Source organism: Halomonas citrativorans (genome assembly GCF_900163645.1).
In the GTDB taxonomy this organism is placed as follows: Bacteria; Pseudomonadota; Gammaproteobacteria; order Pseudomonadales; family Halomonadaceae; genus Vreelandella; species Vreelandella citrativorans.
On record NZ_FUKM01000033.1, the window covers coordinates 57,672 to 115,342 of the forward strand.

Below are 57,671 nucleotides of genomic sequence, written 5' to 3' on the forward strand. Positions count from 1 at the left end.
CATGGAACTGGTAAAGGTAGAACCACCTGGCAGCGACCCGATGCGAGGTATGGCGCCATTGGTGAACGAGTTGTCGGTACATTTTCATGCCATCAATCGGGATAAGTCGTGTGTCGAGCTTAATCTGCGCAGCGGGGGGGACCGGGAACGCTTGCTACAGATGGCTGGCGGCGCAGATGTCTTCCTGCATAACTGGGCGCCTGGCCGAGCCGAGCGTTTAGGGTTGACGCCTGACATACTGCGTCGCCAGTCATCCTCACTCATCTATGCTTCGGCGTCTGGTACTGGTCGAGTACCAAAAATGAATGATCCACTTGCCACCGATTTCATGATCCAGGCGTATAGCGGTTTAGCATGCCGGATCAACCAAGCAGAAAGTCCCGCTGGAGCGTTACTGACGTTGGTGGACGTGCTTGGTGGAGTGGCCCTAGCCGAAGGTGTTGTTGCTGCACTTTACGCTCGCTATGCACATCAGCAGGTTCTGGAGCTAGATTCAGCCATGGCCGGAGCTGCTGCGCTGCTTATGGCGTCTAGCCCTGGCTCACCCCCGGCACGGAGTTTCGCCACTGCCGATGGTTACGTGATGGTTGAGTCGTGCTCCAGGCACATGTTGTCAGAGTTAGACCTGCGCTCGCTAGCGACTACCAAGGCGCTGACTTTGCTGGCAAAGCAAGGGGTTATCGCTACCCCCGTTTCTTTTTGTGCTGCTGATGTCGGAGCCCACCCCAACTTGTCAGGCACGCTGAGCCGTGACGAACATGGTCTGAATGTTGCCACCCCTTGGATCATTAATGCTTAAGGACAATGTAACATGCCTAATGAACTAGCCATGCGGCAGAATCAAAGTCAACTCAAAAAAACACAGGTGTTGGATTGGGTTCCTACCAGCCTACGCGAGCGTTGGGCCTCGGAAGGTATCTACCCGAATAAAGGCTTGTTTGAGGCCTTTCTGGATATTGCTCAAGTGCGTCCGATGGATGCAGCCGTTATCGAGGGTGCCGACAGCCTCAGCTATGCTCAATTGCGAGCGCGAAGTCTCAGCCTAGCCCAAGTGCTGCATGATATGGGAGTTGGTGCGGGAGATGTGGTGGCAGTGAACTTACCAAATGGGTGGCGTGCCTGTGCTGTAGACTTGGCTGTAGCCGCATTGGGGGCGATTGTGCTGCCATATCCAATGGGGCGACGCAAACGCGATACCCGCGCTATGCTCACCAAATCCGCCGCACGCGTTCTGGTATGTAAACGAAAGGTAGGCGACACCGATTACGCTGAGTTGGTCGATAGTTTGAAGCATGAATTACCGGCACTAGAGCAGGTGCTGGTATGCGGACAACGTTACCAAAATTGGCCGAGTTTGGCTGAGTGTTGGGAAAGGTCAGAATTCAATGCCCTCAGCGTGCGCGTCGATCCTAATGCTGGAGCCCGCCTGATAGCTTCTTCAGGCTCGGAGTCTGAGCCTAAATTGGTGCTTTACTCGCACAATGCGTTGGTGGGTGGTCAGACAGCTTATCTACACAGCTTGGTTCAGGATTCATCGAAAATACGTGCACTTTTTGCGGTGCCGCTAGCTTCGCCCTTTGGCTCGCTTGGCACTCCCTGCACTTTGGCTTCCCTTGGGGGAGTTCTCATTTGCTTGGATCGCTTCGAGCCGGACGAAGTGCTACGTCTGCTCTCCCAACAACGAGCCACACACCTTTTTGCTGGCCCTAATATGGTTGACATGCTGTTGGCTAGTCCTTTGCTCCAGCCATGTGGGTCTGAATCGCTTGATTTCTCCTCTCTCACGACGATCGTCAGCGGAGGCTCAGCACTGAGTGAGCAGACTTATGAAGGGGTACGTAACAAACTAGGGTGCACGCTGATCCAGTCCTACGGTTCTGCTGACGGTATTGCCTGCCATACTGAGCTTGATGACCGGCCTGAAACGACTGTGCGGACTGTCGGTTGCCCCGATCCGACAGTGATTAGCGTGAGCATTCGCAATGATTTGGGCCAGCAGCTCGGCTGTGGTGAAGAGGGAGAAATATGGGCGCGCGGACCTATGACGCCGATGTGCTACTACGGTGCACCGGAACTGGATCAGCGCTACCGCAACACCGAAGGTTGGGTGCGTATAGGTGATCATGGATTACTTGATGCTGAAGGGCGTCTGCGCATTGTTGGTCGACGTGCTGACACTGTGCTACGCGGCGGTTATAAAATTAATCTTGTTGAAGTGGCCCATATATTGCGCGGTCATCCTGCGGTTGACCAGAGTGTGGTGCTCAACAACCCTACTGAAGATGGCAAGCCGAGCCTGGATGCTTTTGTAGTCATGCAGCCTGGCCGTCACGCGCTGACGTTGGAGAAAATGCTGGCGTATCTCGTAAAGGAAGTGGGTGCTCAGCCGAGTCAACTGCCTGATACGCTGACGTGTGTGCCTGAGTTGCCATTGGCGCCATCTGGTAAGGTTGACCAGAAGGCGTTACTACAACGCTGTAAGGCGGTCTGGAACGGTGTTTCAGCACAGCCGGTAATTGACTTATTGATGGGGGTGGAGCGCGCAGGCGTGTTACGTGCGGCTATCGAGCTCCAATTGTTTGATCAAATGGGCGAAGGCGTCACCGCTGAGGTACTGGCTGAGCGTATTCAGGCCAGCCCCCGTGGTACTCGCATCCTGCTCGATGCTCTCGCTGGGCTGGGGCTAGTGTCAAACGAACCCGGCCACTCCTACTATCGTGCTAGTTCTTTGGGAGAGAAATTCTTGTGTCGTACTTCACCCCATTATGTCGGTGGCTTGACACAAGTTTACACCGCTGACCTGATGTGGGACGCCTTCCGCGATTTTAAGGGCGCGGTAGTAGCTGGTGGTAGCGTTCTTTCGCAAAGCCTGGAAGCGGCTAATCACCCATATTGGAAAGAATTCTCTCAGGGCATCACTAACACTGCGCGAGTTACTGCTCGACGTTTAGCTGACCAAATACTGCCATGGCTGGGCGAGCGTTCGCAGCCTGAGGTTCTGGACTTGGCCTGCGGAAACGGTACCTACGGCTTCACACTGGCTGCCAAACAACCTTCGATGAGAGTGTGGGGAGTTGACTGGCCAGACAGCGAAGAGTTATTTGAGAAAACCGCTGAGTGTTTTGGTGTTTGTGAGCAGGTACGTTTCATTCCTGGTGACCTCTTTGAAGTAAGGTTTGAGCAGCGCTTTGACTTGATCATTCTTAGTCAAGTGTTACACCACTTCGATGAATCTCAGTGTTGGCACCTGTTGGCGCGTTTGCAATCTTGGCTGAAACCCGGAGGGCGGGTTCTAATTGCTGGCTTCATGCGCTCCAATGCACCACCCGAACAGGAACCGATTCAACGGCTGTTTGCAGCACAGATGCTCAGCCTCACTGAGGCTGGTGACTGTCATTCGATAGAGTTGGTGCAGCAATTACTAGCCGAACAAGGTTGGCAGGATATTAAAACCAACCGTCTGAGAGGACTGCCTATTCAGTGCGTGCTGGCAACTAGAGGTGACTCGGGGGTAGAGGCATGACCCCGGTTCTCTGGCGCTTGTCGCGGCCTTTGCGTCCTTCGATTTTACTGGCTGCGTTCGGCCAAGTGGTTGTCACCGCCTGTCATGTTGGTCAGGCGCTATGCTTAGCCAGTGCTTTGGCCGGGCTATTCGCTGACCAGCCATTGTCCGAACTATGGTGGCCGCTGTCGGTTTTTTTTGTTTTTACTTGGCTACGCATCGTGCTGATGGGGTTGTCTGAAGCACTCGCTATGCGTGTGGCAGGGCTTGCCCGGCACTACTTGCGTCAGCGCCTGATTGGTCAGGTATTACGTGTGGCGGCTGATCCGGCCAGCGACCGAGATAGCGGGGAACTGAGTACCACCTTGGTGCAGTCGGTGGAAGCCTTGCAAGCCTATTACAGCCGTTATGTGCCTGCAGTGCTGGGTGCGGTGTTTGGTGGCGGGGGTGTGCTACTGCTAATGGCGTATTTCGATAGCCGTTCTGCCCTTGTGGCTGCTCTTGCTGCGCTGGCGCTACCCTTTACTGATCGCCTCTGGTTGCGTTGGCGGCGCGCTTCTGCAGGTGGGTTGTTCGCGAGTATGGGGCGTTTTTCCGCGTATTTGCTCGACAGCTTGCGCGGCGTCACCACGCTCAAGGCCTTCAATGCTCAGACCCGGCGCCGTCAGGTACTCAGTCAACAGGCACGGGATCTGCGTGAGCAGGCCATGGGTGTGCTTTACGCCATTCTCATGCGTAACGGCGCAACAGGGCTGCTTAGCTTGGGTGGTTTAGCGTTGGTGACTGCGCTTAGCGCTCAGCGCGCCGTTGCCGGTGAGCTATCGCCGTTTGCGTTGTTGGCCGTTGTGCTGCTGGCCCGCGAGGCCTTCGGTACGCTGGAAAAGCTTGATAAGACCTTCCACATTGCATGGTCGGGTAATGCGGCGGCGGCCCCCGTCATTCGTTTACTTGACGCTATACCTGGGGTGCCAGAGCCGATTGAGGCCCGGGCTTTACCGACCCATCATGGAGTGGCCTTTGATAGCGTTAGTTATACCTGGCCGGGTGGCTGCGAACCTGCGTTGCACAATGTGAATTTTACGCTTGAGCCTGGTGAGTTCGTGGCTGTGGTAGGGCCCTCTGGCGCAGGAAAATCGACCCTGGCAGCTCTATTGATGCGCTTTGTTGCACCTGACTGCGGCCGCGTCAGCCTGGGCGGCGTTGATCTTCGCGATTTGCGCGTCAATGACGTATACGAAAACGTCAGTGGCGTGTTCCAACATAGTGTGCTGCTGCATGGCAGCATCGAAGAGAACTTGAGGATGGGGGCTCCTCAAGCCAGTGATGAGGATCTGGCTGAGGCATGCCGGGTAGCGTCACTGGAATCGTGGATTTCAAGTCTTGAAAAAGGCGTTGCCACTGCCGTGGGAGAAGGCGGCGCGCGACTTTCTGGCGGTCAGCGACAGCGCATAGCTATCGCACGTGCTTGGCTAAAAAATACACCGGTCATGGTGTTGGACGAGGCGACCGCGAACGTGGACGTTGCCAGCGAAACCCACATTGGAGAGGCCATCGAGCGGCTTCGCGGTCAGCGTTCGCTACTGGTGATTGCACATCGTCTAGCCAACGTTCGGAATGCCGACCGCATTCTGGTGCTTGATCGTGGTCGTTTAGTTGAGATCGGTGATCACCACAACCTACTGACCCGAAATGGCCTCTATGCGCGCCTCTGGAACCGGCAGCACGCCCACGAAGCGTCGCCCCAAACCGAGGAAGAACTAATATGAAAGTCAATGTCCACGAAATTCCCCAGGGGCCGCGTAGCACATGGGGTGACCTGTTACGCCTTTCCGCTGGCCAGCCGCGCCTGCTAGCACTCACTATCGCTGCTACGCTCATTGCCCAGGCTGGCATGGTGACAAGCCTTGCGTTGGGTGCCTGGCTAGCAGGTTTGGCGCTGACGGGTGCACCGGAGAGCCTCTGGCAACCCGTGCTTTGGGGCATGCTTGTCAGCGCCGTTGCTGGGGCCGGTGGTCGCTGGTGGCAGGCACATATCTCCCATGCCTTTGCTTTTGCTCTGATCGAAACGCTGCAGGTGGGCATTTACGACGGTCTAGAGCGTGCCGCCCCAGGTGGTTTGTCCGACACCCGCAGCGGCGAGCAGGCCAACGTGGCGCTGAACGATGCTCAGGCGCTGGAACACTTTTTTGCCCACACCCTGGCCGATACCATCGCTGCAGTTGTGGTACCGCTGTTGGCACTGCTGGCGCTGGCCTGGATACAGCCTTGGCTTACTTTAGTGTTACTGCCATTTCTGCCGACTCTGACCAGCGTGCCATTCTGGCTGGGGGAGCGTGCTTTTCGCCAGGGGCGCGAGATGAATGCCGCGCTAGCGGGACTAAACGCTGAAGTGATTGAGGGCATTGAGGCGCGTCGAGAGATCCTCTTGTTCAATCAGGAGGCGGCTTGGCGCGCTCGGCTGGGGCAGTATCTGGCGCGGCTGAAGAGCGAGCAGCGTCGTTACGCCTTGCGAACAGGCGCGGAGCAAGGCGGTATAGAGCTGATCCAGTCCTTAGCATTGATCACCGCGCTGGTGGCCAGCGCAGTGTTGCTTGAATATCAAGCCCTAGCGTTGGCTCAAGTTCCGCTATCGGTCGTGCTGGTAGGCGCGGCACTGCTACCTTTGGCAGAGGTAGCGCGCAGTGCCAGCCAACTGGGTGCAGTGCGCGCCAGTGCGGCACGGGTGTTGGCGTTGCTGCATCAGCGTTCGCCGATTCAGGACAATGGCCAGCGATTGCCTAAGGATGCCAGCATCGAATTCAACCAAGTGGTGTTCGCCCATTCCGAGCGCCCTGTGCTGCAGGGTGTCAACTTCCGGGTAGAAACGGGTGAGATGGTCGCACTGGTTGGCCCCTCAGGATCTGGCAAGACCACCTGCGCCAACTTACTAATGCGCTTCTATGAGGTGCAGAGCGGCACAGTGAAGCTGGGCAGCGAAGATCTGCGTGATATTCCCCTATCCGAGCTGCGCCACTGGATCGCCTGGGTTGGTCAGGAGGCCTACTTGTTTGACGACAGTATCGAGGGCAACTTGCGCTTGGGCAAACCAGAGGCGACGCAGCAGGAAATCGAAATCGCTGCGCATCAGGCCCAGGCCCACGATTTCATTCAGGCCCTACCTGAGGGCTACCAAACGCGTTGCGGCGCGAATGGTGCGCGGCTTTCAGGTGGTCAGCGTCAGCGTATCGCCATCGCCCGGGCACTGCTGTCTCAAGCGCCCGTGCTGGTAATGGATGAAGCTTCATCCAGCCTCGATGCTGACAGTGAACATGCCCTGCAGCAGGCCTTGTTGGCGCTTCGTGGGCAGTACACGCTACTGGTGGTAGCACATCGTCCAAGCACCATTGCTCAGGCTGACAGGGTCGTACTCCTGCAGGATGGCTGCATTCTCGATCAGGGCTCTCATGAGCAGTTGCTGCACCGTTGCGAGCAATATGTCCAGTTGCTCGCGCAGCCAGCCAGCGCTTAAAAACACATGCTTAGCAACGAGTACCTTAAGCGTTTAGCTCCAGAAACTTAAAACCTGGGAATACCGACATGAAAGCCCCCGCCATTTCGTACTGGTCGTTGCAGTTGCTGCTCGGCTGGATCAACTTCGCTATGACCGCACCAATGATCTATCTCTACCTAGGGTTACCGCTGGTGATGCGCCAGCAGGGGTGGTCCGGCACCGCCATCGGCCTCTTCCAATTGGCAGGGTTGCCGGCCGTGCTCAAGTTCGTATTGGCTGCTCCGGTAGATCGCTGGGCGCGAGATACCGCCGGTTATCGGCGCTGGAGCTTAGTACTGTTGGTCGGTTATGCCGCAAGCCTTGTAGCGCTGGCGGGGCTCGACATAGGAAAAACGGGCTTCACGACGTTATTCGCCCTGGCGATGCTGGCTAGCTTATTCGGCACTTGGGCCGACGCGCCGGTCAATGCCTTGGCTATTCGCTGTTTACCCGAGACTGAACGTATGCGCGCAGGCACTATCCGTTCAGCCGCCAGTTCATTGGGGGCAGTGTTCGGGGGTGGTGCGATGCTCATTTTGCATGATCGTGTTGGCTGGTCTTGGCCGTTCTTTGTGCTGGGGGTTGGACTGTTGTTGGCCCTTGTCGGACTTTATCTCATACGCCCAGTGCATCTTGATACGATAGCGACACCCAAACGCTCAGAGGTGGGGGTGCGCCAATGGGTTGGCTATTTCGCTTCTGCTCAGCGTCGCCGTTGGGTGGTCGTGTTGATGCTCTATTTCCCCTTTATTGGCACTGCCTGGGTATACCTTAAACCGTTACTGCTCGATCAAGGACTGCCGTCCGGTCAGGTGGCCGTGGTAGCTGGTTTGCTGGGTGGCGTGGTCGGTGCTTTGGGCAGTCTGCTAGGCGGTTATGTCACTTACCGTCGTGGTTTGCACTATGCCCTGCCTGGCTTTGCAATGCTCGCCCTCGTTGCCTTGGCTGCATTATCGGCGGCGTTGGCCAGCCATGCGAGCTTGCCGTTGCTAACTGCCTGCACCGTGCTTCTGGCGCTGGCCATGGGCGCCTCGGCTGGATTAGTGTTTGGCATGATGATGTACTACACCCGTGAAGGTTTGACGGCTGTGGACTATGGTCTGCAATCGAGTCTATTCGTGCTCACGCGTACGGTTGTGCCCATGCTCGCAGGGCTGCTGCTTGACCATTTCGGGTATCTGGGCATGTTAAGCGCTCTGATGGCTGGCATGCTGGGAATAGGTTACTGGAGCCTGCGATTTGTGCGGGGCATGGGCGAGATGCCACCAAAGATGGGGCGTGTCGCCTGATTCCCGAACCGTTGTGGTCACTATAGTGGGGTACTGCGGAGCTAGGTCGGTTGTGCTGAGAACATCGTGATGTTAGCCGTGTCCGGTGTCGACTTCCGGCACCACTGACATGCCGACTTTTAACTGTTGGGCTTGAGGTTGACCTGGATCGATGGCGATGCGCACCGGTAGACGTTGGACGATCTTGGTGAAATTACCTGTGGCGTTGTGGGGTTGAATGGCTGAAAAGCTCACCGAGCTGGCTGGGCCTAGGCTATCCACTCTGCCGGTTAGGGTGATGTTGGGGAGAGCATCGATGGTGAAACTTACCGGTTGGCTGGGCCGCATACGGGCGATTTGTGTTTCACGGAAATTGGCGGTGATATAGAGATTGTCCAGAGGAACTAAGGTCAGCAGCGTTTCACCGATTTTCATATAGCCGCCGAGGCGCACCACTTTCTGAGCGACGATACCTTTCACCGGTGCTGTAATGTGGGTGTAGGATAATGCCAATTCCGCTGCGTCCAGTTTGGCCTGAGCGATGTTTTGCGCCGCTTGGGCTTTCTCTAGGTCGGCCTGCAACACTTCCAACGCCTGTTGGGTAGCGGTATAGGCGGCCTGGTCGCCGATCAGGGTGGCCCTTGATGCAGCTAACTCTGCCTCTGCCCTTTGCAGCGACTGAACGGTACCGGCACCGCGGGCGCGCAGGTTGAGGTAGCGTTCTCGCTCCTGTCGAGCCAGTGTCACTGCGGCCTGATCGACGTCAAGTTTTGCCTGTGCTTGATGAATGCGACTTTCCTGACGCACGATTTGCGCTTGTAGACTGACGATTTCCGCAGCTGCCTGGGCCAGTCCAGCACTTGCTTCTTCCACCTTAGCTCGTGTATCGCTGTCATCGATCTCTACTAGCAGGTCGCCGACGCTCACCGTCTGGTTTTCTTCCACCAGTACCCGCTGTACACGACCGGCAACCTGCGACGCCACCCGTGTTAGATCTGCCTGTATATAAGCATCGTTGGTGGATTGATATCTGGCGGCGCTTTCCGGGCGGTTCAGCGCATAGACACCCGTAATTGCCAGGGCCAGGAGTATCAGAATGAAAGGAGTTCGCAAGCGACGTAATGAGGTCATGGCTATTATTCCGGTGAACGAGAGGGAGGTGACGGTGGCGTTACGGGCGTGAGACAGAGCGTCAGCGGAATCAGCATCAGGGCAAGCACGCTAAGTGCCCGGTAAGCGTCGGCGGTGGCCAGCGTGACGGCTTGGGTAGTGACGGCGTCGGACAACGTCATCAGTTGGTCTTCATGCATTCCTAGGGCGGCGCCAGCTCGAGCCATGCTGTCCAGCAACATGTCGCTGTGAAAATGGCTTTGAATCAGTATCAACTGAGTGACCAGCGCGCTGCCCAGGGCGGTGCCGAAGGCGCGCAGCATATTCACCAGCCCGGATACGAAGGGGCCTTCCATTGGCTGTACCACACTGGTAGCCAGAAATAGCAGTGAGACCACCGCCATTGGCTGGCCGATCGCTTGCAGTGCTTGTACAGCGACGAACTGGTGCCACATCCATTCACTGGTGATTTGGGCGCCTAGCCAGCAGGCTATCGCCACAATCAGCAGGCCAGTGGCAAATACCTTGCGTGCATCCATCCAAGGCTGGTATAGAAGCAGAGCCACCAGGGAGCCGAGCACCAACTGTGGTAGCCCGATGGTGAGCCCAACGGCACTGGATTGCAGTGGTCTATAACCTTGCACTTGGGCGAGAAAATTAAGCGGCAGTAGAGCGCCGGACATCAGCACAACCAACAGCCCAACAAACAGGGTGAAGCCCAGCCCAAGGTTGCGCCGGGAAAGCAGTTGAAGGCGGATAAAAGGGCTGGGATGATGCCACTCGCTGAGCAGACCGGCGAAGGTGGCGATTAGGCCGCCAGCAAGTGCACTGCAGATCAGTGTTGAATGAAACCAGCCAAGACGTACACCCTGACTGAGAACTATCGCAAGCAGCGCTAATCCGGTAACCAGACAAATATGGCCGATCCAGTTGCCCTGACCGAAGCGCTCATGGCGTGGTGGATCCTGAGGGAGGCCCCATGCACATAGCGCTAAGCTGAACATACCCAGCGGAACGATTTGCCAGTAGACCCACCGCCAGTCGAACAACTGATCTGTCCACACGCCAGCCAGCCACACCGCCAGATTGGGTGCTAGGGTGGCAGTCATGGCGAATAGCGCCAAACCGTGCAGGCGAATATGAAACGGCAGAAAACGCAGCGCTGCCATCATCAGTGTCGGGATCAGACCGCCAGCGACGGCACCTTGCAGACCGCGCAGTAGGAGCATGGACGGTAGCGACTGGGCAAAGGGCAGTAGTAATCCGAGCAGCGTGGCAGCGGAGATTAACACCAGTTGATAACGGCGCAGTGATAGGGTGATGGCGAACCAGGCGGCAAACGGTTGTACCGTGATTTCGCCAACGAGATAGACGGTATCCAGCCAGGAGGCAGCGTCGGCACCCAAACCATGGGCGCCGCGAATATCTGGCAATGATAAGGCAGGAACCCGGTTGTTAAATCCTGCCATGATGGCTGCGATGAATACGCCGGTCAGCCCGGCGATAAGCCGAGGGCCAAAAACAGGCTGGGCTGGGGTGGCGGTGCGGGTATTAGGCATGGAGAGCGCTCCGGCGATCACAATCGCCAAGTGAAGCGCATTCCTACCTCCCGGGGCGGGCTGTAGATGGTGACGAAGCCGTTCTGGTAGCCCACGGCGTCATAGCGCTTATCGCCGATGTTGTCGGCGTAGGCGGCGAGCTCCCAATCACCTAACTGATAGCCAGCGACCAAGTTGAGCAGTGCATAGTCGTTACGCTCGTATTGGTTGGCGGCGTCTAGGTAGACTTTGCTGCTACCGACCAGGCTGCCCTGGGTGTACCAGCCTTCTGGATCGTCGTAGCGTAGGCTCAAATAACCGGTAAAATCGGGAGCGAAAGGATTGTGATTACCAGCGTAGTCGGCTGAGCCATCTTGGAATTGATCAAATCGGGTATGGTTCCAGGCTAACCCCCCTTTAATTTGCCACCCATCGCCAAGCAGATAGTCAAGGTCGAGTTCTACCCCTTTAGAGGTGGCTGTGGCAGCATTGGTGATGTACATCATGCCGGCGGTGGGCATTTGCATGACTTGCATGTTGTCGATGTCCATCAGATAGGCGGCGAGAGAGTAACGCAGGCGCCCTTCGGCTAGCCAACCCTTAGCGCCGGTCTCGTAGGACCAAGTTTTCTCTGGACCGAAGGACTGATAGTTCGTTGCGGGGGATAATATATTGAACCCACCGCTACGCACGCCTCGCGAGATACTGGCGTACCACTGATTGCGTGGGCTGATTTCATATTGCAACGCGATCTTGGGCGAAAAGTGCGACCATGATTCCGACCGGCTTGCCGCACCACGTGGGTGTAGTTCCACCTGATTGTGCTCAATGCGCCCACCGGTAGAAAGGCGCCAGTGTTGTGCCAAGGGTAGGTTCCAATGGGTAAACAGGGCTGTCGTTTGGCTTTCCTGATTGGCATGAAGATCCACAGAGCCCATCATATTTTTGCTGATACTATGCAGCCGGTTATCACTGCTATCGCCGTAGACGCCGAGCAACCACTCTGTCTCGCCAAGAGCACCCTCTAAGCGAAGCTCCTGGGATAGCGTGCGTAGCCGGTTGTCACGACCTACGTGCAAGATATCCTCGGCCCTGAAATCGGTATCCTGCTGTATATGATCCCGGAAATCATTCCAGGCAGTGACGGAATGGAGACTCAAGTCCGAGGCGAATTCATGTTCCGCGGTTAGTGCTAGGGTTTGCCCCCAGGATCGGTTCCAACTTGGGGTGCCTGAGGCAACAGTGGCACGATGCGCGCTAGGTGCCCCCCAGCGGGATGCACCATCATCATACTCTTGGCGCGTATAGCGCAGTGCCAAATCAGTCGCATCACCAGGCGTCCAGCGCAGCCCTAGGTTGAGATCGTGCCGATTGCGGTCATCTTCATTACTGCCGGTGTGGATGTTGTCGATAAAACCATCCTCACTCGACGTGCTAACCGCAATACTGGCATAGAGATTGTCCTGAACGATGGGGTGACTGACGGCGAAGCGAACGGCTCGATGGCCATGGTTGCCGGCTTCACCGCTAACAGTGGCGCGAGGTTGGTTGTCCATCGGCTGGGTGTGGATAGCAATGACGCCAGCTTCGGCATTACTGCCATAGAGTGTGGACTGAGGGCCGCGTAGTATCTCGATTCGGTCGACGTTAAGTAGGCTGCTCTCGAATCCCTGAGCAGACAGTGTTGGTACACCATCCACCAGAAGCAACGTTGAGGTGGAAAAGGTGTTGAAGTTAGCCGTTAGTCCCCTCATTACGGGAGAATTCATGCCGGCCTGTCCGAATGGCTGAAACGATAACCCAGGAACCCGTCCCTCTAACTGTTCGAGGCTGGTCAGGCCCGCTGCTTCAATTTCAGAACCATCAATCACCGCGACACTGGCAGCCACATTTTCCAGTGGCTGCTCGGTTTTTTCCGCGGTCACCGTTATCGGTGTGAGGGTGGCGGGGGCTTCACCCTCTGTCGTTATTGCTGAGTTTGTCGTATTCGCCCACCCGGGGACGGCTTGCAGGCAACTCATCATGGCTGCCAAATGGAAAATTCGACGTCGCTTGTGCTGCATCTTTCGTTTCCCCTTATTCCCTTATGTTATTTCATTACGTGCTAATTTCCCCGCTACAATCTCATCGGTACGGGGAGTACGCTGAGAACAAGGATACTCTTAAGGCAAATAGTAATCATTGCTATTAAGTATGGTGGTTGGCGGTTTACCTATGAATGTATGCAAGCGCAGGGCTGGGGCAGCTGCCCATTCTGGTTCGGCCGAGCTGATTTTGACTGCTCAGTTCAAATTGAGCCTTGGGGCGTAGTCTGCTATTCTGTCGTCCCATCCTGGTGTGGCTTTCTGTTACGCCTTTTGATCACGTTTCGACAGGTTTTCCATGACACGATATATCTTCGTGACCGGCGGCGTTGTGTCCTCTCTTGGCAAGGGCATCGCGTCGGCCTCGCTGGCGGCGATTTTAGAGGCCCGCGGCCTTAAGGTCACCATGCTCAAGCTCGACCCGTACATCAACGTGGACCCGGGCACCATGAGCCCTTTCCAGCACGGCGAGGTGTTCGTCACCGAGGATGGCGCCGAGACCGATCTGGACCTGGGCCACTACGAACGCTTTATTCGTACCAAGATGACCCAGCGCAACAACTTCACCACAGGCCGTGTTTACGAGCACGTGCTGCGCAAAGAGCGCCGTGGCGATTACCTGGGTGGCACGGTACAGGTCATCCCGCACATCACCGATGAAATCAAGCAGCGCGTTTATGCCGGCGGTGAAGGTTTCGACGTGGCGCTGGTAGAAATCGGTGGCACGGTAGGTGATATCGAATCGCTGCCGTTTTTGGAGTCTATTCGCCAGATTCGTAGCGAGCTGGGTGCTAACCGCGCGCTGTTTATGCATTTGACGCTGGTGCCCTATATCAAGACAGCCGGTGAGACGAAAACCAAACCGACTCAGCACAGCGTTAAAGAGCTGCGCTCCATCGGTATCCAGCCGGATATTCTGATTTGCCGCAGCGAAGTTGAGCTTGAAGAGAGCGAGCGTCGCAAAATCGCGTTGTTCACCAACGTTGAAGAGCGTGCGGTCGTTCCGCTTCAGGATGCCGATACGATCTATCGCATTCCGTTGATGCTTCACGAGCACGGCCTGGACGATATCGTGTGCGACAAGCTGCGTCTTGAAGCCGAGCCTGCTGATCTTTCCGAGTGGGTAAAAGTGCTGGATGCCAAGCTGAACCCGCTGAAGTCGGTCAGCATCGCCATGGTCGGTAAGTACATGGAACTGCTGGATGCGTACAAGTCGCTTAATGAAGCGCTGATCCACGCCGGTATTCAAGGGCGTATCAAGGTCAACATTGACTACATCGACGCTGAAGACATCGAGCGCCACGGGACTGAGCGTCTGGCAGGTAAAGATGCGATTCTGGTACCTGGCGGCTTTGGCGAGCGCGGCGTGGAAGGCAAAATTCTTACCGCCCAGTTTGCGCGTGAAAATAACGTGCCTTATCTGGGTATCTGCTTGGGTATGCAGGTAGCGGTGATTGAGTTTGCGCGTAACGTGGCGGGTTGGAAAGATGCCAACTCCACCGAGTTTACCCACGATACTCAGCACCCGGTGGTCGGCCTGATTACTGAATGGCTGAACGCTGAAGGTAAAATCGAGCTGCGTGATGCGGCGTCCGATTTGGGCGGCACCATGCGCCTGGGCGGCCAGGTATGCCACCTGACCTCGGGCAGTAAAGCACGCGAAGCCTACGGCTCTGATGAGATTGTCGAGCGCCACCGTCACCGCTTTGAAGTCAATAACCAGTTTATTGATGAGCTGGAAAAAACCGGCCTGGTGATTTCGGGTAAAAGTGTCGATCAGTCGCTGGTCGAAATGGTTGAGCTTGCGGATCACCCCTGGTACGTGGCGTGTCAGTTCCATCCAGAGTTTACCTCCACCCCGCGTGACGGGCATCCGCTCTTCTCGGGTTTTGTGAACGCAGCGCTTGAGTACAAAACAGCGCGGACCAGAACTCACACGACACCTCAGGAATAAGGGGGAAGCCAATGTCTTCTCAAGCACCTTTCCAAGAGCGTCATATCAACATTGCCGGCCTAACCGCCGGCAATTCTTTGCCTCTCATGTTGCTGGGAGGCATGAATGTACTGGAGTCGGCAGAACTTGCCGATGAAGTCGCCCAAGCCTACGTTAGCGTGACGCAAAAGCTCGGCATGCCTTATGTGTTTAAGGCAAGCTTTGACAAAGCCAATCGCAGCTCGATTCATTCGTACCGTGGTCCAGGAATCGAGAAAGGCTTGCAGATACTCGCTGATATTAAGTCGCGTTACGGTGTGCCGATCATCACCGATGTCCACGAACCCTGGCAGGCGGCTCAAGCGGCAGAAGTGGCGGATATTATTCAGCTGCCTGCTTTCCTGGCACGTCAGACGGATCTCGTGGTAGCGATGGCCAAAACCGGTGCGGCGATCAATATCAAAAAGCCCCAGTTTCTGGCGCCTCATGAAATGCGCCATATTCTCAGCAAGTTTCAGGAAGCCGGTAATGATCGCCTGATGCTGTGCGAGCGCGGTTCAAGCTTTGGCTATAACAACCTGATTGTCGATATGCTTGGGTTTGGCGATATGAAGCAGACTGGCTACCCGGTGTTCTTCGACGTTACCCATGCGCTGCAACGCCCCGGCGGGCGTGCTGATAGTGCGGATGGGCGGCGTGCCCAGGTCGCCGAGCTTGCCCGTGCAGGCGTTGGCGTCGGGCTTGCGGGGCTGTTTTTAGAAGCGCATCCTGATCCGGATAACGCCAAGTGCGATGGTCCCTGTGCGTTACCGCTTGACCAGCTTGAGCCATTTTTAACGCAGCTATCTCAGCTTGATTCATTGGTGAAAAATTTTGCGCCGTTGACCATTCGCTGATCGCGGCCATCATGCGATACATAACCTTCTAATAGACCGCCAACCAAGGAGACTGTCATGACCAAAATTGTAGATATCAGTGCACTGGAAGTACTCGATTCACGCGGTAACCCGACGGTGCTAGCGCGTGTGCGCCTTGAAAGTGGGGCAACGGGCGAAGCCTGCGCACCCAGCGGTGCTTCGACCGGTTCGCGTGAAGCGCTTGAGCTACGTGATGGCGACAAAGCACGCTATCTCGGTAAAGGTGTACTGACAGCTGTCGATGCGGTCAATGGCAAAATCCGTGAGGCGCTGCTTGGTATGGACGCGCGCGATCAGCGCGGTCTGGACGATGCCATGCTGGCGCTGGATGGCACTGACAACAAAGCCACTCTGGGTGCGAATGCAATTCTCGCGGTATCGCTGGCGGCCGCTAAAGCCGCGGCTAACGCCAAGGGCGTGCCGCTTTATGCACACATTGCCGAGCTTTACGGTCAGCCAGGTCAGTACAGCATGCCCGTGCCGATGATGAACATCATCAACGGCGGCGAGCATGCGGATAACAACGTGGATATTCAGGAGTTTATGGTGCAGCCGGTCGGCGCCAAAAACTTCCGTGAAGGCCTGCGTATGGGCGCTGAAATTTTCCACGCGCTGAAGAAGGTACTGTCTGCCAAAGGCCTGTCTACCTCTGTGGGCGATGAGGGTGGTTTTGCCCCTGACCTGGCGTCCAATGCGGATGCCTTGGCTGTCATCAAGCAGGCGGTGGCGGATGCTGGTTATTCGCTAGGCAGTGATGTCACGCTGGCACTCGACTGCGCCTCGTCCGAATTCTACAAGGATGGCCAGTACAATCTTTCCGGTGAAGGTAAAAGCTACGATGCACAAGGCTTTACTGACTATCTGGCGGGCTTGTGTGAAGACTATCCGATTGTCTCTATTGAAGACGGTATGGATGAGTCGGATTGGGATGGCTGGAAAGCCCTCACCGACAAGCTGGGCGATAAAGTGCAGCTGGTGGGCGACGATCTGTTCGTTACCAACACCAAAATTCTTAAGCGCGGTATCGACGAGCAGATTGGTAACTCGATTTTGATCAAGTTTAACCAAATCGGTTCGCTGTCTGAAACGCTGGACGCCATCAAGATGGCTCAGGATGCAGGCTTTACTGCGGTTATTTCGCACCGCTCCGGTGAAACAGAAGACACCACCATTGCTGATTTAGCGGTGGGCACCTGTGCAGGCCAGATTAAAACCGGCTCCTTATGCCGCTCTGACCGGGTTGCCAAATATAACCGCTTGTTGGTGATTGAGTCAGAACTTGGCGATGTCGCTTATCCCGGCTTGAAGGCTATCAAGGGCCAATAACGGGATTTGTTGGCTGTCTTGTAAGAAATGTCTCAAGATTTTGTAAGACATGTCCTACAAAAACCGACGAAAATCGCTCGACGTGGGTAGGAAAAGTAGAAAATTTTCGTCTAATTTAAGTTTATCTAATTGATTTTAAGTTGTTTTTTATTGAAGGGCAGGCCACTTAGGCTTGCCCTTTTTGTTATAGGCCGCCTTGAGATGACGTTGTTATCTGCCACAATGCATTCAGGACAGGGGAGGCAGGGATGCTTTAGACAGAATGCAACGCAATGGGGTGTAAACAGGCCCACCGAATGACACACTGAGGTGAATTTCGGTAGGGAAGCGGCCTGAGGAAGTTGACACATGGAGCGGTCAGAGGAAGTGTTTGGAGCGGGCGACCTAAGGGTCGCCTTTTTTTATGTTTACGTTTTATACCTACTTACGTTGAATACCTGGCAAGAGGGTTGTCCCCGGTGTTTCTTGCAACCGGCCGACGCAACCAGCCAAATGATTCCTAGGTTATAAGTAAAATCCATTTTTATTCTTCTTCGCTATTACTTACCATGGCCCGCAGAATTAGCAGGCTATGCTTCTGCTGCTGCGCTTGTCACACGGTACATCGTTGATGTGCCGTTTTTTGTTATTCAGGAGGTGCGTTACATGCATGGGTTGATTGCGATCAACGTGTTGGTCTTTATACTGGCGATTGCACTGCTGGCGCGCTGGCAGCGGCGCGGTGCCAGCCTGTCTCGCGTGGTGCTTGCAGGCCTGGTCATTGGGGTGGTGCTTGGCGCGCTATTGCAATGGGGATACGCCGGATCAGAGGTGCTTGAGGGCACCATCGACTGGGTAAACCTGGTAGGCGGTGGCTATGTCCAACTGTTAAAAATGATCATTATGCCGTTGGTGCTGGTGACCATTTTATCTGCTGTTACGCGCTTACATGATGCCAGTGCGCTGGGCAAGATTAGCCTGGGTGTACTTGGCATGCTCATGCTGACAACGGCGATTTCTGCCGTTATCGGCATTAGCATGACCCAGCTGTTTGGATTGTCTGCCGAGGGGCTGGTACAAGGCGCTCGCGAGCTGGAGCGCGGCCAGGCGATTGTCGAGCGCAGTGTTCAGGTGGCAGACCTGACCATCCCACAGCTTCTGCTCTCGTTTATTCCCAGCAATCCGTTTCAGGATTTAGCGGGCGCACGACCCACCTCCATTATCAGTGTGGTGATCTTTGCGACGTTTCTCGGCTTGGCCGCTCTGGGCATCAAGCGTGAAAATGCAGCGATTGGCGACAAGCTTATCGAAGGCATCGATATTGTGCAGAAGTGGATCATGCGCTTGGTGCGCATGGTGATCCGCCTAACGCCCTACGGGGTGCTGGCGTTAATGGCCAAAGTGGTTTCTACGTCGAATCTCAACGATATCTTTAATCTGCTTGGATTCGTCGTTGCCTCCTACGTTGGCTTGGCACTTATTCTGGTCATGCATGCGCTATTTTTGATGGGTGTTGGGGTTAACCCCAAGCGCTATTTTCAGAAGGTCTGGCCGGTACTCACCTTTGCCTTTACCTCACGTTCAAGCGCGGCCACGATTCCTTTGAATATCGAGGCGCAGGTAGACCGCATTGGCGTACCCCCTGCGATTGCCAACTTTTCCGCCTCCTTCGGAGCGACCATCGGCCAAAACGGCTGCGCGGGGCTTTATCCGGCCATGCTGGCCATGATGATTGCGCCCACGGTGGGGATTGATCCGTTTTCACTGGAGTTTTTGGCAACGCTGGTACTGGTCGTGACGCTGGCCTCTTTCGGCATTGCCGGTGTTGGCGGCGGGGCAACCTTTGCCGCGATCATCGTGCTCTCAACGCTTGATCTACCGATTGCTTTGGCGGGGCTTCTCATCTCGATTGAGCCGTTGATTGATATGGGCCGCACCGCCATCAATGTCAACGGTTCAATGACGGCGGGTACGGTGACCAGTCGTTTGCTCAAGCAGCACGACGCGGCTATTTTTGCTTCCAACGATGACCAGTTGGACGAGCCGAAAGCAGCGTGATTCAACCGACAAATTAAGCAAGCTACAAAAAGCCGCCTTCGGGTGGCTTTTTGCGTTTGTCGCGTGCGTTATCCTTGAAGAGGCGGGGCAAGCAGACATAAAAAACCAGCGCGGACGCTGGTTTTTAAGCCGATGGCTAACGACACGGTACAAGCGTGCTGTGTTATCGCTCCAGCTTGTCGATCTTGCCGCTCTTGCCATCCCACTCTTCGGCATCCGGCAAGGCATCTTTCTTTTCAGCGATGTTGGGCCATACTTCGGCCAGCTCAGCGTTGATCTCGATAAACGGTTCTTGCCCATCCGGCAGCTCATCCTCTGAGAAGATGGCTTCGGCCGGGCACTCAGGCTCGCATAGCGCACAGTCAATGCACTCATCCGGGTGAATCACCAGGAAGTTGGGGCCTTCATAAAAGCAATCGACCGGGCAAACCTCTACACAGTCGGTGTATTTGCATTGGATGCAGTTTTCGGTAACGACAAACGTCATCGCGCTATCCCTCTTGCGGGACCGGGGGAGGTCCCGGTCATAGGTCAATCATGAATGGTTATAAAACGGCTGTTTCTTATAAGCTAAAAAGTATGGGCGACATTCTAGTGGCGCCCATACCTCACGGCAAGCACTTGGCTATCTTCTCTTGCACCGGTTACAACAAATCTCGCCATTGATAGACCAACGCCAGCGCCTCGCGGGGCGATAAATCATCAATGTCGGCACGCTCCAGTGCTTCTAAAACCGGATGTGGCGCACTGGCAAATAGATCGTTTTGCTGGGGTGACGGGCTATTGGCAGGGGCGTGTTGTGCCGGGCCTGGGCGCGCCTGATGGGTGTCTACATCGCGCTGTTCCAGGGCAATCAACTTTTCACGGGCGCGCTTGATAACGTGGCTTGGAACACCGGCTAGTTGGGCGACCTGTAAGCCGTAGCTTTGGCTGGCCGGGCCTGCCTCAATGCGATGCATAAATACAATGCTATCGCCATGCTCTGTAGCGGTTAAATGAATGTTTTCCACGCCTTCGGCCTGCTCGGGAAGGGCGGTCATTTCAAAGTAGTGCGTAGCAAAGAGCGTCAGTGCCTGCGCCTGCGCCAAGTGCTCAGCGCTTGCCCAGGCCAGGGAAAGTCCGTCGAACGTACTGGTGCCCCGGCCGATTTCATCCATCAGCACCAGGCTATGCTCTGTGGCATTGTGCAGGATATTAGCCGTTTCGGTCATCTCGACCATAAAGGTGGAGCGCCCACCGGCAAGGTCATCCGAGGAGCCTATGCGGGTGAATATCCGGTCGACAGGACCAATCTCAGCCGCATCGGCAGGCACAAAGCTACCGCTATGGGCTAGCAGCGCGATCAAGGCGGTCTGGCGCATATAGGTCGATTTACCGCCCATATTGGGGCCGGTAATAATCAGCATGTGACGATCAGGCGACAGCACAACGTCATTGGGCACAAACGGCTTGTCGCTGACTTGTTCTACCACTGGGTGGCGGCCAGCGGTAATGCTAATGCCGGTCGCGTCGCTCAGGGTTGGGCGCACCCAGTTAAGCGCATCGGCACGTTCGGCAAATGCACACAGTACATCAAGTTCGGCAAGCGCCCGGGAAGTGCTTTGTAGCGCCATGAGATGTTCGTTGAGTTCGCTTAGCAGGCGCTCATACAGCCACTTTTCACGGGTCAGTGCGCGTGACTTGGCGGAAAGCGCTTTGTCCTCAAACTCCTTGAGCTCGGGGATAATAAACCGCTCGGCGTTTTTCAGCGTTTGACGGCGGATGTAATCAGCCGGTGCTTGCTGGGCCTGGGAGCGGGGTAGCTCTATAAAGTAGCCGTGCACCCGGTTGTAACCCACCTTGAGGTTGGCAAGGCCAGTACGCTCACGCTCACGTAGCTCCAGTTGAACCAGGTAACTGCCAGCGTTTTCGGCCATACCGCGATGTTCGTCAAGCTCGGCATCATAGCCATCGGCAATCACACCGCCATCGCGGATCACCACCGGCGGGTTCTCGATCAACGCCCGGCTCAGCTGGTCGGCGATATCCGGATAGGGGCGAATATGCGGACGCAAATTATCCAGCGTACTGCCGCTTTCTACGCCACCTAACTGCTGCTCAAGTGCTGGCAACGTATTAAGGGCGTCTCTTAAGCGGGCCAGGTCGCGTGGGCGGGCGCTATAGAGCGCGACGCGGGCCAAAATACGCTCTACATCACCCACATCATTGAGTGTGTCGCGTAGCGTCATGTATGCAGCATCGAGGCTTAAAAGTGCCACCCCCGCCTGGCGACCCTGCACGGTTTCACGCTGGCGTAGGGGGCGATTCAACCAGCGCTTTAAAAGCCGCGACCCCATGGCGGTGGTGCAGGTGTCCAGTACGCTGGCAAGCGTGTTGTCCGTGCTACCGCCAAGGTTGATATCGATTTCTAAATTACGTCGGCTGGCAGCATCAATGACCACCGCATCATCACGGTTTTCAACGCTGAGTGCCGTTACGTGGGGCAAGCGCGAGCGCTGGGTATCTCGGGCATAGTCAATCAGTACCCCGGCGGCCACCAATGCGGTGGTAAGGTGGGCGCAGCCAAACCCACGCAGGTCCTGAACTTCAAATTGGTCGCACAGGCTGCGATTGGCGCTTTCCAAATCAAACAGCCACTCGCCCTGGCGACGCAAGCTGCGCTTCTGCGACCACACGTCGGGCAGCGTCAGGCTCTCAGGCACCAGTAGTTCGGCAGGTGAAAGGCGGGTCAGCTCGGCAAGCATTTCGGCTTCGCTCTCGACTTCCAGCACGCTAAAACGCCCGCTGGATAGCTCAAGCCACGCAAGCCCCCAGCGGTCGCTGCCGGGTGCCAACGCGACCAGCACGTTGTCGCGCCGGGCATCCAGGAGCGCCTCATCATGCAGTGTGCCGGGTGTTACGATGCGCATGACTTGCCGCTCAACCGGACCCTTGCTGGTTGCCGGGTCACCAATTTGCTCGCAAATGGCCACGGATTCACCGGTAGCCACCAAGCGGGCCAGGTAGCCTTCGGCGCTATGATAAGGAACGCCCGCCATCGGGATGGGTTTGCCACCGGATTGGCCACGCTGGGTAAGCGTGATATCCAACAGCGCAGCCACGCGCTTGGCATCATCAAAAAACAGCTCGTAGAAGTCCCCCATCCGGTAGAACAGAAGGACGTCAGGGTGTTCGCGTTTGATCTTTAAATACTGCGTGATCATGGGCGTATTGGGGGGGATGGCCTGTGACATGGGCGTCCTGATTGAGCGTGGCGTAAGCGCATTTCGCTTACGGCATGTTCATTAAATAAAAGCGTTAAATACGTTCTTTGAGCGATTTCGTTGAGAAAGCTAAACGCAGTATTCTACGCTGACTGATATCTTACATGAAGGAGCGACCATGACGCCCAGCATAACGAGCCTAAAAAATCTGGATTTGTCCCTGCTGGCGCAGCGGCTTGGAAAGCTTTGCCAGCAGCTGGATATAGAAGTGACCACGGCAGAGTCGTGTACCGGTGGTGGCATTGCCAGTGCGATCACCTCGGCTGCAGGTAGCTCGGCCTACTTCACAACGGGTTACGTGACGTATGCTAATGCGGCTAAAACGCGGCTGATCGGTGTCTCAGACGTTACACTACACACCCATGGCGCTGTCAGTGAAGCGGTGGTGAATGCCATGGTGGCCGGTGCCTGCCGTGATAGCGGCGCGCAGTTGGGCGTGGCGGTCAGTGGTGTGGCAGGCCCCGGGGGCGGCAGCGATGAAAAGCCGGTGGGTACGGTGTGGTTGGCCTGGGGCGATGTTAATCACCAGGAAGCCAAATGTTTTCATTTTCCCGGTGATCGCCAAGCGGTACGCGAGCAGGCCGTTCGCGAGGCGTTGGCAGGGCTGGTGGCGCGCCTGGATATGTTGGCTGAGGGTCAGGAAGAGAAATAATCGTTAAAAACCACGTTGAGGATTTGTTTAGCGACGAATTTTTGGCATAATACTGGTTAATTATACAGTCTGTGATGAGGGTGTTTGCATGGCTCAGGATGACAACCGTACGAAAGCGCTAAACGCCGCACTTAGCCAAATTGATCGTCAGTTCGGAAAAGGCACGGTAATGCGCTTGGGTGACGCGCCTCGCGTTGTGATGCCGTCAGTCTCCACTGGCTCGCTGGGGCTGGATATTGCGCTTGGCATTGGAGGATTACCCTTTGGCCGAGTAGTCGAAATCTTTGGCCCTGAATCCTCCGGTAAAACCACCCTGACGCTTTCCGTGATTGCTCAAGCACAGAAGCAGGGCAAGGTGTGTGCGTTTGTCGATGCCGAGCATGCGCTTGATCCAAGCTATGCGGAAAAACTGGGCGTTAACCTCGATGATTTGCTGGTTTCCCAGCCGGACACGGGTGAACAGGCGCTTGAAATCACTGATATGCTGGTGCGCTCAGGCGGCGTTGACGTGATTATTATCGACTCCGTGGCAGCGCTTACTCCGCGTGCGGAGATCGAAGGGGAAATGGGGGATACCCACGTAGGCCTGCAAGCACGTTTGATGTCTCAGGCGCTGCGTAAAATCACCGGTAATATTAAAAACGCCAACTGTTTAGTGGTCTTTATCAACCAGATTCGCATGAAAATCGGCGTTATGTTTGGTAGCCCGGAAACCACCACAGGCGGTAACGCACTGAAATTCTACTCCAGTGTTCGGTTGGATATTCGCCGCACCGGCTCGGTGAAATCGGGCGATGAAGTCACGGGTAACGAAACGCGCGTTAAAGTAGTTAAAAACAAGGTAGCACCGCCGTTCCGTCAGGCCGAGTTCCAGATTCTTTACGGCAAGGGTATCTACCATGCCGGTGAGGTGGTCGACTTGGGCGTACAGTGCAATCTGGTCGACAAGGCGGGTGCTTGGTATAGCTATAAAGGCAGCAAAATCGGTCAGGGCAAGGCAAATGCGGCTCAGTACCTTGAAGAGCATCCGGCCATTATGGAAGAGATCGAAAGCCAGATCCGCGAACAGTTGCTTGCCAAGCCTGACCCCAAGAAAGAAGAGGCATCGGCTGCTGATGTTGCCGCCGATGCTGACGACGACCTGCTGTAACGCTTATGTTTGCTTCGTCACGTGATGCCACCCCACGCGACATCGCACTACAGCTGCTATCTCGGCGCGAGTACTCTCGCGCTGAGATAGCGCAAAAGCTAAAACAAAAAGCCGTTGCTACTGCTGACATTGAGGCGTGCCTGGACACCCTTGAAGAGCAGGGTCTTCAGTCAGACGTCCGCTTTGCTGAAAGCTTTATCCGTTCACGCATTATGCGCGGTCAGGGCGTGATACGGATTAAAGGCGAGCTGCGTCAACGCGGCATCAGCCAGGAAATAGTGGCAGAAACCCTCGCTACCGTAGAAGAGAATGAAGGTGTCGATTGGTTTGAACTGGCCAGTGATACCTTATCGCGACGCTTTTCCTCCCCCGGTGAATCCCCCAAAGAGCGGGCCAAACGAGAGCGCTTTCTAGCGTCACGAGGCTTCGATTTTGAACAAATTCGTTACGCGCTCTCTTGCCTGTAAAGCCTTCTTTCATCACTATTGTGGGTTATCGATTTCTGACGTCTTTAGCTCTTAGCCATTAACTGCCGCTTTAGTCGTTAGACAACTGCGCTATAATGGCGCTTTTGCGACCCCAGCGGGTAGCGGCGACAGCGCCCTGGGGCATCATGCTTTATTGTTACGGATACCCTATGAGAAGCGCAGAGATTAGACAGGCCTTTTTATCCTTTTTCGAAGAGCAAGGGCATACCATTGTGCCCACAAGCTCTCTGGTGCCAGGTAACGACCCGACATTGCTGTTTACCAACGCGGGCATGGTGCCGTTCAAAGATGTGTTTCTTGGCCGTGACCCACGCCCTTATGTGCGTGCCACCTCATCTCAGCGCTGCGTGCGTGCCGGTGGTAAGCATAACGACCTGGATAACGTTGGCTATACCGCACGCCACCATACGTTTTTTGAGATGCTGGGTAACTTCAGCTTTGGTGATTACTTCAAGCGGGACGCTATCCGATTTGCGTGGACGTTTTTAACCGAAACGCTAGGCCTGCCTAAAGAGAAGCTGTGGGTCACCGTGCATATTAGCGATGACGAGGCCGAGCGCATCTGGAAAGATGAAATCGGCATCGACCCGGAGCGCTTCTCCAGGCTGGATGAAGATAACTTCTGGCAAATGGGCGATACCGGCCCCTGCGGCCCCAGCTCAGAAGTCTTCTTTGATCACGGCCCTGACGTATGGGGTGGTCCTCCCGGCAGCGCTGACGAAGATGGCGACCGCTACATTGAGATCTGGAACCTGGTCTTTATGCAGTTCGATCGCGACGCCCAGGGCACGCTGAATCCGCTGCCCAAGCCCTCTATTGATACCGGTATGGGGCTTGAGCGGGTAGCGGCCGTTATGCAGGGCGTGCACTCCAACTATGAGATCGACCTGTTCCAGAATTTGCTCCAGGCGGCCGCCAAGGCGACCGGGCATGCCGATATGGCAACGCCTTCGCTACGCGTTATTGCGGACCATATTCGTTCGTGTGCATTTTTAATCGCCGACGGCGTGCTGCCTTCAAATGAAGGCCGTGGTTATGTGCTGCGGCGTATTATCCGCCGAGCGGTTCGTCATGGTCACAAGCTGGGTGCCACCAAGCCGTTCTTCTATACCCTGGTGGATGCACTGGATGCCGAGATGGGCGATGCCTATCCCGAACTGCGTGAGGCGAGCGCCCAAATTGCCCGTATTTTGCTGAAAGAAGAGGAGCAGTTTGCGCGCACGCTGGACCACGGCATGGGCTTATTGAATACCGCGCTTGAGGAGCTTGATGGCAACGTGCTGTCGGGTGAAACCGTGTTCAAGCTGTATGACACGTACGGTTTCCCGTTTGACCTTACGGCGGATGTTTGCCGTGAGCGCGGTGTGACGTTGGATGAAGTTGGTTTCCAGCGCGAGCTTGACGCTCAGCGCGAGCGTGCCCGAGCGGCCAGCCAGTTTGGCGCCGACTACAGCGCCTCTATTGAGCTGGATGGCGAAACCCAGTTTACGGGGTATGACCAGCTTGAAGATCAGTCCACGGTAACTGCTATTGTGGATAGCGAAGGCAACGCCCTTGCCGCGCTGGAAGCAGGCCAGAAAGGCACTGTCGTATTAGACCGTACCGCGTTTTATGGTGAATCGGGCGGCCAGGTGGGCGATACCGGCTACTTATACGTAGAGGGCGGCCGCTTCGAAGTTACCGATACACAAAAGCAGAACGGTCATCATCTGCACCAAGGCGTGATGATAGAAGGCACGTTGAACGTGGGGGCCAGCGTTCGTGGCGAGGTTGATGCCAGCTTGCGCTCTGCGACCATTCGCAACCACTCGGCCACTCACTTGCTGCACAAAGCCTTGCGCATGGTGTTGGGCGATCACGTACAGCAGAAAGGCTCACTGGTAAATGCAGAACGTCTGCGCTTCGATTTCAGCCACTTCGAGCCTCTGAGTGCTGATCAGTTGGCAGAGGTGGAGCGCCTGGTTAACGAGCAGATCCTTGCTAATGCGCCGACGTACGTTGAGCAGATGAGCCTGGAGCAAGCCAAGGCCAAAGGGGCTGCGGCGTTGTTTGAAGCCAAGTATGCGGAAAATGTTCGCGTATTGACGATCGGTGCTGACGGCTTTTCGATTGAACTGTGTGGCGGTACTCACGTTGCACGAAGTGGTGATATCGGCTGCTGCCATATCGTCAGTGAAGTAGGTATTGCCTCTGGCGTGCGGCGCATCGAAGCCATTACCGGCGAGAATGCGTTGGCCTATTTCCGCGAGCAGGAAGCGCGCGTTCAGCGGTTGGGTGATCGCCTGAAAACCAAGCCCGAGCAGGTGGAAGCCCGCGTTGAGTCATTGGTCGAGCGTAATCGTAGCTTGGAAAAAGAGCTTGAGCAGTTGAAGGCTAAGCTTGCAAGCGCTGCGGGTAGCGACATGCTGAGCCAGGCGCAGGAGATCGGCGGCGTTAAGCTGCTGGCGACTCAGTTGGAGGGAGTATCCGGTAAGGATCTGCGTGGCGTGCTCGACCAACTCAAAAACAAGATTGGCTCTGGCGTTATTATCCTGGGCGTTGCCGATGAGGCGGCGGGCAAGGTCAGCCTGATTGCAGGCGTGACTCAAGACCTGACCGAGCGCGTTAAAGCCGGTGAGCTGGTTAACCATGTCGCCTCGCAAGTTGGCGGTAAAGGCGGTGGTCGTGCTGACATGGCGCAGGCGGGTGGCAGTCAGCCAGAAGCGCTGGCTGGCGCGTTAAGTAGCGTCCCCGCGTGGCTGGAAAACATACTTAGCTAATCACAAAGGCCGGTGGCAATTATCTGCAACCGGCCTTTTGCTAACTTAATATAACTACTTTCATCCCCCATTCCCGGACGAATAGGAAAAAACGGCATATGGCACTATACGTACAGAAGTTCGGTGGCACCTCGGTAGGTTCTGTTGACCGTATCAAAGCCGTGGCGGAAAAGGTCAAGGGCTTTCGTGACCAGGGCCACCAGGTCGTGGTCGTGGTCTCCGCCATGAGCGGAGAGACCAACCGGTTGACCGATATGGCCAATGCGCTTAATGATGACCCTGCCCCGCGTGAAATGGATATGCTGCTCTCGACCGGTGAGCAGGTAACTATTTCATTGCTCGCCATGGCGCTCCAGCAGGTTGGCGTTGCGGCCACTTCGCACACCGGTGCCCAGGTCGGTATTCATACTGACAATGCTTACACCAAAGCGCGTATTCAGCGCATTGAAACCGAAGACCTTAAGGCTGACCTCGACGCAGGCAAGGTCGTGGTTGTGGCTGGTTTTCAGGGTGTTGATGAAGACGGCAATATCACTACGCTAGGACGTGGTGGCTCGGACACTACCGGGGTAGCGCTTGCTGCGGCACTCGGCGCCGATGAGTGCCAGATCTATACTGACGTTGATGGGGTTTACACCACTGACCCCCGCGTATGCACCAAGGCACAGCGCCTGGAGTGCATTACGGTGGAAGAAATGCTGGAGCTTGCAAGCCTGGGCTCCAAAGTGCTGCAAATTCGTGCGGTAGAGTTTGCGGGCAAGTACAACGTTCCCCTACGGGTACTGTCGAGCTTTGAAGATGGCCCCGGTACCCTAATTATTGCAGATGCTGACCAAGACGAGGACTCCATGGAAGAACCGCTGATTTCCGGTATCGCGTTTACCAAAAATGAAGCCAAGCTGACACTGCTGCACACGCCCGATGTACCAGGTGTTGCGTCGCGCATTCTTGGCCCTATCGCTGATGCCAACATTGAAGTCGATATGATCGTGCAGAACGTAGCACCGGCGGGTGACTACACCGACTTTACCTTCACCGTGGCGAAGGGCGACTACAAGACCACCAAGAAGCTGCTTGAAGAAACGGTCATTCCTGACCTGGGCGGCGGTGAGCTGCGTGGCGATGACAATATCGCCAAGGTATCCCTGGTCGGTGTTGGCATGCGCTCTCACGCCGGTGTTGCCTCGAAGATGTTCCGCGTTTTGGCTGATGAAAACGTCAATATCCGTATGGTTTCCACCTCTGAAATTAAAATCTCAGTGGTGATTGATGAAAAGCATATGGAACTTGCCGTTAACGCGTTACACAAGGCATTTGGCCTGGATAAGTCAGATATAGAATCTGAATAACATTTCTACCTTAAACCTTCTACGCTGAAAAGGTACTCGCTACTTGCCGGTGGTGAGCTTTCTTTCAACGGGAGGTTTGGGTGTCATGGAGTCAGAGGCATTGGTTAGCGCGCCGCTATGCCGCATAATGGCTTAGTGGCGCCTCTGGTGGACACAACCCGTTGTATAAAACGTCTGAGAAGGAGATCAGCCATGCTCATCCTAACCCGCCGAGTTGGCGAAACATTGATGATAGGTGATGAAATCACCGTCACAGTGTTAGGTGTGAAAGGTAATCAAGTGCGTATCGGCGTCAATGCGCCGAAAGACGTGGCTGTACACCGTGAAGAGATTTATCAGCGCATCCAGCGCGAGCGTAGCAGTGAAGAAAGCGAAGCAGAATAAATGGTCGCTTTTATCGCGCCCAATACAGGGTGTATCAACGGTAAGATGAAGCTGGCGCGAAAAAAATCGGCATAGGACTAGACAGCAGTCGCTGAAATCGGTAACATTCGCGCCGTGCTGTTGAGGAGAGGTGGCCGAGTGGCTGAAGGCGCTCCCCTGCTAAGGGAGTATAGGGTTTATAGCCCTATCGAGGGTTCGAATCCCTCTCTCTCCGCCAGCCGCACATTAGAAGATGCGCCCGTAGCTCAGCTGGATAGAGTACCTGACTACGAATCAGGGGGTCGGAGGTTCGAATCCTCCCGGGCGCGCCATCTTCTAACCTGATGTAAGGCGGAAGCCTATAAGTATTTCATTACAAGTATTTAAGCATAAGCACTTCATCATGTTTAGTAATGAGTATTTACATCACTAAAGCGCCCGTAGCTCAGCTGGATAGAGTACCTGACTACGAATCAGGGGGTCGGAGGTTCGAATCCTCCCGGGCGCGCCAGATTCTAAACCCGTTCTCTTTTATGAGAGCGGGTTTTCTGCTTTCTAGCCTGACCAGGGCGGCTCGCGCTTTGGTTTTGGATCGTTTTAAGCGCCCCGCATTGCGAGGGCGCTTTTTTTTGGTCAATGCGCTTGCTTAGTGGCAGCTGACAGCCGCCTCAGGGTGCGCTGTGTCGATGACCAGGCTTTTAAGCAGGGTATCAAGGTCCGTTAGGCGTTTAACGCGCTGAAAGTGCTGGTTGGCTTCTTCATTGCCTTGACGCATCTGTGCGAGCCACTGCTTTACCAGCGAGACCACAACCCGGTCGGGCAGATGCTGCCGCTGAAGGTGCGCGTACTCCTTGATCACGCTGGCACGCATTGGCCATGTGGTTTCAGGCAGTCGTTCGCCGGTTCGCTGCCAGTGCCGGATACGTGGCGCAAGCCAGGGGTCTGCTAGCGCGCTACGGCCTAACATCACATCTCTGCAGCCTGACAGGGTGCGCGCTTTCCAGTACGCCTCCAGCGTCCATATATCGCCATTGGCAACCACGGGTATCGATACCTGCTGGCGCACTCGGCCGATCCACTCCCAGTGGGCCGGAGGGCGATAGCCTTCATCACGTGTGCGGCCGTGAACAACCAGGCGAGCGGCACCGCCTGCCTGGGTCGCCTGGGCGCAGGCGACGGCTAAGCGCCGGTCTGAAAAGCCCAGGCGGATTTTAGCGGTGACCGGAATTTGACCCTCAAGTGCTTCGGAGACGGCCTTCACTGCCTGGTAGACGCGTTCAGGGCGGCGTAGTAACGAGGCGCCTCCATCATGCCGATTAACCAGCTTGGCCGGGCAGCCGAAATTCAAGTCCACGCTGACAGCACCCAGCGCTAACGCCTGGCGAGCATTTTCAGCCAGCGCCTTAGGGTCAGAGCCAAGCAGTTGCAAATGCACGGGAATGCCGCTGGCGGTCGCAACAGGGCGGTTGGTAAGCTCAGGGCAGTGCTTGTAAAACACTCGGGGCGGGAGGCGCGTGTCGACCACGCGGACAAATTCGGTAACGGTCCAATCAAAGCCTGCCTCACGCGTTAATAAGTCGCGGGTGAGGGCGTCGATAACGCCCTCCATTGGGGCGAGGCCAATTTTTCCATTTTGTAGTAAATTAACAACCATGACTTCCACTATGGCGCGATTGCGTTTTATGCTGGGTGTGGCAGGTTAGTGTATTACTTTGACGGCGCCAAGGGGCTTTTAGAACCCTTTAAGCGTTAATTTATGCTCTACAACAAGAGAGACATTATGCAGAATGCAGAACTACTCCAGGAGGGGCTCGCAATTATGGGGCTTGGGATGGGCTTTGTTTTTGTTTTTCTTACTATTTTAGTCATTAGCGTTACGTTGATGTCAAAACTGTTAGGTCGTTTTCAGCCGACGCCTGTGCCGACGTTAGCAGGTGCAAAACCTTCATCTTCTCCCGCGTTGAGTGGCGAGGACGAGGAAGTGACTGCGGTTATCAGTGCTGCAGTGCATCGTTACCGCTCATTAAGGCGTCACTAATCGGTAATTTTTTAGTCAGCCTATCCCCTTATTTGCCTTTATTTTGTTAGTTTTACTACATATCAATAATTTTAACGTGTGAGCTACTGCTATGAATGAGACAAAACGCCCGCTGGGAATTACCGATGTGGTACTGCGTGATGCCCATCAATCACTGTTTGCGACCCGCTTGCGTCTGGACGACATGCTGCCCATCGCTGAAAAGCTGGATCGTGTTGGCTACTGGTCGCTAGAGACCTGGGGCGGCGCCACCTTTGATGCATGCATTCGTTATTTAGGCGAAGACCCCTGGGAGCGTATTCGGGCATTAAAAGAGGCGATGCCCAATACGCCTCAAGCCATGCTACTGCGTGGTCAAAACCTGTTGGGCTATCGCCACTATGCGGATGATGTAGTCGATAAGTTTGTCGAACGGGCCAAAACCAACGGCGTTGATGTGTTCCGTGTGTTTGATGCCATGAATGACCCGCGCAACCTGGAGCGTGCGATTAAAGCGGTTCGTCAGGTGGGTGGGCATGCGCAGGGCACTATTTCCTACACGGTAAGCCCGGTACATACCCTGGATAGCTGGGTCGATCTAGCGACCAATATTGCCGAAATGGGCGCAGACTCGCTGGCTATCAAGGATATGGCGGGGCTGTTAACGCCTTACACCGCATTTGAGCTGGTAACGCGGCTGAAGAAAAATCTGTCTATTCCTGTTCACCTGCATTGCCATGCCACGACAGGACTTTCCACTTCCACCATTCTTAAGGCAGTCGAGGCCGGTATCGATAACGTCGATACCGCGATTTCGTCCATGTCGATGACGTATGGACATAGCCCCACAGAGTCCGTTGTTGCGATGCTCAAGGATACCGACCGTGATACCGGGCTGGACCTTGAACTGTTGGAAGACATCGCGGGCTATTTCCGTGAAGTACGTAAAAAGTACGCTGCTTTTGAAGGTTCGTTACGCGGCATCGATTCGCGCATTCTGGTGGCCCAGGTGCCAGGCGGCATGCTGACCAATATGGAAAGTCAGCTGAAAGAGCAGGGTGCGGGCGACAAGCTGGACGATGTGCTTGGCGAAATTCCTCGTGTGCGTGAAGACCTGGGATTTATTCCGCTGGTGACGCCCACGTCGCAAATCGTCGGTACCCAAGCGGTAATGAACGTGATGATGGGCGAGCGTTACAAGTCCATTTCCAAAGAGGTGCAGGCGCTGCTGAAAGGCGAATACGGCGCGGCACCCGCCCCCTTTAATACCGAGCTTCAAGCCCGCGTGCTGGAGGGCGGTCAGCCGATTACCTGTCGCCCGGCGGATAACCTTGCACCTGAAATGCAAAAGCTGGCGGCAGAGCTTAAAGAGAAAGCCGGCGCCGAGCAGGTACGCTTGGCAGAGGGCGAGTGTGAAATAGATGATGTCCTCACCTACGCCTTGTTCCCGCAAATCGGTCTGAAGTTTCTTAAAAATCGTGATAACGCGGACGCTTTCGAACCTGCGCCCCAGGTGGCTGGTAGCGAGCCTGCCAAGCCTCCGGTGGTTACTCAAGACAGTGCGCCAGAGGCGGCACGTGGCCCTGAAACCTATACCGTAAAGCTCAATGGCAAAGCGTTTGTAGTGGAAGTTTCTGAAGGCGGCGATATTGGCCAGGTGCAAGAGCAGTCGCCTGCGCCTGCGGCGAGCCCCGCCCCGGCGGCCAGCCGTGGTGAAGCCATAGAAGCACCGCTTGCTGGCAATATCTTCAAGGTGAATGTGCGCCCTGGCGACCAGGTAGCGGATGGGGAAGTGGTCATCATTCTTGAAGCTATGAAAATGGAAACCGAAATTCGCGCCAGCAGTGCCGGCACGGTATCGAAAGTCAATGTTAGTGAAGGCGACAGCGTAGCTGTTGGCGACGTACTGATTGAGCTTTAAGGGCCTCGGGAATGGATAAGCTAGTCACGTTATGGGAGGGCTCGGGGCTTTATAACCTTGAGCTTGGCCAGGTGGTCATGATCGGGGTCGGGCTGCTGCTGCTCTATTTGGCGATCCATAAGAAATTTGAGCCGCTGTTGTTGGTGCCGATTGGTTTTGGGGGGATTCTTGCCAATATTCCCGAAGCTGGCCTTGCGATTTCAGCGCTGGACCAGGCCATTGAGGTTGGCAAGCCTGCCGTGCTTCAGCAGGTTGGTGCCGCGCTGGGCGTAATGCTGGATCCTTTGGCAGGTATTGATGCGTGGCGTGAAACGCTCAAAGTAGTTGCCCATGGTGAGGTAGCGCCAGAGCAGCTGCGTGCCGCTAAGGATATTGCGACAAGCGTCGGTTACAGCAATGGCATGCTGTATAACTTCTATTCAGTGGCCATTGCATCGGGTATCGCACCGCTGTTGATCTTTATGGGCGTGGGTGCCATGACTGACTTTGGCCCGCTGCTTGCCAACCCTCGTACGCTGTTTCTAGGTGCTGCGGCCCAGTTTGGTATTTTCGCCACGCTGTTTGGTGCCGTTGTGCTGACCTCCATGGGCATCATGGACTTCTCGCTGAACCAGGCGGCAGCGATCGGGATTATCGGCGGCGCCGATGGGCCAACGTCTATCTATGTGTCCAGCGTGCTTGCTCCAGAGCTATTGGGTGCTATCGCGGTGGCGGCCTACGCGTACATGGCGCTGGTGCCGTTAATCCAGCCACCTATTATGCGGCTGTTAACCACTGAAAAAGAGCGTCAGATAAAAATGACGCAGCTGCGCCCCGTCTCCAGGCTGGAAAAAGTGATCTTTCCTCTCATGCTGTTGATCCTGGTCGCGCTGTTTCTACCCGACGCAGCACCGCTTCTGGGGATGTTCTGCTTTGGTAATTTGATGCGCGAATGCGGCGTGGTAGAGCGGCTTTCGGATACCGCCCAGAACGCGCTGATCAACATCGTGACGATCGTTCTAGGGCTTTCTGTTGGTTCAAAGCTGATGGCGGAAAGCTTCTTGACGGTGGAAACCCTCGGGATTCTGGGGCTGGGTATCGTGGCCTTCGGAATTGGTACCGCCGCCGGCGTGTTAATGGCCAAGCTGATGAACCTAATGAGCCGTATGCCGATTAATCCGCTGATAGGTGCTGCCGGGGTATCCGCTGTGCCTATGGCGGCGCGTGTAGCTAATAAGGTCGGTCTGGAATCCAATCCGCATAACTTCTTGTTGATGCATGCGATGGGTCCAAACGTGGCAGGAGTAATTGGTTCTGCCGTGGCTGCCGGGGTAATGATTAAATATTTGGGATAAATAGACAGGATTGACGGGGAAGCAGAAGTGCCCCATGCACGGCTTACGGTTTACACCGTAAGCCGTTTTTGGTTTAGGGGGCGGGTGCGTTTACCGGGGTAACGTCCAGCGTGCACTTTAGGCGATTTTCCAAGGGGGAAAGGTCGAACGTCTGGTCGCGGGGCCAGCCAATGGTGAGCTGAACACCTTCGCCATCGTAGTTGACGTGTTCAATGGGGATGGCCTTTTCGTCGCACCAGGCGCGGGCGATCGCCTCGCTGGCAAAGGTAAGGCGTAGCGTGTAGGCGTCTCGCTCAATCACTTCACGCGTCGGTAAGGTTTCCAACGCATGGCTGATGGCTTGAGCGTAAGCCCGTGCCAGCCCGCCGGTGCCTAGCTTGGTGCCGCCGAAGTAGCGCGTCACGACACCGCCGATTTCACCCATTTGGCTGCCTTGAAGTACCTGGTACATTGGCCGACCGGCCGTGCCGCCAGGCTCGCCATCATCGGAAAAACCAATCAGTGTTTGCTCCCCAGGCGGCCCAGCAATATAAGCCGTACAGTGATGGCTGGCATTGGGGTGAGCAGCTCTTGCCGCTTCAAGAAGTGCACTAAAAGCGGCCACATCTGGCGCATGGCATAGCCACGCCAGAAACTGGCTTTTTTCGACCTCTATCTCGGCGGTATGCCACTGCGAGGCAGCTAAATCAGGAACTTGATAACGCAATCAGTGCTCCATAAGGCCATAAGAATTGGCAGCAAGGTCGTTGGCACTATCCTGCGCCACACCCATTACCATTCCTAACACTTGAATATCGCAATTGTGCAAAAAGAGATCCGGCGCTTGGGTATCGGCAGGCCATAAATGTACGCCAAAGCGACTGATCGAGAGCTGCTTCAACGCAACAGGTTGCTGATTGATGTGAGCGACGGCGGTTTCTTCGTGGGTATCGCATTGAAAACGCCGAATAATAATGACATCTCCATCAAACAAGTTGCAATCACGCATTCGGTTGCCGCGTATTTTGAGGGCGTAGGTATTGTGCCGCGTTCTGCGTGGTGCTGTTTTAAAGGCGCGTGCCGATTGAATGCCTTTAGGTGCGCAGGACGCGCTGCTCAATACGGTAGAACCGGCGTGAGTTGGTGCTGACATCGATATATTCATAGGAAATTCTCCAATGCAGCGCCCTTTCCCTAGGCGTTTAGTAGTGGCAAGCCAGCAGGTTGTTGGCATGTCTTTTCATACAGTGTTTTAGTATACAGCTGTTTTTGCATACAGTGGTAGTGCTGTTTTTATCCAGTGCCTTTTGCTATTCAAGATGCTGGTCCCGTCGGCACGCTTGGTGCATTCTCACGGCCGCTGCGATTGGCTGGAGATAACGTGGCTTTCCGTGTAGAGTTTTGGCTAACTATCAACCTGTTGGGAGATACCTTTGAGCCTGTGCCTGCAAGCACGACAACTAGCCTGCGAGCGTGATGGGCGCTGGCTATTTGAAGGGCTCGATCTCACGATTCGCAGCGGTGACATCGTTCGAATTGAAGGCCCCAATGGCAGCGGCAAGACCACGCTGTTAAAGCTGCTGGCAGGTCAACTGAGTGATTACCAAGGCGAGCTTTTCTGGAACGGCGCGCCACTTCGCAAGGTGCGTGAACATTATCTGGCCAACCTGCTGTATCTGGGGCATTCGCCAGGCATCAAGGCTGGGCTTTCACCGCTTGAAAACCTGGCCTGGTACCAGGCGCTAAGCGGCGAGCGGGGTAATACATCGCAGCGCCTGAGCGCTTTGGAGCAAGTAGGGCTTGGCGGTTTTGAGGACGTATTGGTCGGCCAGCTGTCGGCGGGTCAGCAGCGCCGTGTGGCGCTGGCCCGGTTAACGCTGACGCGCCGTCCGCTCTGGGTGCTTGACGAGCCGTTTACTGCTATTGACCGCCAAGGCGTAGCCGCGCTTGAAGCGCAGCTTGCAGCTCATGCTCAATCCGGGGGGAGCGTTCTGGTAACCACTCACCACGCGCTGGATGTTTCGCCCGCCGCTCGCTGTATTCAACTGGGGTAGACGATGACGCAGGGGCAGAAGGCTACCTCCACAATACTTGAAACGCCGGTGCCGGGCGGGCTGTGGGTGGCCTTTACCGCTACCCTGAAGCGTGATGTAACACTGATGTTCAGACGCCGCGGCGAGCTGCTCAATCCGCTGGTCTTCTTCGCGCTGGTGATAACGCTGTTCCCAATCGGTATTTCACCCGACCGCGCCGTGCTTGCGCTGATCGCGCCAGGCCTTTTATGGGTAGCGGCGCTTCTGGCGGCGCTTTTATCACTGGATAGTCTGTTTCGCACCGATTATGACGACGGCAGTCTTGAGCAGATGCTGCTCGCGCCTCAGCCGCTAGCAGCGCTTAGTCTGGCCAAGGTACTTGCCCACTGGTTGTTGACCGGGCTGCCGTTGGCACTGGTAGCACCGCTTCTGGGCGTGACGCTGGCCCTGCCCCTAGGCAGCTACGCGGTGCTTGCGCTTTCGCTTTTGTTGGGCAGCGCCAGTTTGAGCCTGATTGGCGCGATTGGTGCGGCGCTGACAGTCGGTATCGCGCGGGGAGGTGTACTGTTGTCGCTGATCATACTGCCGCTGTATATACCGGTGCTTATTTTTGGGGTCGGGGCGGTGCAGGCCGCCGTCATTGGTGAAGGTGTCGCGGCGCACTTGGCCATGCTCGGAGCCCTGCTGGCCGCGTCGCTACTGTTGGCTCCCTGGGCGATTGCCGCCTCGCTACGCATCAGCATCAACGGTTGAGGACAGAACACGCCATGTGGACCTTTATTCATAAATGGGGCTCGCCCAAATGGTTTTATGCAATAAGCGCAAAGGTGCAGCCCTGGTGCTGGGCAGTCTCCCTGATACTCATTGCGACCGGTACGGTATGGGGATTAGCCTTTACACCCACCGAGGTGAACCAGGGGCAGGGCGATAGCTTCAGGATCATTTATGTCCACGTGCCTGCCGCCTTTCTTGCCCAGTCGGTGTTTGTTTCGATGGCGGCGGCGAGCTTGGTTTTCATGGTATGGAAGGTCAAGGTGGCGGATATGGCTGCGACAGTCATGGCGCCGTTTGGGGCGGTGATGACGTTCGTGGCGCTTTTTTCCGGGGCGGTGTGGGGTGTACCTACCTGGGGCACCTGGTGGATGTGGGACGCCCGACTGACCTCCATGCTGATTCTGTTGTTTCTGTTTCTGGGTGTGATCGCCCTGCGCAGCGCTTTTACCCGTCGTGAGGGTGGATCAAAAGCGGCTTCGGTACTGGCCATGGTTGGGGTCATCAATATTCCGATTATCAAGTACTCGGTAGACTGGTGGTTTACGCTCCACCAGTCGGCGACCTTTACGTTGACGTCGCGGCCCCTCATGCCCATGGAAATGTGGCTGCCGTTGCTGATCATGGTGCTGGGTTTCTACTGTTTTTTTATCGCTCTTACACTGATGCGTACGCGTAGTGAAATCCTGCGTCGGGAAATTGATAAGCGCTGGGTCAGGGATTTGATCAAGGAGGCGCAGTAATGGCATTTACATCGTTTGGGGCGTTCTTGGCCATGGGCGGACACGGCCCCTACGTGTGGGCGGCCTGGGGCGTCACGGCACTTTTGATGGTTGCCTGCATCGTTCATGCTCGTTTTGAGCGCCGCCAATTGGCCAGTGCTGTAAAACGCCGTGCCCGGCGTGGTGACCGTCATCCACCCCATCAAGCGAGACATGCCGATGACACCTAAACGTCGCCAGAAGCTAGCGGTCATTCTCGGCGCGCTGGCGCTAGCCGCCGTGGCGGTAGGCCTCACGCTCTACGCCCTGCGCGCTAATATCAACCTGTTCTACAGTCCGGTGCAGATTGCCCTGGGGGACGCGCCCATCGAGCGGGCAATCCGTGCAGGTGGCATGGTAAAGGAGGGTTCGGTTGTCCGTGACCCGCAAAGCCTGGACGTCGAGTTCCTGGTAACCGACTACGTGGACGAGCTTGCGGTGGCCTATAACGGCATCCTGCCGGATCTGTTTCGCGAAGGGCAGGGTGTGGTAGTGGTAGGCAAACTTTCTACAGACGGGCGGTTTATAGCTGACAAGGTGCTGGCTCGCCACGATGAAAACTACATGCCGCCCGAAGTGTCGCAAGCGTTAGAGGATGCCGGTTACTCACCTGCTGATTATCAGGACCAACCGGTTGAAGCAGCCAAGCGTGAATAGGTTGAGCCAATGTCCTATACCCTAGAGTCCGTGTCATGCTGGAGCGCCGATGTTGGTAAAATTGATCCCTGAGCTTGGGCATTTCGCGTTAATTATTGCCCTGTTAATGGCGGTATTGCAGGGCGTAATGCCGTTAGCCGGGGCGGCCACGCGAAGGCCGCTATGGATGGCATATGGTCATCCCATGGCCACGGGGCAGTTTCTGTTTATCGCGGTGGCTTATGTGTGTCTAACCGCCAGCTACGCGCTGGATGACTTCAGCGTGGCGAACGTCGCCAACAATTCCAACTCGCTGTTGCCCTGGTACTACAAGCTCAGTGCGGTGTGGGGCAACCACGAAGGGTCGGTGCTGTTGTGGAGCCTGATGCTGGCGGGCTGGGGGTATGCCGCTTCGCGCTTCTCAGGCGGCCTGCCTCGCGACATGGTAGCGCGGGTACAGGGTGTGATGGGCTTGATTAGCGTGGGATTTTTACTGTTTATCCTGCTGACGTCCAATCCCTTCGAGCGGCTTTTGCCCAACGTACCTCACGATGGTGCGGACCTTAATCCGCTGCTTCAGGATATTGGCTTGATTGTTCACCCGCCGATGCTCTATATGGGCTATGTCGGGTTTTCCGTGGTGTTTGCCTTCGCCATTGCCGCGCTGCTGGGCGGGCGGTTGGATGCGGCCTGGACGCGCTGGGCGCGCCCCTGGACCAATAGTGCCTGGGCCTTTTTAACCGTGGGGATCGCGCTGGGCAGCTGGTGGGCTTACTACGAGCTTGGCTGGGGCGGCTGGTGGTTTTGGGACCCGGTAGAGAACGCCTCGTTGCTGCCCTGGCTGACCGGCACGGCACTGATTCACTCGCTGGCCGTCACCGAAAAGCGCGGCTCGTTTAAAAGCTGGACCGTACTGCTGGCCATTTTTACCTTTTCGCTATCGCTGCTGGGTACCTTTCTGGTGCGTTCTGGTGTGCTTACCTCGGTGCACGCGTTTGCCAATGACCCCTCACGCGGCTTGTTTATTCTGGTGCTGCTGACGATCACTGTGACGCTTTCTCTACTGATATTTGCGCTGCGTGCGCCTCGAGTGAGTCATCACGTGAGCTTCAGCTGGCTATCACGAGATTCGCTGCTGCTTATCAACAATATTCTATTGGTCATCATGACCGTGACGATTTTGCTGGGCACGCTCTACCCGCTGATTTTAGACTCGCTCAACCTGGGTAAAATCAGCGTGGGTCCGCCGTACTTTAATGCGCTTTTTGTACCGCTGACGGTTGTGATGTGTCTCTTTATGGGGCTTGGTCCGGTCGCTCGCTGGAAGAGCATGCCGGCCAGTGAACTGCGCCGTAAGCTGTGGCTTGCTGGCGTCGCTGCGCTGGTGCTGGGTATGGTGTTGCCGCTGATATACACCGGTGAATGGAACCTGTGGGCCTCATTGGGTATTGTGGCTGCGCTGTGGATAGTGCTGCCTATTGGGAAGGACATGTGGGACAAAACCCGCCACGGCTCCAGCCGCTTGGCGGGTTTGCGCAAGCTTTCACTGGCGTATTGGGGCATGGTGCTCGGGCATGTGGGAATTGCAGTGACGATTATTGGTGTGGCCGTGGTGTCCAACTATGCCACTGAGCGCACGGTGCGTATGGCGCCGGGTACCGAGCTTGACGTCGCGGGCTATCAGTTCACGTTGAGGGAGCTTAAAAGCCGCCGAGGCGCCAACTTTATGGCCGATACGGCCGTCATTCAGGTGCGCAATATCGAATCAGGGCGTGGTTTTATTATGCGCCCTGAGAAGCGCTTTTATCTGGCAACGGGTATGCCCATGACCCAAGTCGCGCTACGCCCCGGCCTGTTTCGGGATATTTACGTTGCCATGGGTGAAGATTTGGAGGATGGCAGCTGGGCCATGCGCATTCAATATAAGCCTTTTGTACGCTGGCTTTGGTTGGGCGGTTTGTTGATGGCGTTAGGCGGCATACTGGCGATAGTGGATAAGCGCTATCGCCGAACCAGAACGGCCGACCGTGCCGACGTGGCCCGCTCGCCCAAAACGCAGGAAGCCGTGCTATGAGCCGTCGACTATGGCTGTTACTGCTACCGCTGGGTTTTCTTCTGGTGGCGCTGTTTTTATATCAGCGTTTGCAGCATGATCCGTCAGCCCGGGACTCTGCGCTGATGGCACGTGAGTTCCCGACATTTGAGGCCACCACGCTGCATGATGAAGGCAGCCTGGTCGATCAAACGCTGCTCCATGGGGAGGTCTCGCTGGTTAACGTGTGGGGCGAATGGTGCCCGGCCTGCAAGCAGGAAATGCCCCAGCTTTTGGCATTGGCCGACCAGGGTATTCGTATGGTCGGGGTGAACTATCGCGATACCCGCGAGAAGGGAGTGCACTTTTTAAACGAGTTTGGCGACCCGTTTGAAGTGAATATCTTTGATCCTGACGGCCGTTTGGGCTTTGACCTTGGCGTTTATGGCGCGCCTGAAACGTTTCTGGTCGATGCCGACGGGATTATTCGCTATCACCATAAAGGCGATATCTCTCCTCAGGATGTGGCCGAGCGTATTTTGCCGGAGGTAGCCAAATGGCGTTAATACGTACCCTGGCCGTGCTCTTCCTGCTGCTGTTATCGGCAAGTGTTGTGGCGGAGGGAATCGAGCTGCGTGAGTTTGACGACCCGGTGCTGGCACAGCGTTATCACGCATTAACCGCTTCCATGCGCTGCCCGCTGTGTGAAAACCAGGCCATCAACGATTCGAACTCACCTATCTCCGCCGATATGCGGGAACGCGTGTATCAAATGCTGCACGATGGGCGCTCCGATAGCGAAGTGATCAACCACATGGTTGAGCGCTTTGGCGACTATATTCTCTATAATCCGCGCCTGGAGAGCCGCACCTATCTCCTGTGGGGGCTGCCTATCGGGTTAGGCGTCGTGGGTGTTTTGATCGTGTTGCTCATAGTACGTGCACGGCGCCATGCGTCTGCCAAGGCGCTAAGTGTTGAAGAGCGCGCTCGGCTGGATGCGCTGATTCAGCGCAGGAGATCATCATGACGCTTTTATGGGTCGCCATGGCGATTGTCATGTTGCCAGCGATTGTCTTGCTACTTTCCCCGCTGCGTAAGGCGCATGCGCTTTATGACCAGCAACGTGCATATGAAGCCAACGACACTTCTGCCGAGCAGAACGTGGCCATTTTTCAGCGTCGGCTTGCCTCGTTACAGGCAGCTCATGCGCGTGGCGATGCTAGTACCGCGCAGTTTGAAGAAGGAACGCTGGAACTTGAACGTAGCCTTCTGGAAGATACCGCCACGCTGGCCATACGACCGCTAAAACCGGCCCTTGCCGGGCGTTTAGCTGTGCCGTTGATTGCCTTGAGTGTGGTGGCCATTAGCCTTTTTTGGTACCTGGAAGAGGGCGCCGAGGGCGACCTTGCCCTGTATGGCGTTCAGCAGGAATTACTCAACGACCCCGGCGCTACTCCAGACACGTATATTCGTCGTATGGAAGAGCAGGCAACGCTTCAGCCCGGCAATGCCAACGTATGGGCCTCGCTGTTTCCGTTGTATCGCGATACCGGCCAGGAAGATAAAGCCATTGATGCGCTGGAACGACTCATCGCGCTGGAAGGCCGTCTCCCTGCACTGCTCGCCCAGCTTGCGCAAATTCGCTTCTTTATGGCAGGGCGCGAGATGACCCCGGCTGTGCAGCGCTTGGTGGATGAAACGCTGGCTCAGGACCCACGGCAGCCAACGGTGTTAGGCTTATTGGGTATTCACGCGTACGATAACGGCGACTTTAACCGCGCCATAGGTTGCTGGCGCCGGGCGCTGGCAACGGTGGAAGACCCCAACACGGCTGCGTCGCTACGTGAAGGTGTTCGCGTGGCCCAGGAACGCTTGGCCGATGAGTCCACAATGGCCGCCGCTGATGAGTAGTGAAGCCCTGAGTCAACACACCGCTGCCGAGGTCGTTATTAATCGTGTATTTTGAATACCCCCTCATGTTTATAAATAAATTCTTTGTAGGATTGGCATGCGCTTAACCTCTATTCGTCTTGTTGGGTTCAAGTCGTTTGTCGATCCGGTCACGGTGCCCTTCGACGGTAATATGACCGCGATTGTCGGCCCCAATGGCTGTGGCAAGTCCAATATTATCGATGCCGTGCGCTGGGTGATGGGCGAGTCCTCGGCCAAAACCCTGCGCGGCGAGTCCATGGCCGACGTTATCTTTAATGGCTCGACTGGGCGCAAACCAGTGGGTCAAGCATCTATTGAACTCAAGTTCGACAATCGCGACGGCACCATGGGTGGCGTGTATGCCCAGTACGCGGAAATCGTGGTCAAACGGTTAGTGACCCGCGACGGCCAGTCCAGCTACTTCTTTAATGGCCAAAAGTGCCGCCGACGGGATATCGCCGACCTGTTTATGGGCACCGGTCTTGGCCCACGCTCCTACGCAATTATCGGCCAGGGCATGATCTCGCGATTGATTGAAGCTCGCCCCGATGACCTGCGCTCAACACTTGAAGAAGCCGCGGGCATCTCCAAATACAAGGAGCGCCGCCGTGAAACCGAAAACCGTATGCGGCGCACCCAGGAAAACCTCGAACGTTTGGACGATATTCGTGAGGAGCTGGATAAACAGCTTGAGCGCTTAAAGCGCCAGGCGGAGGCGGCCAAACGCTACCAGGAGTTAAAACAGCAGGAGTACCGGCTTAAAGGCGAGCTGGCACTGCTACGCGGGCGCACCCTGCGGGCAGAGCAGTCGCAGCAGGAGAGCCGGGTTCGCGAGCTGGAAATCTCAGTTGAAAAAGATGTGTTTGGCGTACGTCAGTGCGAAACCCGTCTGGAGCAAGCTCGTGAGCAGCACGATGAGCTTGCCGAGGTACTGGAGCGCCACCAGCAGCAGTTTTTTGAAACCACCACGCGCATTGCACGGCTGGAGCAGGACCAGGCTCACCGGCGTAGCCGTGAGTCCCAACTGGCCAACGATATTGCTACTGCACGGCGCGAGCTGGATGAGCAGCGCCTGGTGAGCGAAGGCGACCGGGAGCGTCTTGCCGCCATCGACGAGCGCTTTGAGGACCTGGCGCCCGAACACGAAGCGCTGGAAGAACAGCTGGACGCCCTGGAACAGGCTCTGGCCGATGCTACCCCCGCCATGGAAGCTGCCGAGCAGCAGTGGTCGGACGCCGAAAATCGTTGGCGCGATGCCAGTCGCGAAGCCGACCGCAGCCAGGACCAGCTACGCGATTTAGAGCAGCGTATTCAACGCCTACAGGCAGAAAGCCAGCGGCGGCGTCAGCAGCGCGGCGATTTGGCGGATTTGAGCGCGCTACGCGAAGAGCACGCTCAGTTTCAGGCGCAGTTGGAAGAAGCCGAAGAGCGTTCCGAGGCCTTCACCCAAACGCGTGAACAGTGGCAGCAGCAGTACAGCGATGCTAAACAGCGTTATCAACAGGCAACGCGCACCCGTGATGATAAGCGCGCTGAATTGAGCCAGCGCCAGGGTGAACTGGCCTCGCTGCAGGCCCTGATGGATGCCGCGCTAGCCGACCACGACCCGGATATAGAAGCAACCCTGGCGACCCACGGGCTAAGTAATGCCCTCCGCCTGGGTGAAACCCTCAGCGTGACACCCGGTTGGGAGACGGTCATTTCCTGGCTGCTGGCGCCCTGGTTGAATGCTCGCCTGGTCGCAAGCCACCAGCTTGCCGCACTGCCGCAGGCGCTGGCTACCGACTGGTGTCTGATTGATGAGCAAGCGCCCGCCGCTTCAACCCAGGGCCAGCGGCTGGATTCACTGGTAAGCGGCGCTGGTGCGATAGGTGAATGGTTGGCCAGTATTCACTACGTTGAGTCCGGCGCCGAGGCTGAGCAGCTTGCGCCCGGCCTTGCAGCGGGAGACAGCGTTGTTAGCCGTGATGGCGTTTGGCGGGGGCGCGGCTGGCTGCATCAGCAGGCCAATGGCGAAGGCGTTGATGCCTTACTGGTAACGCGGCGCCGTTTCAAGGAGCTGGACGCCCTGCGCGAGCAGGATGAAGACGCGCTGGCGCTGGCTGAAGAGCAGTGCGAAACGACCAGTGAGACCATTGAAGCCCTGGAGCTTTCCCGTGAACAGCAGGCTGAGCAGGAGCGTGGCCATGCTACAAGCGTTCAGCAGTTGGCTATTAAAGAGCGTAGCGCTGCCCAAAAGCTGGAGCATTTGGAGAGCCGGGCCACTGAGCTTGATGCTGAGCTTGGGCAACTGCAAGAGGATGAAGCGGCGTTAACGCTTACCCTGGAGGAGCAGCGTGCCCGCTGGAATGTGGCGATGGAAACGCTGGAAACCACTGCACAGGCACGCGAAGTGGCCAGCGAGCAGCGTGGCCGCCAGCGCGAACAGCGCGACCAACTGACTCAACAGCATGGCCCGTTAAAAGCACAGCAGCAGACGTTGGCATTAGAGCGTGAACGGTTAACCGCTGAACGGAGTAGTTTGCGCGCCCAGCAGGCACGTTCAAGCGATAGCGAAGAGCGCTTGACGCTACGCATAGCAGAGCTAGAAGCGTCGCGGGAAACGCTACTTGAGCCGGACGAGTTGGCTGGTGAAGAGCTTGAAGAGCTACTACATCAGCGTGAGCAGCAGGAGCGCCGCCTTACCGAAACGCGCCAGCAGGCCCAGTCGCTGGCAGAACAGCTGCGCAATGATGAGCTGGCCCGCCAGCAGCACGAACGCAATCTTGAGCAGAGCCGCGAGCAGCTTCAGCAGCGGCGTATGGATGTTCAGGCGCTGGCGCTAAAAGCGGCCACGCAAGATGAGCAGTTGGCCGAACTAGGGCATGACGCCGATGCCCTGGCCGAGAACCTGCCAAGCGATGCCAGTGAACAGGTTTGGCAGGAGCGTTTGGAAAGCACCGGCGAGAAGATACGCCGCTTGGGTGCCATTAACCTGGCAGCGATTGAGGAGTACGACCAGCAGGCCGAGCGACGCAACTATTTGGAAGCCCAGCACGCCGAACTGACCGAAGCGCTGGAAACCCTGGAGCGAGCGATCAAGCGTATCGACCAGGAAACGCGGGTACGTTTCAGAGAAACGTTTGATCAGGTGAATAGCGGTTTGCAGGAACTCTTTCCCCGCGTGTTTGGTGGTGGGGCGGCCTGGCTAACGCTCACCGGCGATGATCTGCTGGAAACCGGGGTGGCGATCATGGCGCGTCCGCCGGGTAAGAAGAACAGCACGATTCATCTGCTCTCCGGTGGGGAAAAAGCACTTACCGCGCTTTCGTTGGTGTTCTCGATCTTCCAGCTCAACCCTGCGCCGTTCTGTATGCTCGATGAAGTTGACGCGCCGCTGGATGATGCCAACGTGGGTCGATACGCCAAGCTGGTGAAAGAGATGTCGGAAAACGTTCAGTTCATCTATATCACCCACAACAAGATTGCCATGGAAGCCGCCGAGCGCCTGATGGGAGTGACCATGCAGGAACCCGGCGTGTCGCGCCTGGTATCGGTGGGGATTGATGAAGCTGCGGCGCTGGTGGATTAAGCCTCAGCTTAGCCTTCGCCCAGTTCTCGCATCACTGCATACAGCCTGGATTTGGCTTCAAAGCCTACGCCCGGAATATCGGGCAGGCCGACGTAGCCATTTTCAACCTGAATGCCGTCAGCGAAGCCACCAAACGGCTGGAAGACATCCGGATAGGATTCGTTGCCGCCCAGGTGCAAGCCTGCGGCGATATTCAGTGACATTTGGTGGCCGCCGTGGGGTACTACGCGGCGTGATGACCAGCCAAGCTCATCCATCACGTTCAGCGTGCGCATGTACTCCACCAGCCCGTAAGAGAGGGCGCAGTCGAACTGCACGAAATCGCGGTCGGCACGCATGCCGCCATGGCGTAGCAGGTTGCGGGCGTCCTGGTGCGAGAACAGGTTTTCGCCAGTCGCCATGGGCAATTCATAGTGGTTGGCAAGCTCCGCCTGAAGCGCGTAATCCAGCGGGTCACCGGCTTCTTCGTACCAGAAGAGGTTATAAGGCTTTAGCGCTTTGGCGTAAGCAATTGCCGTTTTCAGGTCAAAGCGCCCGTTAGCATCTACTGCCAGGCGACTGCCATCGCCAACGACTTCAAGCACGGCTTCGATACGCTGAATATCTTCCTCAAGCGGTGCGCCGCCAATCTTCATTTTTACCACGTTGTAGCCACGCGCCAGGTAGCTGCGCATTTCGTCCTGCAGCCTGGTGTGGTCTTTACCAGGGTAGTAGTAGCCACCAGCCGCATACACCCAGACCTTATCGTCGGCTTGGCCGTTTCGATAACGCTCGGCAAGCAGCTGGTAGAGCGGTTTTCCTTCAATTTTGGCGACTGCATCCCAAATTGCCATGTCGATCGTGCCTACCGCGACCGAGCGCTCGCCATGCCCGCCGGGCTTTTCGTTTTTCATCAGGGTGTCCCAGATAGCAAACGGGTCCAGGTTGTCGCGGGCGTGGTCAATTAGCGTGTCGGGGTTGGCCTCGATGATTCTATCCAGAAAGCGGTCACGCATGAGCGCTCCCTGGCCATAGCGCCCGTTGGAGTTAAAACCGTAGCCAATCACGGGTTTACCGTCGCGTATCACATCAGTGATGACGGCCACGACCGAACAGGTCATTTTGGAAAAATCGATATAAGCGTTGGCAATCGGGGAGGCAATCGAAACGGTTTTCTCGCGAATATCCACAATACGCATGGCAAGCTCCTTGGTGGTTAAGTGCTTAACCCTATGCGTGACAAGGGGGGCTGCCCAATGCTATTACTAAGTGCTCCCATGCTGAAACGGCATTGCCCCATGGAACTCGTCTGGTTAGAAGACTTTACCGCCCTTGCCGAGCACGGCAGTTTTGTACGCGCTGCACATGCCCGACATATTACCCAGCCCGCGTTCAGCCGACGGATCCGCGCGTTTGAACAGTGGATGGGCGTTAGCCTGTTTATTCGCACCCCACAGGGCACCACGCTCACCGACGCCGGTAAACACATACAGGCCAGTGCGTTTGACGCGATTGGCCGGCTGTACCGCTTGCGTGCTGAAGCACAGCAAATTGCCGGAGAGGCGACTCGAACATTGCAGTTTGCAGCGACGCACTCGCTGTCATTTACGTTCTTCCCCCGTTGGATAAGAGCCCTGGAGCAGGGAGCGCCCATGGAGGCCGTGCGTCTTCACTCGGATACAATGTCCACGTGTGAGCAGTTGTTGTTACAAGGTGATTGTCAGTTCTTGTTAAGCCATCGGCATTGCGCTGTTCCCTCACGGTTATCGCCTGACCAGTTTGAGAGTATAAAGGTGGGCGAGGATTCGCTGATTCCACTGGTGGGAAAAGAGTTAAGCGATTCTCAGTGCCTGGAAGTGTTGCCTTACCTGGGATATACCGATGCTTCGGGATTAGGCCGTGTTGTTAGCCACTGGCTTAATGAAAATGCCACTTCTTTTATAAGTGCACCTCGCTTTACCAGCCACTTGGCTGCGGTGTTGATGTCCATGGTATTGGAAAATAAAGGCCTGGCATGGATACCTAAAAGCCTTTCAGAACAAGAGATTAGCGATGGAAGGTTGGTGCGTGCATTGAATGATTCGTGGGATATACCGTTAGAAATACATCTGACCCGACCACGAGTATTAGCCAGTCACTTTGCGAACGCATTCTGGCAAAAGCTGTCCAACCGTTAAGCAAATAACTGCTACAACTGTTAACAAATTGAGTAGAAATAATAAAAAAATGTGTAAAAACGCTCAACTTATCTATATTGATCATTATAAACTTGTGGTTAATGCTATGGTAGATTTACCTTGAACTAGTGTGGCTGAGCTGGATTAAAGACTGATGCTGTTTTTATATACAGTGGTGATGGGTTGGTTATTAAGCTCGCTTCGCTTTAGTGGTTAAGTAAACGTTAAGTAAGATAGATGCAGTACATATACACCAGGATTAAAGAGCAGATTCACGGCCTGAATAATAGCAACTGAGTCTGATCACGATGAGCATCAATATTGCTTAGAAAAAATGTCAGAACTGTGCTCAGAAACTGTGCCATAACGTAGAAAATCGCTAAAAAATGGCTCTATTTATAGCAACCGCGCTATGCTAGTGGTATTTATTTATCACCTGAAAGGTTTTCACTCAGGTATGGCGCTTTAGCAACCGGTTAAATGACCCATGGAATGTTCGACATGGAACTAAGAGAATGGTTAATCATTTTAGGACTGGCGTTGGTGTCGCTCATCGTAGTCGACGGTGTGCGACGACTCCAACGCCAGCGGCGCGTCCCTCGTCTGGACCAGGCGGTTAAGGACCTTCCCGAGGCGAAGCTAACCGAACTGGATGATGAGGCTAAAGAAGCCGAAATTAGCTGGGAGCTACCGAACGGTGGTGCACGCGTCGTTAAACCTGCGGACTATAGTGGGGTCGGCGCGAAACCCAAGTTGGAGCGTCAAGACCATCCAGGGCCTTCCAGAGTGCTATCCGAATTTAGACGCTCCTTTGCCAATGCTGTCCCTAAGCGTAAAGCGCCTGCTCCAGCAGTGGATACAGCAGCATCTGCACAGCCTCAACGCCAGGCCGCTGCGCCTAAAGCACGCCCGGCTGACATTGATCGCCGAGAGCCAAGCGTCTTCCTGGATAGCGACGCTCCAGCTGAAGTGAGCCAGGTTGAACCCCAGCCAACGGCACAAGCCAGTCCTGTTAACACCCAGCCGGTAGACAAAACAGCGCCAGAAGCGCATGCGGCTATTGCCGAGCAAGTGCCAACCCAAAGCGAGCCACACACCGAAGAGCCGTCTATCTCCCTATCTACTGCCAACGAAGAATCCGTTACTGCGAAAGAAGAGCCCGTCGCGGTGAATAAGGAGAGCCCCGCTGAGCCCGTACTGCGTGCAGAGCCAGAGGATGCCGCCTCGACCAGGCAGAACGCGCCCAAACGCCGTCAACTGCGCGAAGATACGGTCGGTGAGTATGACGAGTTGGATGATGATGCCGTTGATGAGTATCGGCTGGTCGATTTTGAGGGCATGGGCCGCTCGCTTAAACGTCGCCTGATACAGCGTCGCCAGGAAAAAGCCCGTAAAAAAGCTGAAAAGGCCAAGCGTGCTGAAGCCGCCGCCAAGCTGAAAGCAGAGCGCAAAGCGCTTGAAGCCGAACAGCGCCGCGAAGCAAAAGAAGCCGCCGAGGCAGAAAAAGCCCGCATTGCCCAGGAGCAGGCCGAAGCCCGTGAAGCAGCTGCAAGTGCTGAGGAAACGCAACGGGCCGCTGCACGCTATCACGAGCCTGAACCTGCTTATGCGCATGAAACATCAGCGGGTCAGTACGATGACAATGAAGCCTACGATGAAGCGCCGGTGCGTGGCTCGCGTGATAGCGTCGTACGTGCTCACCCAACGCTTGAAAAAGCGTTGCGCCACGATGTATCAGGTGAACATGCCAAGGAAGCATTGACCAACGCCGATGAGGTGGTGGTTATCAGCGTGCTCTCTCGGGACCCGGAAGGCTTCGATGGCAGCAAGTTGCTGGATCTCATTATGGCGTGCGGCCTACGCTATAGCCGTGCCATGGGTGTGTTCCACCGCTTTGAAACAGAAAGTGACGACAGCGAACTTCAGTTCTCAATGATTAATGTTGTTAAACCCGGCACATTCCCCATTGAAGAGATGGGTGAGTTTGTAACGCCAGGGATCACCTTCCTGATGCCCTTGCCGGGAGCGGTCGACAGCTCTGCAGCCTTTGAAGCCATGGTGGAAACCGCTATGGTCGTAGTCCGCCATATGGGCGGTGAGCTGAAGGATGAAAATCGCAGCGTCATGACGGCACAAACCATTGAGTTTGCCCGCCAGCGGGTGCATGAATTTGAACGCCGCCACCGCCTGCATCGCCACATGCAAGCCCACTAAGTAGCGCTTGCTGTTAAACACCCGCCTTCTTGCAGAAGGCGGGTGTTTTTGTTCCAGGATGTGTCTTTTTTGTGATTGATTTTAGCCCGTACGATGGAAACCAACGTTAATGAGTCAGCCTGACCCCCAAGTGCTGGAAGAAGTCACCCAGCTGCGCGCCGAGCTTGATGAAGCCAACTACCGTTACTACGTATTGGATGAACCAACGTTATCAGACGCTGACTATGACCGTAGGCTGCAGCGCCTAAAACAGCTGGAAGCTGAACACCCCACGCTTATCTCATCGGATTCACCTACCCAGCGCGTCGGTGCTGCCCCCGCTGATGGCTTTCCTTCGGTCGCCCACGCCATCCCTATGCTCTCGCTGGATAACGCGTTTAGCGGTGATGATATCGTGGCCTTTGCTGAGCGCGTCGCAGAGCGCTTGGAGTGTGCGGTAGGTGACGTTGAGTTTACCTGTGAGCCTAAACTCGATGGCGCAGCGGTATCGCTGGTGTATGAGCAGGGCGTGCTGGTGAGTGGCGCCACTCGTGGCGATGGCCGTACTGGGGAGGGCATTACCTCTAATCTTCGTACGCTGCGCTCGGTGCCTTTAAAGCTGATGGGCAAGCAGATTCCTGCGCTTTTGGAAGTGCGCGGTGAAGTCATCATGCGCCACCAAGGGTTTGAAGCGCTTAACGAGCGTGCACGCGAGGAGGGCAGTAAGGTATTTGCCAACCCGCGTAACGCCGCAGCCGGTAGTTTACGCCAGTTGAACCCGGAGATTACCGCTACCCGCCCGCTGGAGTTTCATGCCTACCAGTCGGTGCGTCTGGAACCGGACATGGGCGATACTACGCATAGCGAGCTAATGGCTCGGCTGGTAACGCTGGGCTTTCGCGCCAGTGCGGAGCTAAAGGTGCTGACCGGCCCGCAAGCGGTAGTTGAGTATTGTGAGCAGTTGGGTGAGAAGCGCGACCAGTTGGGCTACGACATCGACGGCGTGGTGATCAAGGTGAATGCACTGCGCTATCAGCGTGAGCTTGGGTTTGTGGCTCGCGCTCCCCGCTGGGCAACGGCGTTTAAGTACCCCGCTCAGGAAGAGATCACCACGCTGAACGACGTTGAGTTTCAGGTAGGCCGTACGGGGGCCATCACACCAGTGGCAAGGCTTGAGCCCGTTAGCGTTGCAGGCGTTACCGTTTCCAACGCGACGCTGCACAACGCCGATGAAATCACCCGCCTGGATGTCATGATTGGTGATACGGTGGCTATTCGCCGCGCAGGCGATGTGATTCCTCAAGTGGTCCGTGTCGATAAGGAAAAACGCCCAAGAGATGCGCAGCCGATTGTGTTCCCCGAGCACTGCCCGGTGTGCGGTTCGGATATCGAACGCGTGGAAGGCGAAGCGGTAGCGCGCTGCTCGGGTGGGCTTTTCTGCGCTGCCCAGCGTAAAGAAGCGCTCAAACACTTCTCCAGCCGCAAGGCCCTGGATGTAGATGGCTTGGGCGTCAAACTGATTGACCAGCTGGTCGAGCTGGATTGGGTGAAAACACCTGCTGACCTGTTCCACCTGACGGTTGAGCAATGGCAGAGCTTGCCGCGTATGGGAGAAAAATCTTCCATTAATCTGGTCAACGCGCTGGATAAAGCTCGTCATACGACGCTCGCTCGGTTTATCTACGCGTTGGGCATTCGCGAGGTGGGTGAGGCCACCGCTGCCAACCTGGCGAGCCATTTTGGAACGTTGCAAGCGCTTCAAGCAGCCGAACAGGCAGCGCTTGAGGCGGTCAACGATGTTGGCCCCATTGTGGCGGCCCACGTGCACACCTTTTTCCGCCAGCCCCATAACCAGGAGACCCTTGCTGCCTTGATTGAGGCAGGCGTCACCTGGCAGGAAGCCGACGTTACCCAAGGCCCTACACCGCTAGAAGGTCAAACCTGGGTACTGACGGGCGCCATGGAAAGCATGACCCGTGACGAGGGCAAGGCTCGGCTACAGGCGCTTGGCGCCAAAGTAGCGGGTAGCGTTTCGAAAAAGACCACGGCGCTGGTCGCCGGTGAAGCGGCCGGTAGTAAGTTAACCAAAGCGGAACAGCTGGGCGTAGAGGTTGTGGATGAAGCCACCTTTATTGAACGCCTTGCGCTGTGGGAGCAGAGCGAATGAGCCGTTTCATTGAAGTACCCGCCCGCATGTTGCCGCCGGAAACCCTCGATGCGTTGCTGGAGGCGTTTGTTACCCGGCAGGGTTATGACACCACCGATACTGGCACGGGGATGAAAGGGTGGGTCGACGAGCTTAAACAGCAGTTGGCACGTAGTGAACTGATTATTGCCCATGACCTAAAGCTTGAAATGACCGAAGTAATGACCCTGACGCAGTGGCGTTCCTTCGGTCGTGATCTGGCAGATGATGAGGAGGAGGGCGACTACTGACCGCGAATAATCGCGCTGATAATACGCCGCCCGGGATGAATATGGTCGACCAACTGAGCCTCAAGCGGCATGGGGTCGTCAAGCAGCCGGGAGGCAATAAGCTCGGCGCATAACGGCGCACTGGAAAGCCCGCGGGAGCCGTGGGCGGTAGATATCCACAACCCTGGGTAGTGCTCCCCGGGGGCATTTGGCACCCGCGAGGCATCTTTTGCCAGCACGGCATAGTCTGACTGCCAGACCGGTGCGTTGGGCACTGGGCCTGCATAGGGCGTTTTATCAGGGCTTGCTGCACGTACCGCCGCACGCCCTTCAAACGCCTGTGGAGTCAGGTGGGTGCCTGCGCTTTCAAGTTCTGCCACCAGCGCTGGAAGCGTTTGGCGAAGCTCGTCAATATTGCGCTGGTGGTCGGAATCGGTCACTTCGGAAGAAGCATTGTTGGGCACGAAGCTTGCCCCAAACGTAAGCACCCCTTCAATGGCGGGCGACACATAGCCACCGGCGCATACCACCCGCTTCGGGCCTTTTACGCCGGCGGGAAGCCTCACCTCACTGACCTGGCCGCGCACCTGTTGGAGCGGCAGGTTGGCCGTCTGAGCATACATATTGGCGTAGTGAGCGCTTGCAATCACCACCTGGTCTGCACTTATCGTATTTCCATCAGAAAGTGCGAGCTGCCAGCTCTTGTCTTCACGCTTAAGGGACGTAACATCGCTCTGTCTCAGCGTGATATTAGGCGTTTGGAGTAAGTGCTCACATAACGCTTTGGGCCGCACCCAGCCTGCGTGTGGGTAAAACAGGGCGTGTTTGGCTTCAATGGCCACACCGGCTTTCTCACTCAACCCTTGGGTAAGCGGCGACACCACGCTTTTGGGAAGCGAATGCTGCTCGCAAAAACGCTGCTGGCGCTTGGCCTCTTTCGCGTTGGTGGCCAGTTGCACGACGCCGCAGGGCTGCCAAAGCGTCGGAGCCTTTAGCTGATTAAGCCAGCGCTGGCTGTATAAAAGGCCGGAAAGATAAAACCGGCTTTGGTAGTTGGTGTCGGCCGCAAGCTTCACATAAAGCGCCCCTTGGCGATTACCCGAGCCGCCTGCGCCTGGTGCTTCGCGCTCGATCACCGTCACATTAACGCCACGCTTGGCAAGCGCTGCCGCCACGCTGCACCCGGCGATCCCCGCCCCGATAACCGCCACCTGCTGAGTGGGAAGAGGCGCTGGCGGCGTAAACCAGGGCGTTGCCTCACGGCGTTTATCGGTAGGCGGTGTGTCAATCATGCCTGCCAGTATTTCGCGCTTACGCCCACAGCCCGGGACTTTTTTCCAGCTAAAGCCTGCCGCTTTCAAACCCCGCTTAACAATGCCCGCGCAGGTGAACGTGGCAAAGGTGGCCCCTGGCCGAGAGCGCGCCGCCATGGCTTCAAACAGCTCGGGCTGCCACATTTGTGGATTCTTAGAAGGCGCAAAGCCGTCCAGAAACCAGGCATCGACCTGACCATCTAAAAGCGCCAGCCGCTCGGTGGTATCGCCATAATGCAGATCCAGCGTCACGCGGTCGCTCAGGTGCAGGCGGTGTACGCCGCTAACCGGTGAGGGCCACAGCTCGCAAAGCAGCTGTGAATAACCGGCAAGCGACGGCCAGGCGCGTAGGGCGCGCCCAAGCGATACCTGATCCAGAGGATATTTTTCTGTGGATAAAAAATGCAGCCGTGCCCCGGCGGGCGCGTGCTGCTCAAAACAGGCCCAGGCACACAGCATATTAAGGCCCGTGCCAAAGCCGGTTTCCCCGATCACAAAGGCTCGCGTGTTTTTCCAAGCGGCAAATCGCTCAGGCAAGCGGTTGGTATTTAAAAAAACGTGCTCGGTTTCTTCAAGACCGCCCTCACGGGAAAAATACACGTCATCAAAATCATCCGAGTGCGGTGAAGTGTCACTCCAGGTGAGCAATGGCGCGCTTAACGCCGTTAAAGGGGGTAAATCAGTAAGGCGTTGAGGCACGCAGATATCCGTAATGACAGAAGTGGTTAAAAAGTAGTCAATTTGTTAATCAGGGCGCTATCTCTGGCTTAGAGAAAAGCGTCCGCCGGGTTTGCACAGAGTTTTCCACAGGCTCTGTGAATTAGCAGGCGGACCCTCCACACTCGCCCTAATCGGTCAAGGCAAAACTTTCTTGAACGGCTTAACAATTACCTTGGCATAGACACCTGCAATGATGTATGGGTCGGCGTCAGCCCAGCCCTGAGCGGCTTCCAGACTGTCGAATTCAGCCACCACCAGGCTGCCGCTAAAACCCGCGTCGCCGGGGTTTTCAGTATCAGCAGAGGGGTGCGGGCCTGCGAGCACCAAGCGACCTTCATCGCGTAGTGCTTCCAAGCGCGCCAAGTGGTCCGGGCGGGCCGCCAGGCGGCGTTCAAGGCTATTCGATACATCTTCACTAATAATGGCGTAGAGCATGGGGATAACTCCTTAAAAGCATGCAGTAAAGCGCCCTATGCAGCATTGACCGCATCCACATAAGCGCGCACCATGGCGAGCGTTTGTAAATCGTCCCACGCGCAGCGCTGTGAACACCAGGTCTTTTGAACACAGCACATTATGACTGTTCGTGGTAGACATCCCTATTCTGACAAACTCGCCACATGACGTCATGCCCATGCCTCTACTTCCTGCAACGTTACTTCCTGCGGTGTTTGATGCCGATCAGCGCTACACGGCTGACCTGCATATGCACTCAACGGCGTCGGATGGCGCGTTAACCCCCACGGAGTTAGTGTCGCTGTGCGCAGCGCGCGGCCTTACCCACATGGCGTTGACGGACCATGACACCATGGACGGCATCGACGAGGCCGGGAAGGCGGCGATACAAGCCGGGCTATGCCTGGTGCCCGGCTGTGAGTTATCCACTCGCTGGCAAGGCATCAACATCCACGTAGTGGCGCTGATGCCCGGTGGCCTGCAAGGCCCGCTGATTGAAGGGCTTGAACAGCAGCGCCAGGCGCGTATTCAGCGCGCTGAAGTGATCGCCGAGCGGTTAGAGAAAGTGGGCCTTAAAAATGCTTTGGAAAAAGCCCGTGAGCAGGCAGGTAGTGACCGCCCGTTAGGTCGACCTGATTTTGCCCGCGCGTTAGTGGCCGAGGGGGTTGTGGCCGATTGGGCCACTGCGTTTAAACGCTACCTGGGCAGCGGTAAAAAAGGCGATGTTAAAGCTCACTGGCCAGAAATCAGCGAAGTCGTCGAGTGGGTGGTGGCCTCTGGTGGCGTTGCGGTGATTGCCCACCCTTTACGCTACGGCTTAACCCGGCGTAAGCGAGGGCAGTTAATGGATACCTTTCAGGCCGCAGGTGGCGACGCGGCTGAATTGGTGAGTGGCCAGCAGAATCCGGATGTCACCCGGGACCTGGCTCGCCAAATGGTCGAACGAGGGCTTTACGCCTCGTTAGGCAGCGACTTCCACTTTCCCGGCAGTCACGCCGCTCCAGGCAGCATGAGTATGGTGCCGCGCACGGCCGCGCCGCCTATCTGGCAGCATCCTCGCTTAGCGCATTTACGCGATGCCCCCGCTGGTCCATTAGCCGCTGCGTCAGCTATGGTGTGAATAAGCGTTTGATAAAAGCGAACACCCTAATGGACTGAAACGCGCCCACGGGCAGGAGCAGACAATGAGCCAATATTTCCAGATTCACCCAGAAAACCCACAAAAGCGCCTGATTGATCAAGCGATCGAGATTATTCGCAAAGGCGGTGTGGTGGCTTATCCCACTGACTCAGGCTACGCGTTGGGCTGTCACTTGGGCGAAAAGAAGGCTATTGAAAAGATCAAGTGGCTGCGCTCGCTGGATGACAAGCACAACTTTACGCTGATGTGCTCGGACCTTTCGGAAATTGGCACCTACGCCAAGGTAGATAATGCGGTATTTCGGCTGCTGAAAGCACATACGCCAGGACCGTACACCTACATTCTGGATGCCACGACAGAAGTCCCGCGCCTGCTGCTGCATCCCAAACGGCGCTCCATTGGCGTACGCGTACCTGATCACCGGATTGCTCATGCGCTGCTGCAAGCGCTTGGCGAACCGCTAATGAGCGTTACGCTGATTCCGGTGGGGGAGGATCTTCCCATGAGCGACCCAGAGGAAATTCGTGACCGCTTTGAAGCGCATTTGGACCTGATTATTGACGGTGGCGCCTGCCACTTGGACCCCACCAGCGTCATCGACCTGCGAGAGCTACCGCCCAAAATTGTCCGTGCCGGACGCGGTGACACGGCTCCCTTCGCCAACTGACTTACCCACGCCATGCTCTGGCAGTTGCCAGGCATGGCGCGATCTGTTTATCTGCACTCCCGATGTAAATCTAACGTCACCTTTCATACCAGTCATATTCTATTTTTATTGTTTGAATGATCAATAAAAATAAATTAGGCTAAAAACGCCAAATGTTCATAATAATTTTTTATAAATTGAGTGGAACTCGCTTTCCGCCCGATCACCATAAAAAAAATGGAGAGTGCTTAATGACGATGTTCCGTTATCGCAGTGCCGTTATTGCTTCGGCTTTCGCAAGTCTGGCAGCGTTACTTGTGTCTGTTAATGCCGTGGCCAGCGACAGCGCCGCTTGTGAGATGAATGAGTACGCAAT

46 protein-coding genes and 3 tRNA genes (2 of these 49 cut by a window edge) are annotated in these 57,671 nt (G+C 56.1%); 38 read left to right on the forward strand and 11 right to left on the reverse strand.

The genetic code is table 11. The features are described from left to right. The 5 genes from CZ787_RS07860 to CZ787_RS07880 form a co-directional block, all read left to right on the forward strand. Positions 1–799, forward strand: the 3' end of a protein-coding gene (locus CZ787_RS07860) for a CoA transferase (RefSeq protein WP_176372193.1). It extends 947 nt beyond the left edge of the window; the window shows 799 of its 1,746 coding nt (coding positions 948–1,746); its start codon lies off the left edge, out of view; its stop codon occupies positions 797–799. Positions 800–811: 12 nt separating this feature from the next. Beyond that, positions 812–3,523, forward strand: coding sequence for an AMP-binding protein (locus CZ787_RS07865; protein WP_087107920.1), 2,712 nt, complete (start codon positions 812–814; stop codon positions 3,521–3,523). Further along, positions 3,520–5,268 (forward strand): ABC transporter ATP-binding protein, encoded by a 1,749-nt coding sequence (locus CZ787_RS07870; protein ID WP_087107922.1) that lies wholly within the window; start codon positions 3,520–3,522, stop codon positions 5,266–5,268. The genes CZ787_RS07865 and CZ787_RS07870 overlap by 4 nt, the downstream gene beginning before the upstream one ends. Next, positions 5,265–7,010 carry an ABC transporter ATP-binding protein gene (locus tag CZ787_RS07875; RefSeq protein ID WP_087107924.1) on the forward strand — a complete coding sequence of 582 codons (1,746 nt, stop codon included), beginning with the start codon at positions 5,265–5,267 and terminating at the stop codon, positions 7,008–7,010. Before CZ787_RS07870 ends, CZ787_RS07875 begins: the two co-directional genes overlap by 4 nt. A 68-nt stretch (positions 7,011–7,078) precedes the next feature. Beyond that, positions 7,079–8,320 (forward strand): MFS transporter, encoded by a 1,242-nt coding sequence (locus tag CZ787_RS07880; protein WP_087107926.1) that lies wholly within the window; start codon positions 7,079–7,081, stop codon positions 8,318–8,320. 72 nt (positions 8,321–8,392) lie between these two features. Here CZ787_RS07880 and CZ787_RS07885 read toward each other — a convergent pair whose 3' ends face one another. The 3 genes from CZ787_RS07885 to CZ787_RS07895 are packed head-to-tail and all read right to left on the reverse strand — an operon-like array spanning position 8,393 to position 13,010. Then, a complete protein-coding gene (locus CZ787_RS07885) occupies positions 8,393–9,430 on the reverse strand; it encodes an HlyD family secretion protein (protein WP_087107928.1) in 1,038 nt (345 codons plus the stop codon). A gap of 5 nt (positions 9,431–9,435) precedes the next feature. Continuing rightward, on the reverse strand, positions 9,436–10,968 hold the full coding sequence (locus CZ787_RS07890; RefSeq protein ID WP_087107930.1) for an MFS transporter: 1,533 nt from the start codon (positions 10,966–10,968) through the stop codon (positions 9,436–9,438). A gap of 17 nt (positions 10,969–10,985) precedes the next feature. Beyond that, on the reverse strand, positions 10,986–13,010 hold the full coding sequence (locus CZ787_RS07895; protein WP_217883853.1) for a TonB-dependent receptor: 2,025 nt from the start codon (positions 13,008–13,010) through the stop codon (positions 10,986–10,988). Between the two features lie 319 nt (positions 13,011–13,329). On the opposite strand from CZ787_RS07895, the gene CZ787_RS07900 reads away from it, so the two are divergent. The 4 genes from CZ787_RS07900 (at position 13,330) to CZ787_RS07915 (ending at position 19,244) form a co-directional block, all read left to right on the forward strand. After that, a complete protein-coding gene (locus tag CZ787_RS07900; protein WP_087107932.1) occupies positions 13,330–14,985 on the forward strand; it encodes a CTP synthase in 1,656 nt (551 codons plus the stop codon). Between the two features lie 11 nt (positions 14,986–14,996). After that, positions 14,997–15,860, forward strand: a complete 864-nt coding sequence (kdsA, locus tag CZ787_RS07905) for a 3-deoxy-8-phosphooctulonate synthase (RefSeq protein ID WP_087107934.1) — start codon at positions 14,997–14,999, stop codon at positions 15,858–15,860. Positions 15,861–15,917: 57 nt separating this feature from the next. Further along, positions 15,918–17,207 carry a phosphopyruvate hydratase gene (gene eno / locus CZ787_RS07910; protein WP_087107936.1) on the forward strand — a complete coding sequence of 430 codons (1,290 nt, stop codon included), beginning with the start codon at positions 15,918–15,920 and terminating at the stop codon, positions 17,205–17,207. 645 nt (positions 17,208–17,852) lie between these two features. Continuing rightward, the gene (locus tag CZ787_RS07915) at positions 17,853–19,244 is read left to right on the forward strand and encodes an L-cystine transporter (protein WP_087107938.1); all 1,392 of its coding nucleotides are present in this window, start codon (positions 17,853–17,855) and stop codon (positions 19,242–19,244) included. Positions 19,245–19,407: 163 nt separating this feature from the next. Here CZ787_RS07915 and fdxA read toward each other — a convergent pair whose 3' ends face one another. Together fdxA and mutS are read right to left on the reverse strand one after the other, a co-directional pair. Then, positions 19,408–19,731, reverse strand: coding sequence for a ferredoxin FdxA (fdxA, locus tag CZ787_RS07920; RefSeq protein ID WP_087107940.1), 324 nt, complete (start codon positions 19,729–19,731; stop codon positions 19,408–19,410). 157 nt (positions 19,732–19,888) lie between these two features. After that, positions 19,889–22,477 (reverse strand): DNA mismatch repair protein MutS, encoded by a 2,589-nt coding sequence (gene mutS / locus CZ787_RS07925; protein WP_087107943.1) that lies wholly within the window; start codon positions 22,475–22,477, stop codon positions 19,889–19,891. A 148-nt stretch (positions 22,478–22,625) separates the two neighbouring features. Between mutS and CZ787_RS07930 the strand changes: the two genes are divergently transcribed. The 9 genes from CZ787_RS07930 (at position 22,626) to CZ787_RS07970 (ending at position 29,779) form a co-directional block, all read left to right on the forward strand. Beyond that, on the forward strand, positions 22,626–23,159 hold the full coding sequence (locus CZ787_RS07930) for a CinA family protein (RefSeq protein ID WP_087107945.1): 534 nt from the start codon (positions 22,626–22,628) through the stop codon (positions 23,157–23,159). A gap of 88 nt (positions 23,160–23,247) precedes the next feature. Next, positions 23,248–24,309 (forward strand): recombinase RecA, encoded by a 1,062-nt coding sequence (gene recA / locus CZ787_RS07935; RefSeq protein WP_087107947.1) that lies wholly within the window; start codon positions 23,248–23,250, stop codon positions 24,307–24,309. 5 nt (positions 24,310–24,314) lie between these two features. Beyond that, complete coding sequence (locus CZ787_RS07940; protein WP_087107949.1) at positions 24,315–24,776, forward strand: regulatory protein RecX; 462 nt, start codon at positions 24,315–24,317, stop codon at positions 24,774–24,776. Positions 24,777–24,946: 170 nt separating this feature from the next. After that, positions 24,947–27,556 (forward strand): alanine--tRNA ligase, encoded by a 2,610-nt coding sequence (gene alaS / locus CZ787_RS07945; protein ID WP_087107951.1) that lies wholly within the window; start codon positions 24,947–24,949, stop codon positions 27,554–27,556. A 98-nt stretch (positions 27,557–27,654) separates the two neighbouring features. Then, a complete protein-coding gene (locus CZ787_RS07950) occupies positions 27,655–28,905 on the forward strand; it encodes an aspartate kinase (protein ID WP_087107953.1) in 1,251 nt (416 codons plus the stop codon). 192 nt (positions 28,906–29,097) lie between these two features. Beyond that, the gene (gene csrA, locus CZ787_RS07955; RefSeq protein ID WP_087107955.1) at positions 29,098–29,289 is read left to right on the forward strand and encodes a carbon storage regulator CsrA; all 192 of its coding nucleotides are present in this window, start codon (positions 29,098–29,100) and stop codon (positions 29,287–29,289) included. A 124-nt stretch (positions 29,290–29,413) separates the two neighbouring features. Then, a tRNA-Ser gene (locus tag CZ787_RS07960) sits at positions 29,414–29,506 on the forward strand. Between the two features lie 17 nt (positions 29,507–29,523). After that, positions 29,524–29,600, forward strand: a tRNA-Arg gene (locus tag CZ787_RS07965). A 102-nt stretch (positions 29,601–29,702) separates the two neighbouring features. Next, positions 29,703–29,779 (forward strand) — tRNA-Arg (locus CZ787_RS07970). 135 nt (positions 29,780–29,914) lie between these two features. Here CZ787_RS07970 and CZ787_RS07975 read toward each other — a convergent pair. Further along, positions 29,915–30,922, reverse strand: coding sequence for a tRNA dihydrouridine synthase (locus CZ787_RS07975; RefSeq protein ID WP_225733675.1), 1,008 nt, complete (start codon positions 30,920–30,922; stop codon positions 29,915–29,917). 126 nt (positions 30,923–31,048) lie between these two features. Here CZ787_RS07975 and CZ787_RS07980 point away from each other — a divergent pair, with 126 nt between their 5' ends. From CZ787_RS07980 to CZ787_RS07990, 3 genes are all read left to right on the forward strand, one after another. Next, on the forward strand, positions 31,049–31,306 hold the full coding sequence (locus CZ787_RS07980) for an OadG family protein (protein ID WP_087107959.1): 258 nt from the start codon (positions 31,049–31,051) through the stop codon (positions 31,304–31,306). A 91-nt stretch (positions 31,307–31,397) separates the two neighbouring features. After that, entirely contained in the window at positions 31,398–33,206 is a 1,809-nt protein-coding gene (gene oadA / locus CZ787_RS07985; protein WP_087107960.1) for a sodium-extruding oxaloacetate decarboxylase subunit alpha, read from the forward strand. 11 nt (positions 33,207–33,217) lie between these two features. Then, positions 33,218–34,540, forward strand: a complete 1,323-nt coding sequence (locus CZ787_RS07990; protein WP_087107962.1) for a sodium ion-translocating decarboxylase subunit beta — start codon at positions 33,218–33,220, stop codon at positions 34,538–34,540. Positions 34,541–34,613: 73 nt separating this feature from the next. Here the strand turns inward: CZ787_RS07990 and CZ787_RS07995 are convergent, their stop codons facing one another. Together CZ787_RS07995 and CZ787_RS08000 are read right to left on the reverse strand one after the other, a co-directional pair. Continuing rightward, on the reverse strand, positions 34,614–35,246 hold the full coding sequence (locus CZ787_RS07995) for an IMPACT family protein (protein WP_087107964.1): 633 nt from the start codon (positions 35,244–35,246) through the stop codon (positions 34,614–34,616). Beyond that, positions 35,247–35,672 carry a LexA family protein gene (locus tag CZ787_RS08000; RefSeq protein ID WP_225733676.1) on the reverse strand — a complete coding sequence of 142 codons (426 nt, stop codon included), beginning with the start codon at positions 35,670–35,672 and terminating at the stop codon, positions 35,247–35,249. It lies immediately after the preceding gene. A 280-nt stretch (positions 35,673–35,952) separates the two neighbouring features. Between CZ787_RS08000 and ccmA the strand changes: the two genes are divergently transcribed. The 10 genes from ccmA (at position 35,953) to smc (ending at position 46,255) form a co-directional block, all read left to right on the forward strand. Continuing rightward, positions 35,953–36,573, forward strand: a complete 621-nt coding sequence (gene ccmA / locus CZ787_RS08005) for a cytochrome c biogenesis heme-transporting ATPase CcmA (protein ID WP_087107968.1) — start codon at positions 35,953–35,955, stop codon at positions 36,571–36,573. 3 nt (positions 36,574–36,576) lie between these two features. Next, the gene (gene ccmB / locus CZ787_RS08010) at positions 36,577–37,305 is read left to right on the forward strand and encodes a heme exporter protein CcmB (protein ID WP_087107970.1); all 729 of its coding nucleotides are present in this window, start codon (positions 36,577–36,579) and stop codon (positions 37,303–37,305) included. Positions 37,306–37,319: 14 nt separating this feature from the next. Then, positions 37,320–38,066: a heme ABC transporter permease gene (locus CZ787_RS08015; RefSeq protein WP_087107972.1), complete on the forward strand. Its 747-nt coding sequence runs from the start codon at positions 37,320–37,322 to the stop codon at positions 38,064–38,066. Beyond that, positions 38,066–38,275: a heme exporter protein CcmD gene (ccmD, locus tag CZ787_RS08020; RefSeq protein WP_087107974.1), complete on the forward strand. Its 210-nt coding sequence runs from the start codon at positions 38,066–38,068 to the stop codon at positions 38,273–38,275. Before CZ787_RS08015 ends, ccmD begins: the two co-directional genes overlap by 1 nt. Next, a complete protein-coding gene (gene ccmE / locus CZ787_RS08025) occupies positions 38,265–38,741 on the forward strand; it encodes a cytochrome c maturation protein CcmE (protein WP_087107976.1) in 477 nt (158 codons plus the stop codon). The genes ccmD and ccmE overlap by 11 nt, the downstream gene beginning before the upstream one ends. A gap of 49 nt (positions 38,742–38,790) precedes the next feature. Continuing rightward, entirely contained in the window at positions 38,791–40,794 is a 2,004-nt protein-coding gene (locus CZ787_RS08030) for a heme lyase CcmF/NrfE family subunit (protein ID WP_087107978.1), read from the forward strand. Then, positions 40,791–41,318, forward strand: coding sequence for a DsbE family thiol:disulfide interchange protein (locus tag CZ787_RS08035; protein WP_087107980.1), 528 nt, complete (start codon positions 40,791–40,793; stop codon positions 41,316–41,318). Before CZ787_RS08030 ends, CZ787_RS08035 begins: the two co-directional genes overlap by 4 nt. Next, positions 41,309–41,779 (forward strand): cytochrome c-type biogenesis protein, encoded by a 471-nt coding sequence (locus tag CZ787_RS08040; RefSeq protein ID WP_087107982.1) that lies wholly within the window; start codon positions 41,309–41,311, stop codon positions 41,777–41,779. The genes CZ787_RS08035 and CZ787_RS08040 overlap by 10 nt, the downstream gene beginning before the upstream one ends. Further along, positions 41,776–42,663 carry a c-type cytochrome biogenesis protein CcmI gene (gene ccmI / locus CZ787_RS08045; RefSeq protein ID WP_087107984.1) on the forward strand — a complete coding sequence of 296 codons (888 nt, stop codon included), beginning with the start codon at positions 41,776–41,778 and terminating at the stop codon, positions 42,661–42,663. Before CZ787_RS08040 ends, ccmI begins: the two co-directional genes overlap by 4 nt. 97 nt (positions 42,664–42,760) lie before the next feature. Further along, positions 42,761–46,255 (forward strand): chromosome segregation protein SMC, encoded by a 3,495-nt coding sequence (smc, locus tag CZ787_RS08050; protein ID WP_087107986.1) that lies wholly within the window; start codon positions 42,761–42,763, stop codon positions 46,253–46,255. Between the two features lie 8 nt (positions 46,256–46,263). On the opposite strand, the gene CZ787_RS08055 is transcribed toward smc, so the two are convergent. Next, positions 46,264–47,433, reverse strand: coding sequence for a mandelate racemase/muconate lactonizing enzyme family protein (locus CZ787_RS08055; protein WP_087107988.1), 1,170 nt, complete (start codon positions 47,431–47,433; stop codon positions 46,264–46,266). Positions 47,434–47,532: 99 nt separating this feature from the next. Here CZ787_RS08055 and CZ787_RS08060 point away from each other — a divergent pair, with 99 nt between their 5' ends. The 4 genes from CZ787_RS08060 (at position 47,533) to CZ787_RS08075 (ending at position 53,040) form a co-directional block, all read left to right on the forward strand. Next, complete coding sequence (locus CZ787_RS08060) at positions 47,533–48,411, forward strand: LysR family transcriptional regulator (RefSeq protein ID WP_087108393.1); 879 nt, start codon at positions 47,533–47,535, stop codon at positions 48,409–48,411. 501 nt (positions 48,412–48,912) lie between these two features. Beyond that, positions 48,913–50,625 (forward strand): cell division protein ZipA, encoded by a 1,713-nt coding sequence (zipA, locus tag CZ787_RS08065; RefSeq protein ID WP_087107990.1) that lies wholly within the window; start codon positions 48,913–48,915, stop codon positions 50,623–50,625. Positions 50,626–50,734: 109 nt separating this feature from the next. Beyond that, entirely contained in the window at positions 50,735–52,771 is a 2,037-nt protein-coding gene (ligA, locus tag CZ787_RS08070; protein ID WP_087107992.1) for an NAD-dependent DNA ligase LigA, read from the forward strand. Continuing rightward, entirely contained in the window at positions 52,768–53,040 is a 273-nt protein-coding gene (locus tag CZ787_RS08075) for a YheU family protein (protein ID WP_087107994.1), read from the forward strand. Before ligA ends, CZ787_RS08075 begins: the two co-directional genes overlap by 4 nt. Here the strand turns inward: CZ787_RS08075 and mnmC are convergent. After that, a complete protein-coding gene (mnmC, locus tag CZ787_RS08080) occupies positions 53,034–55,031 on the reverse strand; it encodes a bifunctional tRNA (5-methylaminomethyl-2-thiouridine)(34)-methyltransferase MnmD/FAD-dependent 5-carboxymethylaminomethyl-2-thiouridine(34) oxidoreductase MnmC (protein WP_087107996.1) in 1,998 nt (665 codons plus the stop codon). The two genes, CZ787_RS08075 and mnmC, sit on opposite strands and share 7 nt — an antisense overlap. 156 nt (positions 55,032–55,187) lie before the next feature. Then, positions 55,188–55,487 carry a YciI family protein gene (locus CZ787_RS08085; protein ID WP_087107998.1) on the reverse strand — a complete coding sequence of 100 codons (300 nt, stop codon included), beginning with the start codon at positions 55,485–55,487 and terminating at the stop codon, positions 55,188–55,190. 199 nt (positions 55,488–55,686) lie between these two features. On the opposite strand from CZ787_RS08085, the gene CZ787_RS08090 reads away from it, so the two are divergent. From CZ787_RS08090 to CZ787_RS08100, 3 genes are all read left to right on the forward strand, one after another. After that, positions 55,687–56,628: a PHP domain-containing protein gene (locus CZ787_RS08090; RefSeq protein ID WP_087108000.1), complete on the forward strand. Its 942-nt coding sequence runs from the start codon at positions 55,687–55,689 to the stop codon at positions 56,626–56,628. Between the two features lie 64 nt (positions 56,629–56,692). Next, on the forward strand, positions 56,693–57,316 hold the full coding sequence (locus CZ787_RS08095; protein ID WP_087108002.1) for an L-threonylcarbamoyladenylate synthase: 624 nt from the start codon (positions 56,693–56,695) through the stop codon (positions 57,314–57,316). 230 nt (positions 57,317–57,546) lie between these two features. Further along, on the forward strand, positions 57,547–57,671 hold the beginning of the coding sequence (locus CZ787_RS08100) for a 5'-nucleotidase, lipoprotein e(P4) family (protein ID WP_087108004.1). The gene runs 652 nt beyond the window's last position; 125 of the gene's 777 nt are visible here — the first part of the coding sequence; its start codon is at positions 57,547–57,549; its stop codon lies beyond the right edge, outside the window.

Excerpts from the sequence above, each read along its gene's own strand:
- CZ787_RS07865 (WP_087107920.1), top strand. The coding sequence starts at position 812 with ATGCCTAATGAACTAGCCATGCGGCAGAATCAAAGTCAACTCAAAAAA.
- CZ787_RS07870 (WP_087107922.1), top strand. The coding sequence starts at position 3,520 with ATGACCCCGGTTCTCTGGCGCTTGTCGCGGCCTTTGCGTCCTTCGATT.
- CZ787_RS07875 (WP_087107924.1), top strand. The coding sequence starts at position 5,265 with ATGAAAGTCAATGTCCACGAAATTCCCCAGGGGCCGCGTAGCACATGG.
- CZ787_RS07880 (WP_087107926.1), top strand. The coding sequence starts at position 7,079 with ATGAAAGCCCCCGCCATTTCGTACTGGTCGTTGCAGTTGCTGCTCGGC.
- CZ787_RS07885 (WP_087107928.1), bottom strand. The coding sequence starts at position 9,430 with ATGACCTCATTACGTCGCTTGCGAACTCCTTTCATTCTGATACTCCTG.
- CZ787_RS07890 (WP_087107930.1), bottom strand. The coding sequence starts at position 10,968 with ATGCCTAATACCCGCACCGCCACCCCAGCCCAGCCTGTTTTTGGCCCT.
- CZ787_RS07895 (WP_217883853.1), bottom strand. The coding sequence starts at position 13,010 with ATGCAGCACAAGCGACGTCGAATTTTCCATTTGGCAGCCATGATGAGT.
- CZ787_RS07900 (WP_087107932.1), top strand. The coding sequence starts at position 13,330 with ATGACACGATATATCTTCGTGACCGGCGGCGTTGTGTCCTCTCTTGGC.
- kdsA (WP_087107934.1), top strand. The coding sequence starts at position 14,997 with ATGTCTTCTCAAGCACCTTTCCAAGAGCGTCATATCAACATTGCCGGC.
- eno (WP_087107936.1), top strand. The coding sequence starts at position 15,918 with ATGACCAAAATTGTAGATATCAGTGCACTGGAAGTACTCGATTCACGC.
- CZ787_RS07915 (WP_087107938.1), top strand. The coding sequence starts at position 17,853 with ATGCATGGGTTGATTGCGATCAACGTGTTGGTCTTTATACTGGCGATT.
- fdxA (WP_087107940.1), bottom strand. The coding sequence starts at position 19,731 with ATGACGTTTGTCGTTACCGAAAACTGCATCCAATGCAAATACACCGAC.
- mutS (WP_087107943.1), bottom strand. The coding sequence starts at position 22,477 with ATGTCACAGGCCATCCCCCCCAATACGCCCATGATCACGCAGTATTTA.
- CZ787_RS07930 (WP_087107945.1), top strand. The coding sequence starts at position 22,626 with ATGACGCCCAGCATAACGAGCCTAAAAAATCTGGATTTGTCCCTGCTG.
- recA (WP_087107947.1), top strand. The coding sequence starts at position 23,248 with ATGGCTCAGGATGACAACCGTACGAAAGCGCTAAACGCCGCACTTAGC.
- CZ787_RS07940 (WP_087107949.1), top strand. The coding sequence starts at position 24,315 with ATGTTTGCTTCGTCACGTGATGCCACCCCACGCGACATCGCACTACAG.
- alaS (WP_087107951.1), top strand. The coding sequence starts at position 24,947 with ATGAGAAGCGCAGAGATTAGACAGGCCTTTTTATCCTTTTTCGAAGAG.
- CZ787_RS07950 (WP_087107953.1), top strand. The coding sequence starts at position 27,655 with ATGGCACTATACGTACAGAAGTTCGGTGGCACCTCGGTAGGTTCTGTT.
- csrA (WP_087107955.1), top strand. The coding sequence starts at position 29,098 with ATGCTCATCCTAACCCGCCGAGTTGGCGAAACATTGATGATAGGTGAT.
- CZ787_RS07975 (WP_225733675.1), bottom strand. The coding sequence starts at position 30,922 with ATGGTTGTTAATTTACTACAAAATGGAAAAATTGGCCTCGCCCCAATG.
- CZ787_RS07980 (WP_087107959.1), top strand. The coding sequence starts at position 31,049 with ATGCAGAATGCAGAACTACTCCAGGAGGGGCTCGCAATTATGGGGCTT.
- oadA (WP_087107960.1), top strand. The coding sequence starts at position 31,398 with ATGAATGAGACAAAACGCCCGCTGGGAATTACCGATGTGGTACTGCGT.
- CZ787_RS07990 (WP_087107962.1), top strand. The coding sequence starts at position 33,218 with ATGGATAAGCTAGTCACGTTATGGGAGGGCTCGGGGCTTTATAACCTT.
- CZ787_RS08000 (WP_225733676.1), bottom strand. The coding sequence starts at position 35,672 with ATGTCAGCACCAACTCACGCCGGTTCTACCGTATTGAGCAGCGCGTCC.
- ccmB (WP_087107970.1), top strand. The coding sequence starts at position 36,577 with ATGACGCAGGGGCAGAAGGCTACCTCCACAATACTTGAAACGCCGGTG.
- CZ787_RS08015 (WP_087107972.1), top strand. The coding sequence starts at position 37,320 with ATGTGGACCTTTATTCATAAATGGGGCTCGCCCAAATGGTTTTATGCA.
- ccmD (WP_087107974.1), top strand. The coding sequence starts at position 38,066 with ATGGCATTTACATCGTTTGGGGCGTTCTTGGCCATGGGCGGACACGGC.
- ccmE (WP_087107976.1), top strand. The coding sequence starts at position 38,265 with ATGACACCTAAACGTCGCCAGAAGCTAGCGGTCATTCTCGGCGCGCTG.
- CZ787_RS08030 (WP_087107978.1), top strand. The coding sequence starts at position 38,791 with ATGTTGGTAAAATTGATCCCTGAGCTTGGGCATTTCGCGTTAATTATT.
- CZ787_RS08035 (WP_087107980.1), top strand. The coding sequence starts at position 40,791 with ATGAGCCGTCGACTATGGCTGTTACTGCTACCGCTGGGTTTTCTTCTG.
- CZ787_RS08040 (WP_087107982.1), top strand. The coding sequence starts at position 41,309 with ATGGCGTTAATACGTACCCTGGCCGTGCTCTTCCTGCTGCTGTTATCG.
- ccmI (WP_087107984.1), top strand. The coding sequence starts at position 41,776 with ATGACGCTTTTATGGGTCGCCATGGCGATTGTCATGTTGCCAGCGATT.
- smc (WP_087107986.1), top strand. The coding sequence starts at position 42,761 with ATGCGCTTAACCTCTATTCGTCTTGTTGGGTTCAAGTCGTTTGTCGAT.
- CZ787_RS08055 (WP_087107988.1), bottom strand. The coding sequence starts at position 47,433 with ATGCGTATTGTGGATATTCGCGAGAAAACCGTTTCGATTGCCTCCCCG.
- CZ787_RS08060 (WP_087108393.1), top strand. The coding sequence starts at position 47,533 with ATGGAACTCGTCTGGTTAGAAGACTTTACCGCCCTTGCCGAGCACGGC.
- zipA (WP_087107990.1), top strand. The coding sequence starts at position 48,913 with ATGGAACTAAGAGAATGGTTAATCATTTTAGGACTGGCGTTGGTGTCG.
- ligA (WP_087107992.1), top strand. The coding sequence starts at position 50,735 with ATGAGTCAGCCTGACCCCCAAGTGCTGGAAGAAGTCACCCAGCTGCGC.
- CZ787_RS08075 (WP_087107994.1), top strand. The coding sequence starts at position 52,768 with ATGAGCCGTTTCATTGAAGTACCCGCCCGCATGTTGCCGCCGGAAACC.
- CZ787_RS08085 (WP_087107998.1), bottom strand. The coding sequence starts at position 55,487 with ATGCTCTACGCCATTATTAGTGAAGATGTATCGAATAGCCTTGAACGC.
- CZ787_RS08090 (WP_087108000.1), top strand. The coding sequence starts at position 55,687 with ATGCCTCTACTTCCTGCAACGTTACTTCCTGCGGTGTTTGATGCCGAT.
- CZ787_RS08095 (WP_087108002.1), top strand. The coding sequence starts at position 56,693 with ATGAGCCAATATTTCCAGATTCACCCAGAAAACCCACAAAAGCGCCTG.